Raw genomic sequence first — 57,671 nt, 5'->3', positions numbered from 1 at the left:
TTGACTAACAACGAACGTGTATTTGTCTTGAAGCCAGACAAAGTTCACCGAGGAAGTGTCGTGGTATTTGATGCTTATGGTGAAGATCCAGAAGTTGATGGTCACAAGGATTACGTTAAGCGTGTAATTGGTATGCCTGGTGACACAGTTAGCGCTGTGAATGGTGTTATCAAGGTTAACGGCAAGGTTGTTGATCAAGATTTCATTCCTGAATCTGAGCAAACGGCAACAAATACGGTTAACAACGTTGGTAACTGGTCAAGCTTGACTGAACTTGGTGACCACATGGGTTGGCAACGTCAAAAGACGGTTAAGGTGCCAAAGGGACAATACTTTGTCCTTGGTGATCACCGTACAGTCTCAAACGACTCACGTTATTGGGGATTTGTCAGCGAAGACAAGGTTTTGGGTGTTGTGAAGGTGCCATTCTGGGGTAACGCAGAAAAGAAGGCTAACATTAACACACAATGGAAGACATTCTTTGAGAAGTAATGAAAAATGCGACTAGCTAAGTGCTAGTCGCATTTTTTTATATCGGTAAGATTAACGTTTGGTCATCCACAGACACAATTTTGAGTGGCGTTTGGAACGCCACAGAAAGTTTGGCCTCATCTAGCAAAGTTTGCTTATCAGCTGTTAACAATTCGCCCGATTTGTTAAGCAACCAAATGGCATCACTGTAAGCAAAGGCTTGATTTAAGTCATGCAGAACCATAATCACTGTCAATTGGCGTTCTTTTTGGACACGCTGCAACGTTTTTAGAAAGATTTGCTGGTATTGTAAATCCAAATAAGTGGTTGGCTCATCAAGAATCAGTAAATCTGGTGCTTGATGCAGGACAAAGGCTAGCCAAGCGAGTTGCTGTTGGCCACCAGATAGCGACATCATATTTTGATCAAGTAACGCTTCGAGTTGTAAGTCGTTGATAATACGCTCATCCAAATCCGGTTGTTTAATCGTTAAAAGATCGCGTACTGTCAGCGGTTCAAACAGCTCGTTTTTTTGTGCGAGTAACGCGATCTTCTTTGGTCGTTCCGTGATAAATCCAGCCGATGGCTTTAGGTCATCGGTTATTAATTGCAACAAGGTTGTTTTTCCAGCTCCATTTGGACCAATCAATGTCGTAATGCGATTGGGTTCAAGTGATGCTGAAATATCATTCAGAATACGTTTATCATTGCGATTGAATGAAACTTGATTAAATTTAAGCATGGCGACCACCTCGAATGAGCATTAGAACGAATAATGGCCCACTAATTGCGAGCAAGACGGCGCTGGTCGACAATTCTTTCGGCGCTAAAATCGTTCGGGCGATGGTATCAGCGTTTAATAATAATAAGCTACCCCACAAAGCAGTCGAACCAATTAGCTGTTGTGATTTCGCTTTTGGTGACATTAACCGAGCGATTTGTGGCAGAATTGCCCCTAAGAAAAAGACGACGCCAATCAAGCTAGTTAAAGCGCCAATCCAAATACCAATGGCGATTATGACAAACCACATTGTGCGTGATTCGTTGATTCCCAGCAGACGAACTTGCTGCGATGACAACGCGAAATACTTTAAATGATGCCAAACCAAGAGTAATAAGATACTGCCAACTAACCCACTGATGGCTAGTTGGACAACTTGCAACCAAGTGACGGTGCTGAGTGTAGGTAATGGCAGGCCGAATCCTTCACTGGCAATGTTTGTGCCCGCTTGAAATGTCATCGCGGTTGCAATGCCAATCAAAATGAGCTGTAAATTACCACGATTAGTCGGCATCACGAGGCGCCAACCGATCATGATAATGATGCCGGTAAGTGCCCCGACAATAACATTATTGGCTAGTACGCTTGGGATTAAAACCAACGCACCTGTTGTGAAAAACTGACTACCGTTCATCATGCCTAAAATCGAGGCATCGACAAATCGATTACGTAAGACAAGTTGTAGTAACAAACCACTGGTGCCGATAATGGCGCCACCAATAATACTCACGATAATGCGTGGCAGTCGGTAAGCCAGGATGAGGTGCCATGCGTCATTATTTGAAAAGACTGGCAGGCCAGTGCTACCAACCATCAAAGCGATGACAACGCTGATGATTAGCAAACCAACTAGCACCCAATTATAAAGATGTTTCATAGGCAGCCCCTTTAATTTCCTAACCAAGTTTTGAGTTGATCGAATGCTTTTGGCGCATTGAGATTGGCTGTCATACCAAAAATAGGTTCTTTGGCTTGATAGACGTGCCCGTTTTTCACAGCATTAATAGCCTGCCAATTGTTTTGGGCAAATAGAGCATCAAAACTTTTGAAAACATTGTCGGGCATTGCATGCGCCATGGTAATGATGACATCAGGGTTCTCGGATGCGATTTGTTCAGCGTTCAAGTTCGTATACGCTGAGTCACCTGCCCCAATGACATCCCCACCCGCTTTAGTAATTAAATCACCGACATAGCTGTGTTGGGTGCCAACCAAGAATGAACCACCCGGCATTCCCATGAGTAGTGCAACTTTTGGTCGGGATGCTAATTTAACGGGTTTAATGGTCAATTGTTTAACTAGTTGCTTTGCTTCAGTTTGCTTATTGTATTGTTCGCCGACCGTGGTAATGCTGCTTTTTAATGCATCAAGTGTTGAAAAATCCAATGTCTGCGTCGCGATATGATCGCTGGCTAACTTTTGTTGGTAGTCATCAACTAATGCGCTATCTAGGTAGACCACATCAGGTTTTAGTGACGACATTTTTTCCAGATTAGGTGCAACGTGATTACCAACTTCAGGCAACTTGGCATACCGTTTTGGCAGTGTTTGTTGCTCACCAGGTGTGGGCACCCCAACTAAGGGGATGGTTAATTTATCAAACACTTGGGCTTGCGCATTTGTAGTGACGATTATCCGTTTTGTTGGGGATGACGCTGTATGTCCGTCCTTTTGCGTCACTAACCATACCCAACCGCCAGCTAGTATTACCAAAATAATGAATAGGATACTTAATCCAGTTAGTTGTTTTTTTGACATGGCTTACTTCTTCTTTAGTAGATTTAGCGCAACTGCCCCGGCAATGCCGATCACTAATCCACCACCGATAATCGCTGCAATTGGCAAAGGTGTTTCACTAGTCGCTGTGTCCGTTTGAGGTGTGACCTCTTTCTTAGTCGCAGGAACTTTTTTCTTATCACTAACATTTGCTGAAGTTGAGGCTTCGCTACTTGTTGAAGTTGTTGATGAAGCATTGTTTGATGTAATCGCCGAACTATCAGTCGAAACTGATTCACTCGTTACACTTGATTGGGTTGATGTGCTGGAAGCGCTTGAAGTAGTAGCACTGTGCTGTGCAACAGATGACGAAGCAACTGTCGCTTGCTGTGGCGCCGGAACAGTTGATCCATCAACAACTAACCCAACCGTGTAATTGTGGTGATAGTTGATATTATCAACATCGACGCGAATATTGGCATTGTGACGGGCGCTTAGGTCGTTTGTGCGGAAAGTATAAGTGATTGTTTGATTATTTCCCGCTTGACTCTTGGCGATTGAAACACCACCACCATCAACGCTCAGCATCTGGACCGGATAATTACCTAAACTTGTATCAGTTGTAATCGTTGATGTGATTGAATAACCGTCATCACTGGGTGTAACGGTTGCCGAACCAGCAAAATAGGCCGCCGCATACGACGTTTTATTTGTACCGTTCTCTAAAACTTGCATCGGTACAGTGTAACTATCTGCAGATCCAAAATATGTTGGCGTTAGAATTGTCGTTAAGCTAAGCGCGACGGTAATCAATATTTTTTTAATCATTATTATTGTGCTTTCTCCAAATATTTAAGGCGAGCGATGTGCCGATAAAGCCAATAGCTGTTGCAATTGAAGCGCCGATGGCAATCATAACGGCACTCATATTAGAATGTTCCGCCGTCACCTTAACGTTTGAATGATGGCTAGAACTATTGGTGGCTGGCAGTTGCTTTTGTGCGACGTGAATTTTGTGTTGCTTTTTCTCGGATGTGCTCTTTTGAGTTGCTGATTGAGCTTGGTTTGTGGTCACTACTGTGTGTTGTGGCGTCTTAACAGCTGATTGTGGCATTACAACCGCCGGCGCAGTGGTTACGGAATTTGTATCGACGGGCGCTTTACTTGTAGATGCGCTGGATGCCATTGTGTTGTTAGACATACCCGTGGTACTAATGGCAGTATCCGGTGCTACAACCGTTGGCGTATTATCAGCCACACTATTACTTGTTTGTGTTGTAGAAGTTGTGGCCGTATTATCACCAATAACCAAGCGAATGCTGTAGTAGTTGTCGTAAGGCATTGGTTGTGTAAACGCCACGTGAATATTAGTGATAATTGGCGCTGATAATTCTGATGGTGACAATGTTAGACGGACAACTGATTGGTAGAAACCGCTGTCCAATTCGGTACTGATAACCTTGGCATCGTGTGCTGCATCATTGAAAGTAATAGGCGATTGCCCCATCATTTCTGGCGTATGCGTTGTAATGAAAGCAAAGTAAGATCCATCTGCATTTTTGACTAACTTAATTGTTGGCAACATGTAGGTGGCGGCCATTGAAGGCTTGTCATTATCGGATTGCAGAATAGTTAAACTACGCATTTCCTCTGTGATATCTGTCTTTGGTGTGTCAGGCTTCGTAATAGGCGTTGTAGAAGAACTCTTAGTGTTCTCGGAGCTAGATGAACTATTAGTCTTAGAAGACTCGGAAGAACTCTTAGCATTTTCAGAGCTAGAAGAGTTGCTGGTATTAGAAGACTCAGACGAACTATTGGTCTTTTCAGAACTAGAAGAACTGCTAATCTTAGAAGATTGAGAAGAACCCTTAGCCTTTTCAGAACTAGAAGAGCTGTTGGTCTTAGAAGATTGAGAAGAGCTCTTAGGCTTTTCGGAACTAGAAGAACTGCTGCTCTTAGAAGACTCGGAAGAACTCTTTGAACTGTCGTTTGCAGATGAAGCAATAACTAGGCGTATACCGTACGTATCGTTGTAAGCTATTGGTTGCTTAAATTCGACGTGGATATGAGTCAAAATAGGCGCTGCCAGTTCTGATGCCGACAACTTGATGCGGATAACAGATTGGTAGTAGCCATTGATTAACTTTGTACTCATGAATTTAGCGGTACGTTGTGTGTCTGTGAACGTGATAGGCTGCTTCCCCATCATGGCTGGCGTGTGTGTTGTCACGTATGCATAGTAAGAACCATTAGTATTCTCATCCAACTTCACAGTATCTAGGATGTACTTAGCAGCCATTGAAGACTTGTCGGACTTATCTTGTAGAATGCGTAGGTTACGTGTTTCTGAAGTGACTGGTTTCGTTGGCCCATCGGGTTTCTTTACAGGCGTTGTAGACGAACTTTTGGCGCTACTTGAGCTGGTCTTAGAAGATTGAGAAGAGTTCTTGGCCTTTTCGGAGCTAGAAGAGTTGCTAATCTTAGAAGATTCGGAAGAGTTCTTGGCCTTTTCGGAGCTAGAAGAGTTGCTAATCTTAGAAGATTCGGAAGAGTTCTTGGCCTTTTCGGAGCTAGAAGAGCTGCTAATCTTAGAAGATTGAGAAGAGCTCTTAGGCTTTTCGGAACTAGAAGAACTACTAATCTTAGAAGATTGAGAAGAGTTCTTAGAACTCTCCGAACTAGAAATCTTAGGTTGATCTGAATCGGAAGGCTTCTTTGGCTTATCAGAGCTAGATGAATTCTTAGAATCATCAATGTTAGAAATTGCGGTATCACCAATAACTAGTCGAATAACATAAAGGTTGTTGTAATTAATTCCAGGAACGATAACATGTATGTTTGTTGAAATTGGTGATGAAATTTCAGAAGGTGACAACGTGAGACGTACAACTGATTGATAAAAACCATTAATCAATGTATTACTAATCACTTCTGAATGGTGAGCCATGTCAGTAAACGTAACGGGGGTTTCTCCCATGTTTGCTGGCGTGTTTGTCGTAAAGTATGCATAGTAAGAACCATTTGAATTCTTCGTTAACTTAACAGTGTTGATCATGTACTTCCCAGCCATTGAGGGTTTATCACTGTCGGCTTGTAGAACGGTTAGGCTCCGCGTTTCTTCGTTTACGGGTTTCGTTGGCGCATCAGGTTTCTTTACAGGCGTTGTAGAAGAACTTTTGGCGCTACTTGAGCTGGTCTTAGAAGATTCGGAAGAGCTTTTAGCCTTTTCGGAACTAGAAGAGCTACTAATCTTAGAAGATTCGGAAGAGCTCTTAGCCTTTTCGGAACTAGAAGAGCTACTGATCTTAGAAGATTCGGAAGAGCTCTTGGCCTTTTCAGAACTAGAAGAGCTACTAATCTTAGAAGATTCGGAAGAGCTTTTAGCCTTTTCGGAACTAGAAGAGCTACTGTTCTTAGAAGAAGCGGACGAACTTTTAGCCTTTTCAGAACTAGAAGAACTACTACTACTCATTGAAGAACTCTTAGAGCTATCAGCATCGGATGATTTACCAATGACAAGCTGAATAACGTAAGGGTGATCGTAGGTCATTACTCCCTGAATCGTAAATTTGACATGTATATTTGCTAAAATCGGCGCTGAAATTTCTGAAGCTGATAGCTTAAGACGAATAACTGATTGATAGTTATCATTGACTAATGTCGTACTAACTACCTTAGGTTCATGTTGCGTGTCCGTAAATGTAATTGGTGCGTTACCCATAGTTTTTGGGGTATTAGTCGTTATATAGGCATAATAAGAACCATCCGAATTTTTAACCAATTTAATAGTGTGCAACAGGTATTGTGCAGCTACTGATGGCTTACCTTTGTTCTCACTTTTTGGATCTTGTAGAATGCTTAACTCATGTGTCTCTTCACTAACAGGCGTTGTTGGTGCATCGGGCTTTTTATCTGGTGATGTTGAAGAATTATTCTTTTCATCGTTAGTATTTGGTGCATGTTCAGTAGCATCAAGGTACTTTTGAATATCAAGCGAGAGATCAAAAGTTGGACTCATAAACACAAATGAACCACCTAACATAATGTTAACGTGGGACGTTATGTGATGATTTAGCATTGCAACTGGTAACGTTACCGTCCAATGGTTTTTGTCGTGCTTTGCAGCGTACCCATTAAAACTAAAATCGCCGAGAGATGCTTGATTCAATCCTTTTGAGTCTTCAACAATATCCAGTGTGGCTTGACCGTTCTTCACTGTGACAGTTGCTGAAGGACTTAGATAAGGTTTCAAGGCAGATTCACGTGTTTCATCAATTGCATATGTTTTAAGTGGCACTTCATATGTACCGTCTTTCAATATGTGTGAATTATCAGTAACCGCCCCGTTATTTTTTGTGTCGTTAGCAGTTTTTGTTGCTGAAGACCAATCAAAGTATAGGTCAGATGATTCAGGCGTTACTTTTGAATGGCTCTCTTGAAAACCGTTTGCGTCAGCGGTTGAAAAAAGAATCAATGTTTTGATGACACCATTCAATTGGCTAGTGGGCAACGTAACAGTGTAAGTATTATTATTCTTATTGAAAGTAGCTTGAACTAAATTTGGTCCAACTTGATAACGGTATAAGGAACTTAGGCCGATTTTTTTTGAATCCAAATGGAATGTTATCGTTGCCATTCCATCGTTGTTAATTGTGACTTGCTGTTTTGAATCAAAATATTTAGCGAATTTGGATTCAGTACCGTTATTTCCTTGCGTAGGTACCGTACCAGGTTCGTAGGCGCCACCTGTCTTATAGTTATATGCAGTAACGTCATAAACACCCGGTTTTAAATTAGTAGCGGATGATGATGTTGAAGTTTTTTGCAAGACTTCTGATGCAAAGATAGTTTCTGAGTTGGTTTTGCCATCAAAGGATGTTGTCAACGCAATTCCGCCCAGAATAATTGTTGAAAATAACATTACCGTTCGTGATAAATGATGCATGATAAATACATATCTCCTAACCTGAAAATACACTTCCACGTGTGCTTGTTACGGGCATTCGAATAAGATGAATGTCGTAACATAGGTCATTCTATGCAGAAATTTCTACTAGAAACAAGGAAGGCTCCAAGGTTTAGGAGTGTTTTCTAATGGGTAGGTTATTTTTTTAAGATACAACGAAAAGCAAATAATTATTAGCAGTCGTAAGTTGCTGTTTCAACTTGTGTAGTCGCGATTTTAAGTGTTATTGACGTTTGAAAATGTTAAGTGCAAGAGAGGCACCAACAAATCCAACTGCAGCAGTAATCGCAACACCAGCGCCAATCATTGCTGCGCGTGCAATTTTAGATTGCTTAGGTGCTTTTGGTTCTGTGACCTTGGTAGCAGTTTTTTCATCTTTGTTGTTGGCAACCTGCTTCGTTTGAGCGGGTGCTAGCTTGATTTTCTTATCAGATGTTGCTGTTTGTGGCGTAACGACAGTTTGAGGTGACGCAACTAAACGAGTTGTCGCCAAAGGTGTGGCTGCCATTGGTACCGATGAAGCTACAGCAGTGAATGCAGCTGGCGCAGGATCAAAAGTCGTTGTCGTTGCCTCTGTTTCACGTGGAACAATCACTGTATCTGTAATTTCGTTTTGAGTTTGATCATTATTTTGGTTGTTAACTGATGTATCGCCAGATAATTGATCACCGATAACCAGACGAATCTCATAGTTTTCGTTATAAACGATTGGTGATGTGAATTGCACGTGAATGTTAGTCAAAATTGGTGACCCAATTTCTGATGCGCTTAGCGTTAGACGGAAAACCGATTGGTAGTAACCGTTCACCAGATTGGTGCACATTAACTTAGCAGCGTGCTTACTATCGTTAAAGCGAATTGGATTTTGTCCCATCATCGCTGGGGTGTGCGTTGTTAGATAAGCGTAGTATGTGCCATCAGCGTTTTTACTTAGCTTAATCGTTGGCAGAATATAGGTTGCGGCCATTGAGCTTTCGTTCTTATCACCTTGTAAAATACTCAAAGCGTGGGTTGCATCTTGCGCAACATCGTTTGATGTATCAGGAGTTGCAACTGGCGTATCACCTGCTGGCTTTTCAGGAGTTGATGGCGTCACTGGCTTTGTATCTGTTGGCACGTCGCCGAGGCGAACTGCTTTTTCAACATCAAATACCATGTCGGCTTGAGGCTGTTCAATGACCGTACCATTCATTGAAATCGTCATACTCGTTGCAACTGTCTTGTTCAAGTCGGTAACGGGTAGCGTCACCAACCAGTGGTTACCAGATGCAGTTGCTTTAATACCGTTAAAGCGATAGTTAGACATCATCCCCATGATAGAAGCGTTACTTGTTTCGATATCGATAGTTGCCTGACCATTCTTAACAGTGACTGTCGCTGGTGTCTTCAGGTAATTGTTCATGCTTGAAGCAGTCGTTGTGCCAGTCTTGTAGTTGGTTAATGGTACTGAGTAAACACCATTCTTTAGTGCTGTTTGACTCGGCTTTTCAGGATTAGATTCGCTAGGATTATCTGGTTGTTCTGGTGTCGTTGGCACTTCTGGTGCAACTGGATCAGTTGCGCCGGATTCACCCATTGCGCTGGTCATGTTAAATGACAATGTTGATGCATATCCCCTTGAAGGACTCATTGGAACGGATGTAAATGAAGCAATTTTTGCAATACCATTAGCATCAGGATTTAAATCCTTAGTTGGAATATCGAAAGTAATCATTCGTTGGCCGTTCACCGACTTGGTAATGTTGTCAAAAGTTAGTGACGGAATCATACCAAGCATTGCTTGCTTTGATTCTTGGTAGCTAACAGTTACTTGAGAGGTTAACCAACCAATCTTTGTTGAGAAGCTCTTGTCGAACCATGTATCCATTTTGTTATCGGCAGAAATCGGCAAATCATAAGAACCGGTCTTAAGTGATGAACTTGGCAGAAGCGATGACAAATCAAATGTGAGGTTTGACTTGTATCCCTTGTGGGGACTCATTGGCACACTAGTGAAAGATGCTAATGTCACACTTGAGCCTGATGTTGGTTTCAAATCATCAGTGGGAATGGTGAATGTAATGGCTTGTTGCCCGTTAACTGGTAGCGTGATGCCGTCGAACGTGAGCTCTGGAATCATAGCCAACATGCTAGTTACTGAATCTTTGAAAGAAATAGTGACGTCAGTTGTAGACCCTTTAACGGCTAACTTGGCAGTTGCGTTAAAGAATTTATCCATATTGTCACTGGCTTCCATGGGCACTTCGGCAGTGATAATAGCGTCGGTGGTTGTCTCGTTAGATGTGCTAGTAACTGCTGTCGTTTCAGCAGCGTATGCAATGGTTGCAACGCTGTTAATCGATGTCGTCAACAGCATGCCACCCAAGACGGCTGTCGAAAACAATGAAGCAGTACGTGATAAGTTACTCATACTTGATATCGTTCTCCTAAAAAAATAAAATAAATCCCCGAAATAATAGCGATTGCGAAAATTCACAGAAAGTTCACAATTAAACTTTAACCATTCTATGCAGATAGTAAGATTTAATGCAAGTTTAATTCCGAAGTTTAGGAATTGTGTGTGTAAGTGTTAAAATTAAAACATAAAAATATTTGGGGAATGGTTATTAGGTATGAAACAAACATTTGCGGTCATTGGGTTAGGAAGATTTGGTGGTTCATTACTTGAATCTCTAATTGCGGCCGATCAAGAAGTACTTGCGATTGATAACAATCCAGCTTTGGTTGAAAACTACATGGACGTCGCAACCCACGCCGTGATTGCCGATGCCCAAGACGAAGATGCGTTGCGTGATTTGGACCTACCTAGTTTTGATCACGTGATTGTTGCGATTGGGCACAATCAACAAGCCTCAATTTTGACAACGATTTTGTTGAAGGATATGGGTGTTCGTCACGTGGTTGCTAAGGCCGAAAACAACTTGCACGCTCGCGTGCTAGATAAGGTTGGTGCTGACCAGGTGGTACGACCTGAACACGAAATGGCGCAACGTTTGGCTGAACAAATCATGACACCAAACTTGATTAACTACATTGATTTGGGTGATAAGCACTCATTGGGTGAAATCAAGATTGCGAATTTGAAGTTTGCGAATAAGACAATTTCAGAATTGAATATTCGTAAGAACTACGGATTGAATGTGATTGCGATTAAGTCACAAGGACGCGTAGTCGTGGCACCGGAATCATCAGAAATGATCCAAATCGGTGATGTGCTTACAGTGGTTGGTGAGAGCGTTGATGTGAAGCACTTTGAATCACTCGTTGAAAAGGTGAAGTAAGCCGGAAAGCTTGACTAATAAATAAGAAGTTATTATAGTTAACATTATTAATTGACGTCTTGATGAAGAAAGAGGTTCTCAGCTAAAGTTAACGACTTAAGAGAGCTCGCGGTTGGTGAAAGCGAGTGTGTTAACGTTGGGGATGGCGCTTTTGGAGAGATTTTCAATTGACCGTAATTAAGTTGCTCAGTCATCATCGATTGAGAATTAGGGTGGAACCGCGTTAATGAACGTCCCTATGTCAAATTTAATTTGGCATGGGGACTTTTTTTATACCCCATGCAGTGAGGGTTTATTATGGAAAATCAAAATGAGCAACGTGAATTATCACGTGGTTTGAAGTCCCGGCACATTCAGATGATCGCCATTGGTGGTGCCATCGGAACGGGATTGTTCTTGGGATCAGGAACGGCAATCAAGGCCGCTGGTCCATCACTTATCTTGGCGTACATTATCACAGGTATCTTTGCTTACTTGATGATGCGAGCGGTTGGTGAATTGTTACTATCAAATACTAAGATGCGATCATTCATTGATTTCGTTCGTGAATATCTTGGTGATAAATGGGAATTTGCCATCGGTTGGGCCTACTGGTTGAGTTGGGCCAGCTTGGCGATGGCGGACTTAACGGCAACGGGAATATATCTGCGTTACTGGTTCCCCTTCCTACCGCAATGGTTAACGCCACTAATTGTGGTCGTGGTCTTGGTAGCATTGAACTTGGTGAACGTTCGCTGGTTCGGTGAATTGGAATCAGGATTTGCCTCGATTAAGGTTGTTGCAATTATCGCGTTGATTGTTGCAGGTCTTGGCTTGATTGCAACTGGTTTCCACACTGGTGGTCACACAGCAAGCTTTGCGAACTTGGTTGACCATGGTGGCTTCTTCGCCACAGGTTTCTCAGGATTCTTGATGGCATTCCCAATGGTTATCTTCGCCTTTACTGGAATTGAAATGGTTGGTTTGACTGCTGGTGAAACGGAAAACCCAGAGCGTGATTTGCCAAAGGCAATCAACGCCGTTCCAGTTCGTGTTGGTTTGTTCTACGTTGGTGCGGTTGCAATTATCATGGCAATCTATCCTTGGAATGACATCAACACATCACAATCACCTTTCGTGCAAGTGTTCGCTGGTATGGGAATTAAGTTTGCCGCTGATTTGGTTAACTTCGTTGTGCTAACGTCAGCATTGTCAGCTGCTAACTCAGCTATCTTCTCAACATCACGTACGTTGTATGTGTTGTCAAAGAACAAGCAAGCACCACACTCATTGGCAAAGATTTCTAAGAACATGGTGCCGGTAACTGGTATGTTGGCATCATCAATCATCTTCTTGGCGGTTGTGTTGTTGAACTACTTCTTCCCATCACAAATCTTCGTTTTGATTACTGGTGTGGCAACAATTAGCTTTATCTTCGTTTGGATTTTGATTATGTTGGCGCACATCAAGTACAAGAAGACGACAGCATCAGAAACTAATCCATACAAGATGCCATTGTTCCCGGCAACGAGCTATTTGACGATTGCCTTCTTCTTGGCAGTTTTGGTTATCTTGGTTTTGGATCCTGCAACGCAAGTCTCAGTTATTGCCACAATCATCTTCTTCATTTTGATGATTGCTGGTTACACATTTTGGTCAAAGCGTAAGCAACAAACATTGTAAAAAATAAAAATTGGCAGTTCGCGTTTGCGAGCTGCCAATTTTTTTGCTTATTTACGATCACCAACGGTAATCATTTGATTGTGCCACTTATCTTGTAGCAAGGCTTCCAAGTAGACAAGAGCAACTGTTTCACGTGAAACAGTTTGCGCAGGCGTCTTTTCGTGACTATCTGTGATAATTGCCTTTCCGGCTGCGCCACCATGGAACATAACAGGACTGATAACTGTAGTATCGAATGGTGAATTCATCAGCATTTCACCGGCTTGGCGTTGCTGGCTGAAGTAACCAGGCATTGCCTTCCAAAGTTCACCTTCACGACCAGTTGTTTCTTGGTTCATGCCACCGGCACCTAACCACAAAATACGTTGTACATCTGTACCAGATTGGTCAATCGCATCCAATAGTGCTTGCGCGTACGTTGGCATTGGTGATGATCCGACGAAGCTGACGATAATATCGGCATCACGGACAGCATCGACCAAGCTTTCTGATTCATACATGTCACCAGGAAAGACTTGGTAGCTGTTTTGTTGGTCACGCGTTAGGCCACGTGGACGACGCGCTAACAATGTCAATTGCATATCGTTTGGCGCGTCGTTTTCAAAATTATCGATAAAATACTGTGCGACGTTTCCCGTTGCACCAAGTACTAGTACATTTGTCATTGTTACCACCTCATTTTCTTGTGCAAATAATAGCACAGAAAATTAAAATAGTGGTTGCAAAAGGGCTAGTCCAGAATGAGTTGGTAAGCCATACGCTCACCGTGAGGAACTGGCATTTCAACCATGCCACGATAATCGAAGCCAAGGTTCGTCATCACTTTTTGCATAATCACATTCTTAGGGTATGTATCCATGCGAATATCATTAAAGCCGTGCTCCAAAGAAATAACCAGCAAATCTTGTAGGAATTGTTGGGCAAGGCCCTTACCACGAATGGTGCCGTCCATCCCCACACGGTGAATCGTCATATATTGCGTGGCATCCCCTGCCCATGAACCATCGATTTCTTCATAAGGTCCTTCTGGTCCAGGAATCAACTTGGCGATGCCGGATACCTTACCTTCATAAACTTGCACGTAAGCAATGCCTTCAGCAATAGCTGTTTCAAATTCTGAACGAGAAGGTCCATCCCCATGTTGCCATTGTGGTGAATCTTGCTCGGCCAAAAAGGCAATCGCATGGTCAATAATTGTGCTAATGGCGTCTAAATCTGACAAACGCGCACGACGGGTATAAGTCGTCATAAGTATTCTCCTCAGAATAAAAGGGTTGTTTCTTACATAATAGGCTATTCTGGCCGAAATATGATGTCGATTAGTTATCAAGATGACAACAGATTAGCCAGTCAGCTTGTTGTCGCTGTGGGGCTCAGTTAGAATTGATAGTATCAAATGAAATTCATGAGGTTTCGACATGCAAAAACAACCAGGAGATTGGATCTTCCGTGCTGTTAAAGGTGCACTGATTGGATCTGGGTTTATCCTACCCGGTATTAGTGGTGGCGCATTAGCTGCTGTATTTGGATTATATGAGCGAATTATCAACTTCTTGGCGCACCCATTTAAGCGTCTGAAGGAAAATATTTTCTTTTTCTTGCCAGTTGGTATCGGCGCAATTTTAGGTATTTTTGCGCTATCATTTGCGATTAGTTTCGTACTTGGTAAGCACGAAAGCGTGGCCCTTTGGTTCTTTGTGGGGGCAATCGTTGGGACTTTGCCGTCTTTGTGGCGTGACGCTGCCAAGGAAGGACGTACCAAAGTCGATGTGGTGATTATGATTGTGGCATTTGTTGCGATGTTGGCATTTTTGCTATTTGGTGCCCCACTCTTTTCAGAAATTGAACCAAGTTTTGGTGCTTGGATTTTGGCAGGTGCTTTAATCGGCCTTGGATTGATTGTGCCCGGTCTTAGCCCATCTAATTTCTTGATTTACTTGGGCTTATACAAAGGTATGAGTGATGGTATTAAGCATGGTGACTTAAGTGTTTTGGTGCCAATTATCATTGGATTGTTTGCCATCATTGCCCTACTATCAAAGTTCATGGCTTACATTTTCAAGGTTGCGTATGCTAAATTATTTCACGGTATTTTTGGAATTGTTTTAGCATCAACAATCATGATTGTGCCGAATGATTTTAACGACTTTACAATTATTCACGTTGTCATTTCAGTGTTATTGCTAGCACTTGGAACGTGGCTTGGTTGGTGGATGAGTCGTTTGGAAGATAAGATGAATACGAAATAAAGATAAAGCGGTCGCACGAGAATATGCGACCGCTTTTTTCAAAAAAGGTTAAGGAATTCGGACTTCAAGCTGGCACAACGGTAACTAGTTGCTAACGGTGCTACAATCACGTCACTTAATACTGATAGTGAATGAGGTAAACATTATGAATGTGACCATGTATTTAAATTTAGATAGTTTTGAATTTGAACTGGCAGATAGCCAGGTGATTGATGAATTAGTGAGTAAAAAGAAACTGAAAGTCACGATGTTAGATCATTATGGTCGCTTGTACGAAGGTGACTTGGCAGAAGCTTTTTCATCTGATGATTTGACGACACGTGATTTAGTACCGGGCAACTTATACTATGACATTGAAGATAAACGACTCGTGTTGCCATATGAATTGCTGAAAAAGATGGACAAACATTATGTGCATTTAGCAGCGGCAGTTGATGCCGAAGCGTTTGTCGCATTTTTGAAGCAAGCAGATCAAGAAATAACACTGAATTGCAAATTATAAAAGCAGGCGGACACTAAATCCGCCTGCTTTTTAAATGGCACGCAAAATAGCCATACTTATGATACCGACTAATACCGTCCACATAATGGATTTCGTTCGCCAAATTGTAAGCAATGTTGGAATCGTTGCGAAAACGGCTAGCCAATTAATGCCAGGGAGTTGTCCTGTTTTAATCACAACTAGATTTTCAAAAAATAAAGCTGTCATCAGGCTTAGCGGAATGAATGCTAAAAATGATTGGAGCCAATTTGGTAATTTACCAAACCGGACCAATACAAACGGTGAGATACGAGGCAACCAGGTAACTAATCCGGCAGTAATCAGCACAATGACGTAATAACTTGTCATACGAAACCTCCTGGGCGTTTAGCATTTAAATATGCACTTAGTCCGGCAGCAACCACAGTAGCAATCAGCACTGCGCTTGCACTACCAACGAATGGTGCCATGATTAGATAAATCAAAATCGTGCTGCCAACAGTTGTGATGATTAAACGGCGAGTTGTGACGACCTTGGCGGTATCGATTTGAAAATACCAAAGGGCCGCAAACATCGCGACTAATGCAAAATCCAAGCCGAATTGTTGTGGATTTGGAATGAACTGACCGAAAAAAGCGCCGACGAAGGTTGCGACAATCCACGCTAGATATGACGCGATGTTTACACCATGCTGCCAACCAACCGTGATACTTGGATTTATTTGTATGATTGCTAGCAAATACACCATAAGACTCGTCGGTTAGCAGGGATCCCATACCAATCGCTGATGGCAATGATTGATGACTAAATTTTTGCGCCACGGATAACGACATCAATAAGTGACGTGCGTTAACTAGAAAGACTAGAGAAGTAATCGCGGAAACTGGTGCCACGGAAGCAACCAAACTGGTCATTAAAAATTGGGCACTACCGGCATAAACAAAAATCGACATACCAACAATGAACCAAATCGGCAAATGCGCACTAACGCCTAGAATCCCAACCGTTAACCCAATGCTCAAATAACCTAGCATAGTTGGCGCAGCGTCTAGTACACCCCGTTTGAATGTGTAAGTTTCGTCCATAAGCCCACCCTACTTTCCCGATTCTAAAGATATGTGCAATTAAACCATATTGCCCCGAAAATCACTAACGAGAAATTTGGCACCACAGTTAAAAATCGAATTTAAAGAAGCACCGGTTTAAGCTTTAATAAGTTCCAATGTAGTTAACGAAAAAACATCAAAAAAATAGACGAATCGCAATTACGATTCGTCTATTTTTTGGTCTAAGCGCGAGAAAGTTCGTCTAAAGTTTTGCCCTGATTATCTTTTAATTGAAGCCAGGTATTTGTACCGGCAAAATACAAAAAATGGCCAACTTCATTAGCGCTCTTCAAAATCACATCCTTGGTAGTGTGACCATTAGAAATGGCATCTGCGTGTTCTTCACGTAATGTTAGGGCGAATCGTTGTGCAAATCCAACTGAGCCATCCTTATTTAGTGGCATATCAGTTTGCAACGTTGCACCAGCGGCGATGATCATTTCATCACGCTTGCGCCAAGTCACGGTTGCCTTTGCGCCATTGTAGTCAACGAAGAATGGCACATCTGCAAAAGCTTGCTTAAAACGATGTTGCACTTTTGCAGATTTTTTTGGACCACTAGTGTTTGTAACCAAGGCTGCCAGGTGCTTCGCGATTCCGTCAGCTAAGTCGGTTGTACCAAGTAAGTCAGGCAATGCATTGGCTGTTTCTTCGGATAAGGTAATCGTGATTTTTTCGGGCATGAATAATTCCTTAAATTACTTGTGATATGGGCTGTGAGCGTTAATCATAAACGCACGATAAATCTGCTCAGTCAAAACCAGGCGCATCAATTGGTGTGGCAACGTAAAACGCCCAAAACTAATTTGGGTATTGGCGCGTTGCAATACTTCAGGCGCTAAACCGAGTGAACCACCGATGACGAAAGTGATGTCTGAATCACCACGAAGCGCCAACTTATCGATTTCAGCAGCAAGTTCTTCACTACTACGTTCGTTTCCCTTGATGGCTAAGGCGAAAACGTATTCCTTATCTTTAATCTTTGATAGGATTCGTTCACCTTCTTTGCCCATAACTTGGTCCATTTGGGCCTGTGACAATTGTTCGGGCGCTTTTTCGTCAGGAACCTCGATTATTTCGAACTTTGCAAACTTTTGCAAACGTTTTGCGTATTCTGCAATACCATCTTTCAGGTATTTTTCTTTCAATTTTCCGACACCAATGATTTTAATATTCATCCGTCTTAAACCTTTCTTAAGAAATTTATTGATTTCATCATAGTTTTTAACAGTTGTGGATAACTGTTTAAACAAATTGCAATTACTACCTTTTCCACATGTTACTAACAGGTTGTGAATTGGCTACAAACGTTATTATATCAAAGATTCATAGGGTTTACGTGGATAGTTATCCACATTTATCCACAGATGGGTAAAAATCGTGTGGATAACTCTGGAAACGCTAGAAACTCGGCATTTGATCATAATTTTTCACAATTTAAGCCACAAAAAATTCTGGAGTAAAAACAGTTTTGCACACCCTATTTTTGCCTGAAATAATCGAATACAAAGTATGAAAAGGATGTAAGTTTGTAATATTCGGAAAACAGGATAATTTAGCATTATTTACATGAAAATTGTGATATTTACCGATAAAAGGCGTACATTTCGGCATGTGAATTCAGAAAGTCGCTAAAATCACCGAATTAAATTAAGGTTAAACTTAACAATTGTTTAGAAATGCCCAGATTTGGGGGTATTGCATGTAACAATTAGTTTCGCACAGGTTTTCCACACTGACTTTTCCCCCGTAGATAGTGGGTTTCATTGCACAAATGGCCATTTTATCCACAAGTTTTCCACAGGTTGTGGGGAAAAGAGTGCGGTTATCCCATATTTATCCACAAAATTCTGTGTAAAACCTTCATCACGCATCCTGTATAATAAATCAAGTTGGGGGATACTTAATATTATGAAAAAACGATTCAGTGGTTTAACACCGCCACAAGTCTTAACGTTAGGTTTTTTGGCAATTATCTTTGCTGGCGCCTTGATTTTGACATTACCAATTTCGCATCAACAAGGTGTTCATATTAGTTTTATGGATGCGTTATTCACAGCTGTGTCGGCAACTGCAATTACAGGTTTGACCGTTGTGAACACAGCAACCACTTGGTCATTGTTTGGTCAGATCATTTTATTGATTATGATTGAAATCGGCGCACTTGGATTTATGACGTTTGCGGTTTTGCTATTTGCAATTACCGGGCAGCGCATGGATTTGAAAGCCCGTTTGATGGCGCAACAAGCGTTGAATCTGCGCAATTTAGCGGATGTTAAGAGCGTGCTGCAGTACGTCTTCTCGCTATCTGCCATCATCCAAGTCATTGGCGCTGCTTTGATGATGCCGGACTTTATTCCCCGCTTCGGCTGGACGCACGGTATCTATTTGAGTATTGCATCATCAATTTCGGCGTTCGGTAATGCTGGATTTACATTTTTTGATGAACCAGTATTCTTCTTACGCAACGATCCATACATTTTATTGGTTTGGATGTTGTTAATTTCAGCTGGTTCACTTGGATTCCTGGTTTGGCGCGATTTGCTGTTGTTCCACAAGCAGCGTCGCTTGAGTTTGCACACCCGCGTCGCACTACACGTTTCAGCATGGCTAACGGGACTCGGCTTCTTGTTCTTCTTGTTTACTGAAAAAGTATTGGCGCCGTTGGCTAACTCGACTTCAATTGGTCATCGTGTGATGGATACACTGTTCTTGGCAGTTGTCCCCAGAACGGCAGGACTTGAAGTTGTGCCACTTAGTTCGATTTCAGCAGCCGGCTTAATGATCATCATGCTGTTAATGTTCGTCGGTGGAACGCCAGGATCAACCTCTGGTGGTATTAAAACAACGACGCTTGGTATTTTGTGGTTGCAGTCAATGGCAGCCCTCAGAGGCCAAGAAACGGTTAATTTCGGTGGTCGTCGCTTTAGTCAAAAGATTGTGATTAAAGCGATGATGTTGGCTGTTATTTCCAGCGTATTTGTGATTGGCGTGTCATTGTTGTTAACCATCACGGAAGCAATTCCTAAGGGCGAAGGGCTTGAATACATCGTCTTCGAAGTTATTTCAGCCTTTTCAACAACTGGTTTCTCGATGGGGCTCACCCCTCACCTAACCGATTTTGGTAAGATCGTCATCATGATTGTGATGTTCATCGGCCGTGTTGGTTTGTACACGGTTATGTTCTCAGTCATGAACATTCGTGAAAAGCCAACGAGTTTCCAATACCCAACTGAAGAAATCATCATTGGTTAAAAATTGAGCACCGACAATGTTTGTCGGTGCTTTTTGTGTGCATTCTGGATACAATAGTCTTAAACATAGGAATTACTAACGGGGGAAATCATGACGAAAGTTGATTTGGTAGCAACGGACTTAGATGGGACGTTTTTGAGTGATACAAAAAGGATTAACGAGGACTTTTTCGACCAAATATTAAAGCGTCTCGAAGCGACCGGTGGGCACTTTGTGATTGCGAGTGGTCGTGATGAAGAGCAAATTCATAAGCAATTTAAGCCATTTGTTGGGCGTTATGATGTTGTGGCCGACAATGGTGCAGTCGTTCGAACAGCCAACGGTGAATTGTTAAACGTATCTGGCCTATCTGTAGCAGAGGTTGAAACGATGATGCAAGTTGTCGCCGATTTGCCGTTCGATCCACGCCAAGGTGCCCTATTCACTGGGCATGAGGCAGTTTACATGTTGCGTGATCAAGGTCGTTTGAACCTGGCTCATCAATCATTGGTCTTGATGATGTTTTCAAATGTTAAGATGATTGATTCGTTAGATGAGATTCACGAACCAATTTTGAAGGTGACAATTACGTATGCCGAGCATCAAATGATGGATTTCATTGCTGCTGCGCGTGAAGCGTTGGGTGATCGCGCTCACGTGACGACATCAGGGTATGGCTCAGTTGATATTGTGGCGCCGGATGTTAATAAAGCGAATGGATTGGCTTATGTTGCGAAGCATTATGGCCTTGATTTGGAGCAAGATTTAGTTGCCTTTGGTGATGGTTTGAATGATGCCGAAATGTTGGCAAAAGCGAAGCGTCCATTTGCGATGCCAAATGGTGATAAAACGTTAATTGCGACCTACCCTGTTGCGGATGCTGATAATAACCATGACGGAGTTTTAACGACTTTGGAAAATTTATTAAATAAATAATAAGACGGCAATACGTTTCAATATGCAAAATTATGCATATTGAAACGTATTTTTGTATACAAAAATCTTCCTACAGCTTGACGTTCAAAAAACGACTTTGTGAAGTTCACAAACCAGCAACATTGTTGATTTAAAATTTAAAGATGAAGTTAAATGTTTGTTCGCATCGAAGCTCAAGGAGGAATAATCATGGCATATATGGTATTTAAAGTTGGCGCACAACGGGTATCATGCACTGTATATGATGGTGAACAACCAAAAGAACGATCTGGATTCGATGTTTTAGGGGCTGATGAACAGATTGTTGCCAAGATGAAGCGATTGATCAAGCTATATGGCGCCTTTTATACGTTGAAAAGTGTCGGTGTACTAACCGAAACCGGTGATTTTAAAGAAAAAACGCTGCAAAAGTTGCCAGTAACAGTAGGTAAATTGGCGGCTGAAGACACAGTCAAAAGCACCTGTCTAATGTATGATACAAACAACTAAAAGTTATTTGTGAAAGTTATCACAACAAAAGGTTTAGATTTTATAAAGGTGGTAGTGAATGTTTTCACAAAACAGTAATATCAAGGGCTCAGGGTGACCAGAAATAAAAAATCACCGTCAAAAATGACGATGATTTAGCAATTATTTGAGATTATCCATTGCTTCGTTAAGCAATTTGTCTACCAGAATGTTACCTGCACTGGTTGCGTGACCCTTCACCCAGATGAATGACAAACGATCCTTTACTTGTTGCACCAAATCATAGACTTGTTGCCAAGCAGTTAAATTAGCGATTTCGCCGGAAGCTTTGCGCCAACCCTTTGATTGCCAGTTGTACATCCAATCCGTAACGGTATCTAGGACGTACTTTGAATCGCTGACAATCGTGACTGGCTCAGAAACTTTGGCCATCTGCAAAAGCGCGTTGATTAGACCAAGGATTTCCATTTCGTTGTTCGTGCGACCGTAAAAAGCGCCACTGTCTGAGAAGACTGGTGTCTGCATATCTGAGCCACGATAAATAGCAATCGCCCAAGCGGCTTTGTCAGTTGGACGCACGTGGCCACCAGCTACATTGCCTGTATTGCGACTACCACCGTCCGTGAAGATGTAATAATATTCATTTTTTGCATCAAATTTACCATCGTAAGCTGTTTCGTATTTACGTGATAAATCACCTGAAGCGCCAGTTTGATCATCAAACCAGGCTTGTGCTTCAGCGCGCGTTGCAAAGCCCTTGTACTTTGGTGCTGGCTTTGTGTGGGTGTACTTTTGAACCTCAGACCATGGCTTGGTGTAGAGGCCCTCGAACTGGTTTCCGACAATTGCGTAGGTCTTCATTGTTTCTCCCTAATTTTCGATTAATCTTATGTAATATCATAGCTTAAATTGCTATGTAACGGAATTATTCAGCTATTTTTTATTCGAAGGGGAACCGGATGTTTAAGTATTATTTCACTTATGAACCATCGATTCCAACGGGCATTGGGTTTGGTCAATTTTCATTGACGCACGGCACAATGCTTTTGCTGATGGCGGGTTTGATTTATTATATTGTCCGCTATTATATTGCAGCAACTGACAGTCGTCGTCGCCACATACGTTGGGGGATTGCGATTGCCATTTGGACGATGGAATTATTTAAGGATTTCTATTTGGCTGTGACTGGTCAATGGGAACCAAGTTTGTTGCCGCTGCATTTGTGTGGCTTTGGGTTGATGATGATTGCGGTGGATGCCATCCATCCTAACAAAACCACCCGCGAAATCTTGTATAGTTTGACGATTTGGGGTGCCTTTGCGGCTGAAATATTCCCAGATTGGGCTTACTATCCAATTATGAATCAATGGGCATTACAAAGCTTCTTGATCCACGCATTGTTGATTGCCTATCCAATGATGTTGATGGTCAGTGGTGAAATGGTGCCAAACTGGCGTGAGTTGTGGCGTCCAGTATTATTCTTGGTGGTTGTCGTGCCGTTTGTCATTTGGGTAAATGGGCAATTGGGAACGAACTTCTTCTTCCTAAACGTTGCAGCGCCAGGATCACCGTTGGAGCCTTTGCAACAAGCGTTTGGTCACGGCGGTTTGTACATCACCGTCGTGCTGTCGCTGTTGGCGTTGTTGTGGGTGATTATGTACACACCATGGGAAATTGCCAAGCGTCGTAAGGCAGCAGTTGCTGTCACAGTATAATCTGATATGAAAAAACGGTAGAACCCAAGGTTCTACCGTTTTTGTGTTTACAATGGAATTTTTAAATCACGTTCAGGCTGAATGAGGCTAGTTTTCTTAACGAAAAACACGTTCATTAACCAGGCTGAGATAACAGGGGCGATGATATATGCACCAAGCAGTCTCAACCAAATATAGGCGCCGTCAGAGGCTTGCAAGGCGGTTAGGGGGCCAATTAGGCCAGATGCGCCAAAACCAGCTGAAAACGGTGTTCCTTTGATTGACAAGAGTGTTGCGACACCACCAGTGATTCCGGCAGCAATCATGACTGAAATGAATAATAATGGTTTGCGCAACATATTGGCCATTTGAATTTTTGGTGAGCCGATAACATGGGCAATTGTGCCGCCGATTGGATTGACCGAAGCGCTCATCCAGGCTAATGTTAGCGCACCAGCCACGATTCCAGCGTTTGCCGCACCAGATCCGACGCCAGCGATGCCAAGCGCAGTCGCAATCCCAACTGATGAAATAGGTGAAACAATCAAGGCTGCAAACGCCAGTCCTAGGAAGACGCCCATCGGCAATGGTGAAAGGTGGGTTGCCACCGCGACAACATTGCCGACTGCATTTTGGATGCGAATCATCCAAGGCAAAGTCGCTAATCCGATGCCACCACCAATCAACAACGTGATAGTGGGCAAGAAAATAATTTTTAGTTGTCCGAGTCGAGGTTCCAACACAATCACGAGCAAAGCTGAAATGAACGTGACGAGCATAATGTTCAAAATCGCGCCGGTACCGGCTAGGGTATAGGTGTTGTTCGGATTAATCGTCACTACACCGGCTGAGACGACGCTCGCTAGACCGATTGAGGCGGACGCTAACGTACTGAGTCGGAGGAAATAACCGACCGCAAACGCAGCAATAATTGGCAACATGCTTTGTGAGACATTCGTCATCATGGTGATGAGGCGAACCCAAGGATGTTGGCCGAAAAGTAATAAGACCTGGCTCGTTAAAGCAGGTGGCAACAAAGCGATGATAATGCCGAGGCTATTACCATTTAAGACGTTCAAAGTGAAATCTTGCCAATTACGGCGCGGTGATACAAGCGTTTCAGGGTGCATCGTGGGCGTCTCCTCTTTATGGGTGCGGAAATTAAAACGCCGATTTGACAGAACAAATCGGCGTTGATTTGTTGATACTAATCATACGGACAAACCGGTTAGTGTCAACTAGTTATTTAACTTTAATTTGTGATCCAAGTGGCTAAAAACAATTTTATCGGCATAACCGATAACGACTCCTTGGAAAAAGAATGAGACCAAGGTTCCGATGTTAACCGCTACCAGGTTTCCAGTAAAGGCCCAAACAGCCATTGAGATGACCATCGGAATGGCGAAATTAACAATTTGCGCGACACCGGCGTTTCCCTTGAAGAACATGAAACGCGTTAGATTTGTTAGGTCATCTAGGGGATGCAAAATGAATTGCAAACGCTGGGTGATTGAAACCCCACAACCGACTGAAACGATTGCAATTAAATCAATCAACAAGCGGGTGGACATTGGTAAATCACCGATGCCTTGTGCGACAAAGAATGATGAGACAAAGCCGATAATGATACTAAACGTCAAGACGAATAGTAAATTACCAATCACGCGTGGCCAGTCGATGCTCTTCAAAAGCATGCAACTAAGAATCGCAGCGATAAACCCGTATGCAAACAAAAACACACTGATTGATAGGCCGGTTGCGTTGGCTAGATTGGCTGCAGATGCCGTCCAGGGCGCTGAACCCATGTTGGTGGCAACAGTTAAGCCGTTACCGACAGCGTTAAAGAGCAAGCCAGCAATAAAATAAAGTCCTGTTTCACGACTGCTTAAATTGCGCAGCTGTCCGTTTTCGTTGTACATCGTCATTCACCTCTTTCTCTATTCTAACAGTATGTGTTAATGAACAAAACGACTGTCAGGACTTTTTAGAAGGTTAATTGACGAGGTTATGTTACAATAATGTTACAAGTGGAGAAATTATTATATAGGGGGACTTAATTATGGGTGCTTATGGCGCTTTTTGGCGTAACTATTTTAACTTTTCAGGACGTTCAACGCGATCAGAGTTTTGGTGGCCATACATTATCAACATTGTGATTGTGGCGGTTCTTGGAATGCTAGCAGGGACACAAAGTAGTCACTGGTGGACGGCGCCGTTTGGTATCGCCACAGTTGTATTTGGTGCATTGATTATTATTCCAATGTGGTCACTAATTGTGCGTCGCGTGCGTGACACTGGTGTTGAACACGTTGTGCTTTGGAGTATCGTTGCGATTATTTTCGATATTGTGAGCTTTGTATTCGGATTTATTCCAACGAAGCAATTCGGAAATCGTTAACGTTCGGAAAAATAGAGATAATGTTCGTGTTTAGAGGTCGTTTTCGGCCTCTTTTTATTTATTGTTTGCAAAACCTTTGTGTTAATCGTTTTAATGTGCGACAATAGTTAAGTTGTTTTTAGAAAAGTGAATACATTTTATAAGGAGTTTTGCTTCATGTTTGAACGCTACTTCAAGTTGTCTGAACTTGGGACGACGATGCGCACGGAATTTTTGGCCGGTGCGACAACGTTCGTTTCAATGGCCTACATTCTCTTCGTTAACCCATCTGTTTTGGGTGCTGCGGGGATGGATAAAGGGGCCGTGTTTACGGCAACTGGATTAATCGCAGCGATTGCAACCATCTTTATGGGTGCCGTTGCACGTTATCCTTTCGCCATTGCACCGGGACTTGGTGTGAACGCCTTCTTTGCTTACAGTGTGGTAATCGGAATGGGCGTTAAATGGCAAACGGCATTGGCAGGCGTATTCGTCGCCGGTGTTATTTTCTGGATTTTGACAGTTCTCCGCATTCGCGAAACGATTATCAACGCCATTCCAGCTGATTTGAAGGCTGCTATTGCGGGTGGTATCGGTTTGTTTATTGCCATGATCGGAATGGTCGACGGTGGGATTGTCGCGGCCAACAAGTCAACGATTATTGGTTGGGGTGACTGGAGTAATCCACAAGTGATGCTAATGATTTTCGGTGTCTTGGTCAGTTTTGCGTTGTTCGCACGTAAGATTCCAGGTGCCATCTTTATTGGTATCGTGATTACATCAATCGTTGGATTGGTAACAGGTTTGATTCCTGCACCATCTGGTATTGTTGCTGGTGTGCCAAGTTTGGCACCGACGTTTGGACAAGCCATCTTCGGTTTGCATGACGTGTTCACAATGCAGATGATTCCGGTTATTCTAACGTTCTTGCTCGTGGCATTCTTTGACACGGCTGGCTCATTGGTTGGAATCGCTCGCTCTGGTGGGTTCTTGGTCAACAACGAATTGCCACGTGCTGGTAAGGCTTTGATGGCTGACTCAATCGGAATGCTGGGTGGTGCCTTGTTGGGAACGTCACCTACAACGGCGTTCGTTGAATCATCAACTGGAATTGCTGTTGGTGGTCGTTCAGGAATGACATCAGTGTTTACAGGATTCTTCTTCTTGTTGGCATTGTTCTTCTCACCATTGTTGGTGGTTGTGACGTCTCACGTGACGGCCCCAGCTTTGATTGTAGTAGGTGTGTTGATGGCTGGAAATCTTGCTGCTGTTAACTGGGAAGATTTCCCAATTGCTGCTGCGTCATTCTTGACAGTTATTGGGATGCCATTGGCTTACTCAATTTCAGATGGAATTGCCATTGGATTTATCGTGTACCCATTCTTGATGATCGTTACTGGTCGTGGCAAGAAGGTTCACCCAATTATGTATGCACTAGCAGTTGTCTTCATCGGCTTCATTTACGTGCTACAAACTAATCATTAATAACACTGGTTCATGTGAAACAAAAATGGGCAGGGCTACCAATTTTGGTATCCCTGCCCATTTGTTTTAGTGAGATTCGACGAATGCCTTAAAGTTTGGCATGACCGTATCCAACCAGGCAATTGTACTTTCATCAGTGACGTCATCTGCGCCACTCAACTTTTGGTGACCGGCACCAACTAGCGTATCATTACCCATCAAAACGGGTGACTGTAGGGCAAACAAAATATCGCGCAAGTGCATTTGCGCATAAACTGTTCCCAAAAATCCAGGTGTGGTACCCATGATTAATGATGGCTTGTTGATCATGACCTTGTCGACACGTGACAACCAGTCGATGGCGTTCTTTAGGACCCCTGGAATTGAGTGGTTGTACTCAGGCGTCAACCAGATGACACCATCGGCCTCTTTAACAGCTTGCTTGAACGCGACAACTTCTGGTGAAGGCGTCAGTTCATCATCCACACTGTAAAATGGCAAGTTATTGATAGAAAGAACATCAATTGATAGGTCATCAGAACCATAACGCTTGGTCAAAAAGTTAGCTAAGACACGGTTTAATGAGTTCTTGCTGTTACTACCCACAATTGCAACGTATTTCATAAATCTTTTCTCCTACGTTAATTGAAAATTACTGTGTTCAAGTTTACAGCAGGAACGATGAAAACCAAAATGATAGCCATTATTTGGCAGATGTTTGTTGATGCGGAAACAAAACCCACCTATAATGAAAGTAGTATAGGAGGGTTTTGTTATGGACCAACAACGCGTTTTCATTCAGAGTTATATGTCATTAATGAGCAAGTTAGTCGGATTGAATCAATCGAAGATGAGTGAAAAACTTGCTGATTATCGTCACCCAGAAGTGGAGACACTAGAGTTCATTGCGAATCATCCAGACGATGCAAACGTCACAAAATTGGCGGAATATTCTGATATGACGCGTGGTGCAATTACAAAAATAACGAATAAGATGATTGAAAAAGGGCTAATTACTGATTATAAGAAGCCTGAAAACAAAAAAGAACGTTACTTTACGCTGACCGACAAGGGGCGCGAAGTGAATGAAGTTCATGAGTCGTTGAACAATAAATTTTTCGATCGGGACAAGCCGGTGTTCGATGCGGTGAGCTCAGCAGACATTGATAAGATGATTGCGTTTGCCCAAACCTACAGCCAATTTTTGGATGCAGAAATAGCGAAAACAAAAGAATAATGACGTGAGCTGCAACTGGTTTTAAACGAGTTGCAGTTTTTTTATCGCTCTTATTTTGTTGACAAGGAAACAAAAAGAAGAGTTGAATAAATCGACGATTCTTGCTCATAACAATTTAACGAGGTTTTATCTATATGTTCCATTCAAAGACGATGCAAGCTGAACCGCTACCGGCTAATTTGGTTAGCATTGCGTGGTTGCTAGTCCTTGGTGCGATGGCGCCTATGTTGGACTCAACGATGGTGAATATTGCTGTTAATCAACTGCGCATTGATTTTGGTACCAGCCTGGCACTGATTCAGTGGACAGTTACTGGCTTTATTCTAGCGATGGGTGCTGCCGTGCCATTTTCAAGTTGGCTAGTTGATCGTTTTTCCGGCAAGATGGTCTATTTCTGGTCAGAAATCGCATTTGGTGTTGCGTCACTGCTTGCTGGCCTATCAGGTAATGTTGAAATGTTGATTGCATTGCGCATTGTGCAAGGATTTGCGGCTGGTATGATTATGCCGGTTATGTTCACGCTGCTAGTTGATTTATTTGGCGGTGACAAAATGGGTCGCGTGATGTCGATTATCGGTGTACCTATGACATTAGGTCCAATGGCCGGACCAATTATCGGTGGATTGATTGTCCAATTGATTTCATGGCGCTGGATTTTCTTCATTAATGTGCCAATTGTTTTAATCTCAGCATTGATGCTATATAAGAAGGTGCCAGCGATTGCGCCTAAAAATCCATCTGCTACTTTTGATGGCTTTGGTGTTGGACTGTTAGTCGCACTTTCAGTAACGTTTGTTTATGGTACGGTGCAAGCCAGCACGACCGGATCGTTTAACAACCATCTAACGGTTGGCTTTGGTGCGGTGACAATCGTTATTTTAATCGGGTACTTGTTGTATGCTTGGCGTTATCCAAATACGGCAGTGTTGCCCCTTCGTCTTTTCAAGCACCGCAATTTTTCAGGTGCCATGCTAGGAAACCTACTAGCCGGCTTTATCACTAGCGGCCCAATGATTTTGTTGCCCCTCTTTTTCCAAGATGTTCGTGGCGAAAGCGTCATTATGGCTGCGGTATCACTCATTCCACAGAGTGTCGGTATGCTAGTTTCACGTGGAACAATTGGTAAGCTAATTGATACGCTTGGTGCTCGTTCGGTTGTCATTGTGGGTACAGTACTTACTATTATTAGTACGTTGCCATTTGTATTTTTTGATGCCAAGACGGCTTACTGGTTAATCGCCGTTGTGATGTTTGTTCGTGGTGTCGGTGGTGCGGCGGTTAAGTCAGCCATTCAAGCTGATGCATATGTTGGCATCGAACGTGCTGATTCCGGTAAGGCATCATTGGGGTCTAACTTGTTTCAACAAGTTGGATCAGCTTTTGGTTCAGCTGTCCTAGCCACGTTGGTTGCCGGCTTTGTTAGTGCACATCACATTGTTCAAACAGCTCAATTGTTGGGTGCATACCAATATGCATTTGCCTGGGGCACGGTCTTTGTTGTCTTGATGATTGTCCCGGCATTTATGCTAACTCACAAAGTTAAGTAAATTTACTCCACAAAACTGTTCATCTTCGCGTGAACAGTTTTTTATTTAGGAGGATTAAATGACATTCGATGTCAGAGGTTGTATATTTAGTTAATAACGAATTTTTTTAGGGTGAGAAAATATGGAGTGGATGATTGAGAAAAAGGACCGCCAAAAAGTAGAGTTATTACGCTACTTGGTTTCGCGGCCGGAGATTAAATTGCCGCTTAAGATGGTCCAAGAATACTTTGACTGGTCAAAGTATATGGTGCTGTCGACAATTCGTGGCTTAGTTGACGATATGCAGGAGTTTTACGGTGAGGAACCATCGTTTTTCAGGTTGTCAGCAGATGAAAAAATGATTGAGTTAACGCGGAATCGCAACGTGGATTCGAACGTCTTTGCATTGCATTACATGCGTCAATCAATTCCATGGCAATTGATGCGCGAGACGTTTAACGAAACGATGCATTCTTATGAAGATTTTGCTGTTCGCAATTTAACGACAGTTTCTTCAGCGCGTAATGGAAAGTTGCAACTCGACGAATTCTTTGAACAGCACGGTATTAAAATTACGCAGGATTATACCTTGGCTGGGAATGAAGCAGAAATACGCGCAGTGTACTTCCGCCTCTTCGTAAAGTACTTTGCGGATCGCATTTTTCCGTTTTCGGATGAAGAGTTGGCGTTATCAAATCAAGCGATTAAAGCGATTATTAAAATCATTTCACCTGAAGAGACCAAAATTCGTCAGAGTAAGCGTATTGCGTTGCGATTTTCAACTGCGATTTGGCTTGAACGCCTACAATTAGGGCATTTTGTGGAAGATGATGCAATTGATGATTTGTTGTTGCCAAATGACCAGCTAAACGACAAGTCACAACGCCTCATTGCATATTTTGAACAGCAAGTGAAGTTGCGCGTGCCGGACATTACAGATGAACAATTACATCGTGAGGCGCGTTACGCACTGATTGCGTTATTCTCAATTGACGTTGGTTACGAAGTTGGCCGATATGAAAATTTGACGCCATCAGCAGCGGGGATGATTGAAGGATTTATTCGCTTGGTTGACCGTCATTATGATGACTTCTTCGGTTATCAATTAACGGCACGTGAACGCGATCTTATTCGAGAAGTGTTCTTCGGTACGTTGATTGGGGCGGTGGTTAGTCCGACAAGTGATGATCGTCAAATGGTAGTGCGTTTCGATGCAGCGTATGAACAATTCCCACTAATGGCTGATTTTACGTTGAACCTGATTGATGATATTGCGGAGCGTCGTCATCTTGATGTGACGGCAGCGCGAAATGCGTATTTTGAAATTTTGTACGTTGGCTTTGCATCGGTGTTTGATATGCACCGTGTTTTTCCAAAGATTAAGGTTGCGATTGATATTAACTATCAATTTGGGCTTGAGGCCATTTTGACCGATATGTTGCTCGGATTACGAGCCATGAACGTCGAAGTATCTGAATTCATCGATGATGATACCGATATTTTGATTTCTGACATTAATCATGCGCAGATTCCAGAAGAAAATACGTTTATCTGGCCAACGATGCCAACGTCATTAGACTTTGAACAATTGCGTCGTCGCTTAAGCGAGTTGAAGGCAGAAAAGTTTGAAAAAGAGCGTGGTGTTAAGCTACGGTTCCCTGCAAACTAAAACGTTTTTTTTATTGTTAAAAAAAACAAAAAAATAACAAGCAAACCTCACGGGGAGCCGTTATTATAAATAGCGTAATAGAAATGATGTGCAAGAGAAAAGGGACGCTATATTATCTTTGCCAGTTGTTCAAGCGTGCTCTTCTGCGGGAGCCAAACTTGTAACCAAACAATTAAAGTCAGTGACTTTTTGGGGTTTGTTCAAATTCAAGTGAATGACAATGGTGCCTATCTGCGAAGGCGATAATTGTGTGATCACAAGTGAATCTGCACAGATGATTTTGTTACGGGAAATATTTTCAAATATTTCTACTCACTCAATACTCTCTCTAAAAAATAAAAACCAGGATGTCTGCGCATCCTGGTTTTTATTTTTATCGGCTGAGGTTGTTTAGCACATCCAACACGGGTTGGAATGCTTCGAGTGTGTGGTAACGATCACCAATTAGGACACCGTCATAACCGATGGCACTGGCAATTGGTGAACCAACTTCATCCATGTGACCACCCAGAATCAATTGGTAATCAATGGCTGGGTAATTGCTTTTCATGAAAGCACGAATGGTGTTGTGGACGTCGCGAATTTCATCGATTGAATAAAGGGCGCGACCCATTTCGGTAGAAGCCAATGATTCATACGCGATGATGATTGGCTTCGTAATCTTTTGATCCAAAAGCAAAATATCTAGTTCTTCAGTGACCATTTCCAAATTACTGTATTGGCCGACTGAAATGATTGGCTTAATATCATTTTCCAAAGCGTTTTCGAGACGCTTGCGAACGATTAGCAAGCCTTCGTTAAGTGACTTACGACGTTCCAAGTGGCCGATGAAACTCGTCGTGATACCAAGTGAACGCAAGACACTAGGTGAAATTTCACCCACAGTACGTTCTTTAATCGTCAAATTTTGACTAATGACTTCAAACTTATCGTGGTCATTATCAACAGGCAGCGTTGGCGCGATTTTTAAGTCAACTTGAACTTCGGCATTATCCAAATCGCTTAGAAATTGCTTTTGAAGTTCAAAATCCACTAAGTTTTTAAAATTTAGAACAGCTAACATTGATTTATCCTCCCCCAAAGGTAACGTTGTTATACTTTTCGATTGATTACTTGCAGTATACCCCATATTTCTGATGAAAGAATGGCTGATAATCGAATAATGGAAACTGAGTCATGAAAAAGCCACGAAAACATGGTTTAATTTAATTCTGGGGGGAAGGTCATGAAGGTATATCACGTAAAATGGATTTTAAAGGGCCTGTCAGTTATTGGTATCTTACTAACGATTTGGGCGATTTTTAAACTTTATCAGATGGGCGCTTTTAGTAATTCAAAAGTCTTAATTGAATTGCTAAAAGGATACGGAATTTTGGCGCCAATTGTTTTTATTTTGATTCAGATTATCCAAGTGGTCATTCCAGTGTTACCAGGTGGTGTATCGTTAGCTGCCGGTGTGTTGATGTTCGGGCCTTGGTGGGGATTCTTGTACAATTATATTGGTATTGTATTAGGATCTCTGGCACTGTTTGCCTTAGGAAGGCGCTTTGGTCACCGCATCATTGATATTTTTGTCAGTGAGGCGACCTTGGACAAATACATGCATCGATTGGATTCAAAAGGCTGGCACATTACGTTTGCGCTGCTTATTTTTGCACCAGTCGCACCGGACGATGCATTGGTTCTTTTGACTAGTTTGACGAAAATGACTTGGCGAGAATTTACATTGATCATTTTGCTCGGAAAGCCACTTTCAATACTTGCGTATAGTTTGGGGATGCTTTACGGTGCTGATTGGCTAATGAATTTTGTTGGCAAGTAGCGTATTTGAGACATAATAATTGTAAAGATTATTACGGCGTTATTCCTAACTTTTTATGCGTTAGTTACAAGTGAAGTTCGGCAATGACCGGATATTAATAAACAGACATTTGTCCTTGTACGACTTTAAACAATTAACCCCGCGAAACCTATGTTTCGCGGGGTTTTATGTTACATTTCAATGTTTGCTAAATCGTTAAGATTTCTTGATAATAGATAAGTTGAGTTTTTCTATTTGGAGGAGATGACATCATGTCACATCACACACAAGCTGACCGTCAATTAACGACGGGGAGCTTGGCAGTTGCTATGGTTCCTGCGATGGTAATTTCCGCAGGCCTAACAGCACTTATGGCAGCGAAAGCATATGAAATGATTCGGCTAGCAAATGCGAACGGAAAAGTATTAGAAGAGAAAGCGAAGCAAGCAAATGATTAAGCGTGTATTTACGTATCTAAAAGATGACGTCATGTTCACGGTTAGTATGTTACTTGCTGTTGGGACGTCTTTCTTTGTAACACCTGATTTCGGGGCTGTTAATTGGCATACTATTTTCAGTTTGATGTCGATGATGATTTGGGTTGGCTTTTTGGAACGAGCAGGCGTGTTGCACGCTGTCTCAGTTTGGTTGGTCAGCCGTAGTCACCATGCGCGAACGCTGATGACTTCTGTCACATTCCTATCGTTCTTCGGAGCGATGTTCCTATCAAACGATATTGCCATTTTGACGTTGATGCCAATCTATCTACGATTGGCCAAGGATCTGTCAGTTCGATTGAAGATTATCGGGTCAACGTTGGTTATTATGGCGGCCAATTCAGGGGCTATCTTATTCCCGTTTGGTAAGTCACAAAACTTGTACATGTACGGGTTCTATCACGTTAGCGTCGGACAATTCTTCAAGTGGTCAGTGTCATTGACGTTGGCTTCATTGGTTTTGATGTTCATCATTACGCGATTCGTACGTGCGACGCCGTTGGAAATCAAGTTGAAGCCAGCTGATAAGCTAAATCATGGCTCACTTGTATTTTTGGCGATTACCGGGCTTATCTTGGTTGCTACAATCTTCGGCTGGACGCCATTTAACGTTGTTGTGCCATTGATTCTGGTTGCGTTTTTCATTTACAACCGCTCAATGTTCAAGATGGTCGACTTTGGCTTGCTAGTCACGTTCTTTTTCTTCTTCATTGCGACGAATAATTTGGCGCACATTGAAGTTATCCGTGAATTGGTCAGCTCGTTGTTTGACACCAAGTCACACGTCCTATTCGGAACGTTCTTCTTGAGTCAATTCATCTCAAACGTGCCATCAACGATTTTGATTTCAACATTCACCGATCATGCGCGTGAATTATTTATTGGATCAAACATCGGTGGATTGGGAACGGTGGTTGCATCAATGGCCAACTTGATTGGATTCCGTGTGTTCCGTCAAATTGAACCAGACTCATCTAAGTCATTCATGAAGTTGTTCATGGTTGTGAACTTCGTCATGGCAGCAATTTTGCTGGTGATTTTTGGAATTTAATAATTAAAACGGCTGTTGCTCATATATTGAGCAACAGCCGTTTTTCGTTATTCGCTTCGAGCTGGCAATTCGACACTGGCTTCTGCCAAAACGTGACCGACTAAGTCTTTACGAAGTTCGTTAAAGAAATAGCCGGGCGTCAAATCTAGCGTTGTATCAACGGCGTAAACCGTTAATGTGTAATCGTGTGTTTGATCAGGTGGCATTGGACCAATGTATGATTGCGTAATTTCAGGCTTACTGTGCTTGAAAATACTGTACATTGAGTTCGTACCAGGGACAAATGGCGCGTCAGATGTCGCTAGGTTTTCTGGTACATCACCCACAGGGAGGTTTGCGACTGTCCAGTGAATCCAAGGGAATCCCCCAACTGGGATTGCGTCATAATCAATGAATGCAATCGCGAGTGTTTCAGTACCGGCTGGCACGTCGCTAACGGCGATTGGAAAATTAACAACGGGATTATCTTCTAAACGATATTCCGCTGGTGCAAACTTGGCATACTTATCAGGCAACAAGCCTTGATTATCAAGCGTTACGGATACTTTCATAATTGGTTCCTCCAGATGCTTTTGGTGTCAGTTTACCACAGCTGCCAAACAAAAGTGTTGACGGAAAAATGGCAATCATGTATTCTAAAGCCACATACGAATACGATAACCTATCAAGAGTTCGGCGAGTGATACCACACGATGACCCGACAGCAACCTACAGCAATGCAAGGTGCTCCACTGGTAACGGATAGGTGCTAATGATAACGGCACCTACTGGTTTTGTAGGTGTCGTTTTTGCTATGCAAAAATATTTTTAGGATGGTACTCGTAATGGGTGTGATTGATGTAGAGAAGATTCAGAAGACGTCAACGTTAGGATTGATGATGGCAGTCAGCAGTTCGCGGGGGCACCACCCTGCTGCTGGTGCTTATGGCGCAATGGCCAACAATCTCAAAATTGGTCAATTGTGGAATCGTGCGCAGCAGAATGATGCTTTAGCACGCAAATTTGTGGATGAACATCCAGAAATTTTCAGTTCCAAGGCATCAAAGGAACCAGCCAAAACGGCAGTTCAAGAAGCAGCTGAGTCATTGGTTGAGATTGAGGAACGCATCGTTGAACAACAAGAATCACTTGATTATCGTCGCCGTTTCTTGTTGGGATTGTTCAGTGAGGAAGAATTAGCGGAGGCAGAAAAAACGGCACGTCGCCGGGCACATTTAAATGATGTTTCACGTGGAACGGAATATCGAAAGTTGCCGGACTAAATCAAACTGGTGTAAGCTTAGTTCACTAATACGAAAGCATGAGATGAGGTTTTGAGATGGACTTGGCACTTGATTTGGCACGCACAGCTTTGGTTGTGATTGACGTACAAGATGGGATTGTGTTTAAGGGTGAAGCAACCCCAAATACACCGGAACAATTGGTGGCACGCAACAACGAGTTGGCGTCAGCTTTGAAGAATACGGCAGCTCAAATTGTGTTGGTACGTGTTAAGAATGATGGCGCAGAAGGATTTAATCCTGTGACCGATGCACCATACACACCAGCGCAACCATTGTCAGCTGAGGCAACCCACCTGTCATTGGATATTGCGGCTGACGAAACAGCTGAGAACGTGATTGTTGTGAACAAGCACAACTGGGGTGCATTTTATGGCACTGATTTGGATGTGCAATTGCGTCGCCGTGGCATTGACACGATTATTTTGACGGGTATTGCGACATCAATTGGCGTTGATACAACAGCCCGTGAAGCAGCCCAACGTGGCTACAACCTCGTGTTTGTGCCAGAAGCTATGACGGATCGTACGGAGCAAGGTCACAACGCTTCGGTAGAGGTGATTTTCCCACGCTTAGGGAAAATTCGTACGGTCGCAGAAGTAAAGACGGCAATTTCTGAAGCAAAATAGATGGAGAGCCTGAAATTAAGTTTCAGGCTTTCTGTTTTTCGGACTAGTGTCTGGCTAATCTGGGCAAATGGCGTTAATATGGCAACGATAACAAAAAGTAAGGAATGGTGAGAGACGTGATTGAATTTCGCAATATCTCGAAAATTTATCAAGGTAAGCCAGCGGTCTCGAACCTAACGTTGGATATTGCTGACGGTGAATTATTTGTCTTAGTTGGCCCAAGTGGTAGTGGGAAAACCACGTCAATGAAGATGATTAACCGATTGGTTGAGCCGACTGACGGTGATACGTACGTACGTGGTAAGCGTGCGATTGACTACGACTTGGTTGAACTGCGTCGTGGGATTGGCTATGTGCCCCAAAACTCGGCTTTGTTCCCGAATATGACGATTTTTCAAAATGCCGGTATTCAGTTGGAAGCAGCTGGCGTACCGCTAGAACAGCGTCAACAACGCGTATACGAATTGTTGAATCGAGTCGGGCTGCCAGCAGAACAATATGCGAACCGCATGCCAAACGAGCTTTCAGGCGGTGAACAGCAACGTGTTGGGATTGTCCGTGCGTTGGCGTCAAAGCCAGATATCATTTTGATGGATGAGCCGTTTAGTGCTTTGGATCCATTGTCACGTCGTTCTCTACAAGATTTGGTGTTGGAATTGCACGCAGATTTGCACACCACCATTCTTTTTGTGACGCACGATATGAGTGAAGCAACGCGCCTAGGAAACCGCATTGGTGTGATGTATGATGGCGTTTTGCAACAAGTTGGCACACCAACGGAAGTCACGACGCACCCAGCAAATGAGCTGGTCGAAGCAATGTTTAGCGAGCGTCCAGCAACCATGATTCAAGCCATTTTGGATGCTGGTTTTGGTGAACCAATCACCGAAATAGGTGACGAGCCACAGCTACAAGCAACCGATTACTTGGCTGAATTATCGAAGCAATTGGTTAATCATTCAGCTGTGGTCATTAATGGGACAACCAAGTTAACGGTGCAAGATTTGTTGCAGTATTTGGCTGCGTTTTAGAGAAAGTAGAGTGTGGGGATGTTAGCAGATATGTTACACATGCTGACAACACAATCTGGCGATATATTGACGGCGCTGCGTGAACACGTACTGCTTTCTTTGCTAGCGATTGTGATTGCAGCAATCATTGCCCTGCCACTGGCTATCGGTTTGATGAATCATCGCCGTGCTGGTGAGTGGGTGCTCCAAATTGCCGGGGTCATTCAAACGATTCCGAGTTTGGCAATTCTAGGGGCGTTAATTCCGTTTGTGGGTATCGGTATCGTGCCGTCAGTCATTGCGTTGGTGTTGTATGCGATTATGCCAATTTTTCAAAACGCTTATGCCGGTTTGACAGGGATTGATCCAACATTATTGGAAGCAGCTGATGCGTTTGGACTATCTAAGCGATTCAAGCTGTTCCGCGTTCAGTTACCACTAGCGATGCCAATGATTATGTCAGGGTTACGCATTGCGATGGTAATGATTATCGGAACCGCAACCTTGGCGGCGTTGATTGGTGGCGGTGGTTTAGGAACCTTCATCATGTTGGGCATTCAAACCAATAACAACGCTGAATTGTTGTTGGGTGCCATTTTGTCAGCCTTGTTAGCGTTGGTCTTTTCTTGGGGCATTAAGCTACTAAGTAAGCTGTCACTAAAGCGCATCGGCATTGTGATTGCGAGTTTGATTGTAATATTTGGTGGCGTTGCCGGTTATCGTGCGATTGTCCAACCAGCCGGTACGATTACGATTGCTGGAAAATTAGGTGGTGAGCCTGAAATTCTAATTAACATGTACAAGGATTTGATTCAGGAAGATAATCCACGTTTGAAGGTGCAACTAAAGCCTAATTTTGGTGGGACAACCTTCTTGTATAAGGCGTTGAAGAGTGGTCAGGTTGATATTTATCCTGAGTTTACCGGAACGGTTTTGCAATCATTGGTTAAGACAGATGGTCATATTCCACATGACCCCGTCACGGCTTATGAGCGTGGTAAGAAGCTGTTGAAGCAACAGAATAACTTGGATTATTTGCAACCGATGAAGTATCAAAACACGTACGCTTTGGCGGTCCGTAAGGCGGATGCTAAGAAGTACGATTTGAAAACGACGTCTGATTTGAAGAAGGTTGATGCCCAATTTGCAGCTGGGTTCGACCCGGATTTCGCCAAGTTGTCCGATGGTTATCCTGGTTTGCAAAAGGCGTACGACTTGAACTTCAGTAAGGTCGTCACGATGGAATCAAGTTTGCGTTATGAGGCGGTTGCCAATAAGCAAGTTGATGTAACGGATGCTTATACGACTGATCCGCAATTGAAGCAGGATGATTTGGTGTCGTTGAAAGACGATAAGCGATTCTTCCCACCTTACCAAGGTGCACCGTTGGTTAACGATGCGACATTGCAGAAGTATCCAAGCATTAAGAAGAGCTTGAATAAGTTGGCTGGTAAGATTTCAGAAGATGATATGATTCAAATGAATTATGAAGTAACGGTTCAGCATAAAAAGGCTGGGGATGTTGCCCGTGATTATTTGAAGCAGCATGGCTTGATAGATTAAACTTAGTAGGGTGCTCGGCAGTTGCTGAGCACCCTATTTTTGTTAGATTAGAAAATAATTATAAAAGTTGTTGACAAATTAAAAGTATGAGCATATCATAATCACATCAACGAAGACGAGATGTAGTAGCGATTGAAAAATCTGCAGAGAGCTAGCGTTTGGTGAAAGCTAGTGATTGGCAAATCGTGAAAATGGTCTCTGAGTTAGTGTGTGACTGCGAGCAGGTTCTGTAAGTGGTTACCGGGTGCGCCCGTTATAGCGCCAACGTATTTCCGGCGGCTGTCGACTAGTCCGGCTTGAAGGCGTACGTGTAAGCTTATTCGGGTGACTGAATAAGAAAACTGGGTGGTAACACGAGTCATTTCGTCCCGGGGATTGTGTCATAAGACACGGTCCCCGGTTTTTTGTTTATTCGGCCAAATAAACAGCCATCAAAGATAGGTTAATAAATTGGGTTTAAACGGAGAGTGGAAATTATGAGCAAGAAGATTATTACAAGTGCAGTTTTGACATTGGCAGTGGCCGGCGCAGTTATCCCAGCAACATCAGTTGTGGCATCAGCAAAGGAATTGAAGACGGTGAAGGTGGGAATCAATTCACCATCTAAGACGGATCAAGCCGTTTGGAACATTGTTAAGAAGAATGGTGAGAAGCGCGGTATCAAGATTAAGTTGATTACCTTTACGGACTTCAACCAACCAAACGCGGCTTTGAAGCAAGGCAATATTGATGCAAATGCCTTCCAACACTACGCTTTCTTGTCAGATTGGAATAAGGCGCACAAGGCAGACTTGCAACCAGTTGGTGAGACGGTTTTGGGACCTGGTCGCTTGTACTCAGATAAGTACAAGTCAGTGAAGGACATTCCAGACGGTGGGACGATTGCGGTTGCTAATGACCCAACCAATGAAGCGCGTGCCTTGTTCTTGTTGCAAGCAGCTGGCTTGATTAAGATTAAGGCAGGTGTCACAAGCCCAACTGTTCGTGACATCGTTTCAAGTTCTAAGAATTTGCACGTGAAGGAATTGGCAGCGGATCAAACGTTGGCTAGCTTGAATTCAGTTGATGCCGCCGTTATTTCAGCTACATTCGTTGAAGCAGCTGGTCGCAACCCGAACTCAGCCATCTACGTTTGGAATGCAAACAACAAGCAATCACACCAATGGGTGAACATTATTGCAGCGCGTCATGACGATGCTAAGAAGTGGTATATTAAGGCTTTGGTAAAGTCATACCAAACGAAGGAAGTTGGGCAATACATCAACGACCACAACAACGGTACGGAAATCGCAGCTTGGAAGGGTGCCCCTAAGGCTACGGTTGTGACGGCCGATACGGCTAGCGACGCGTCATCTGCATCATCAAACTAATCAAAAAATCGAGGGGGATTTGAATGGTAACAGCACTAGGAAACATCAGGGGAATCGCACGTCCAACGATTGTTGGTCAAACGCTATATGCGACGGAAAGTGTCGCGGACGAAATTGGGAATCGTTATCAAACGAATGTGGTGGTTGTGAATGAGACGGATACGACCACGTTGGTGAATGACGCAACCGATTTGCAAGGAACGACACAGGCTATTTTCTATCAGCATGATGGGCAACTATACCGCCGTTCTGTTGCTGGCGAAACGGTGCAATTAACGCATCAAAGTGATTCCATCACGAGTTTTGTGCCAACACCTGATGGGGCGGGTGTTGTGTTTGCTGTTCAAGTTGAAACACAAGCATCGTTTAATGCCGTCAGTGAGCGACCAACGGTGCGATATTATACGAAGCGCCATTATAAAGATGACGGCGTGGGCTTTATTGATGAGCAACGTCGCTTTGAGATTTATCAAGCCACGGCTTCAGGGGTGACGCGTTTATTGGGCACGTTCTCGTTGCCGGTTAAGGTTGCAGATGCGACTGATACGCAGGCGGTCATTATTGTGCAAACGAATGATGAGGACGCTCACGAATATCGTTCAGAATTACGCACGATTGATTTTGAAACTAAGACGCAAACCACAGTGCCCACGAATTTGGCACAGGTTTATGAAGCGACAATTGCACCAGATGCAACGCAAATTTTGGTTCTTGGCAACGATAATCAATATCCTAATCGACGTGCAGTAAGCCTGCATTATTATGATGGTCATCAAGTACGATTGGCTTTTGATGACGAAGAATTGTTGGCAGAACCCAATTCTGATGTCATCGTGCAGGGGCAAGGACGCCATGTGCGTTGGTTGGATTCAGAAACGTACATCTTTGAAACTGGCTACCACGGACACACGCGTCTATATCAAGGAACGGTAGCTGGCAAGATTACGCGACTGCTTGATGAGCCGCAACTGCTAACTGATTTTACGATTGTTGATCGTGAATTGGTGATTGCGCAACAAGATACGCGTCACCCAAGCAGTTTGATTACAGTCGATTTAGACACGCATGAACAAACGGTGCGTTATGATGCTAATCCGACGTTGTCGTTTACGGCAGCTGAAAAATTCACGTTTGCTAGTGAAGACGGTTCGGATGTGGATGGGTGGTTCTTACCAGCGCATTCAGAGGAGCCAGCACCAGTTGTGCTATATGTTCACGGTGGTCCTCATGGCGCTTATGGGGATGCGTTCTTCTGGGAATTCCAACGCTTTGCGGAAGCGGGCTACAACGTTGTCTTTACGAATCCGCATGGTTCAACAACATACGGCCAAGCGTTTATCAATGCAGTAGTAAACCATTATGGTGAACAAGATTATCGGGATGTATTAGCGGGCTTAGATAGGGCTATTAAACGTTATGCGGATAAGATTGATGCGACCCGACAAATCATTATTGGTGGGTCGTATGGTGGCTTTATGACGACTTGGGCCATTGGTCATACTGATCGATTCCAAGCGGCTGTTTCACAACGACCAGTAACAGAGTGGCTACATCTAACAGGTGCCAGTGACATTGGGTATAACTTTGTCGCTGACGAAATGGGGACAACGCCATATACGGAAGCTGGTCGAGCAGAATTGATTAAGCGCTCGCCAATTACGTACGCTGGAGCGGTTAAAACACCACTACTAATGATGCATGGTGAATATGATTTACGGACACCAATTGCGCAAACGGAAATGTATTTCACGGCGGTGAAGACGTTAACGGATACGCCGGTTGAAATGGTACGTTTCCCGCAATCATGGCACGGTGTATCGCGTAATGGGTTACCGAACTTACGCGATGCGCGACTGACTGTCATGTTTGAATGGTTAAATAAGACGCTTAAATAATGAAAAATCAGCCATCTCCCAACTTGTGTTGGGGGATGGCTGATTTGTTATATGTATGTCAATTTAGGTGCCAATGTTTCACGTGGAACGTTGGCGAATATGTATCGTTTTAAAAACGGCAGGTGATTTTACCATATGTTTGGGGAAAGTGGTCAAGTTTGACCGCTTCCGTGAATCTTTAAGCAAGTTGAGGTGTGATTGTATTGTTGATCCAATCAGTTAATTCATCAATACCAGTGCCCTTGTGAGAAACTGGATGGCTGAACCCCTCGTTAATGAAATGCCAGCTTGCAGTTTGACCATCATTCCCATAGGAAACAAAGTGGATCTTCAGCGAACCGTTTTCCCAGTTGCGAATGAGTGCTGGGCTAGCTTGCGCACCTTGGTAAAAGGTGAAGCCGTTAGCTGCAGCAAAATCAGCGACAAGTTGTGTGTAAATATTTTCGTTCATCAGTATGCTCCTTGATTTGTCACAGCAGCTGTTGGTCTAAAACACCTGACTTCAGTCAGGCGTTTTAGACCAAAGACGCACCTGATAAGGGCGACTTGGTCACGTCGGAGGTCAAAAAACCTCCGACATTCTCAGTCTGCTTTATATAATCTGTTCACGACAACATTGGTAATATTCAGTTGTAAATGTCTCTCCTTCCGTTGGTATATCTATCATTATAATGACGAAAAAAATAAATGGTAGTCTAGTAATTATTGGTTTTCATGCTAAAATCACCTGCCAAAATGAATCAATCAGTAGAGCCAAGCGATTTGAAAGTCGTTTGGCTCTTTTTGATTAAACGACAAATAATTTCGCACGCAATTCCTATACTTGTGTCATCAAGTAAGACGAGGTGATTGAAATGATGTATCGAAAAGGCGATTTTGGTGGCGCAAAATTTTCATGGTGAAGCGCTGGTGCTACGAAGCTGTGAAAAAGTGTTTTTATTGGTAAGGGAAACTCCTTCGGTGGTACGATTTGTGTGTAATTCTGTGGGGAAATTTTCAGTTTGGATTGGTATATTAATTTGTGCTTTTAAACCACAATATTGTTCCCAATTTTGTGGATTGATATTAAATGTTTTTAGTTCCTAGATATCGATTGCTTTTGTGTAGATATTTGCTGAGTTTGCGATGTTGTGTGGATACAAGAACTATGACTAACGTGGGTATAGGAGATCAGTTATGGGGTATTTATTTTTTGTCATTTTGATTTTATATATAGCAAACAAAGTTAGCGACAAGATGGCAGGTGTTTTGGTATTAATAGATATTGTGATTTATATTCGGGGTTTCATTGTTTATCCAAAGTTATTTGCGATTGCTACGACTGTGTTCATTATACTTGCAATTATTGGGATGAATGATGGCGAATCTAAACGGAAGCGGCAATTCAAAAAGTGGTTGGCACGTGATGCTCAGTCAACATATACATTAGACTCTTTGGATGATTCTTTTGAGAAAATTGCTGATAGCTTCCAATGTCAAGGAGATGATATTCCGTATGGACGGGCGGAATATTTTTTGAGTTCATTTGATGATCAGGGTGGCGAAGTTCTAGCTTATAGTCCAATTATGAGCTTGATTGAGTCGCAACTACGAGAGTTTGGTGCAGTAGTGACGTCTCGAGGAATGGGGTTTTCTCAACAGACTGGAATAAATGAAAAAACTGGTCAAGACACTGTAGAATCAGTATGGATTCCATATTCTGGTATGTGGAATGTAGAAATTGAAAATGATGAGACATTTTCTGTTAACTACGGAAGTAAGATTTTCACTACGCCTATTGGTTATTTTGTAAATGTTGATTTTGAATCATTAGTGATTAATTTAAACGACTTGATTGAATCTGGATTTACTCGTGATTTGTATACAGGGTTATTTGATAAGATTGCTGAGAATACAGAGATTGAAGAATCGTCTAATGATTTAATCAGTCAGGAAGCTAAGTTGGATTTTGTAAATAATGAAGCTCGAAAAGCAGATTTAAATATTCAAATCGATGAAGAAGGAAAGCGGATTTCAAGTGGGCTAAACACTCTTTCTGGTACGGTATCAAATTATAACCTGCATAATATTCAAACAAACCAAATGGTGAATGGGCCTCGTGGGTATGGTGTTGGTGCGGAGTATGCTAATAGTGTCCACGATGGAGGCTACTTAACAGATTCAGTTTTGAAAGGACAAGATAATGCCAAACACGGTGTAGATAGATTGAGCTTTGGTAATCAAGTTCAGGTAAAAACGTCAATTAAAGGTGGAACGAATAGCATAAAACTTGCATTCGACCATGGCGAATATAGTTATGGAGATATGCCTACTGAAGTACCTAAAGATCAATATGCAAAGTCCTTGGAATATATGCGTAATAAAATCGAAAATGGTAAAGTACCAGGGCATACCAATCCTGCAGATGCAAAAATGTTGGTGAAAAAGGGGCCATATAGCACTAATTTTTATGCGAACGTTGTTAAGGCGGGAACGATTGAATCATTGTATGTAGATACAATGAATGCGGTACAACTTTCGTTACCAGCAGCGGGAATTTCGTTTGTTATGCAGTATGCAGTTGCAAGATGGAACGGTCAAGAACAAAATGTAGCCGTTAAGCAAGCTGGGTATGCGGCCCTTAGAACCGGGGCAATATCAACGGGAATTATTGTGTTTGCTTCTCAGACAGCCAAGAGTGAGGTTGTAAATAGGTACGCTTCAAAATTAGCTATGACTACTCTGGGGAGACAGGTTGGATTTAATCCAGAAGCGGTTGGAAAATATGCCGGTGGTGTTGCAGTGGTTGCAATTACATTTGGTCCATCAATCGTTGATTCTCTCCGTGGTCGAATTTCGGTAGGACAGCTTGTTAAAAATTCAGTAGTTGGAGCTGCCTCAATTGCCGGAGGTGTTGCAGCGGGTGCTGCGGTCGGAAGTGTCATACCTGTTGTTGGGACGTTTATTGGAGCTGCAGCTGGTGGTCTGGCGGCTAGCACCGTAGCGAAAAAAGTGATGGATAATTTTATCGAAGATGATGCAAAAGAAATGTTCGAAATTTTTAAGGAAGAATTCATTGATGTTGTTATGCCTACTGGATTTTCGCAAGAGGAGTTTAGTCAGGTGATTGAAATGACCTTCCAAAATAAAAAGATGAGCAGTTGGTTGAAAGATATGTTTGCATCTGGGGATGCGCGACTTTATGCTCGCGAGGAATTGATTTCTGAAGCAGTAATATCTGTTTTACGGCAACGAGAATCTATATCAGAATCAGAAATTATAGACGCCTATGAAATGGCAGAAAATGAATTTGGCGTAGCTTAGTTGTTGTATAACGAGATGGTGTAGTGATTTATTAAACGATAACTGATGAAGGCGGATATCGTTTGACATGTTCCATGTGAAACAACAAAACCACGTTGGATTTTCCAACGTGGTTTTCATTACTTATCATTCTTGTCGATTTCAGTCTTGCGATCCAACTGGCTCAGCATGATTCGGGTACCGAGGTTTTGAATACCATCAAGCTTCAAGTTATCACGGATACCATCGTTCATCTTGTCTAGCATCGCTGCGAGTTGCGTCCATTCTTCAGGGCTTAGATAGTCGAGATACTCAGGGATGTAAAATAAGCTCTTTTCGGCTTCATGGCGACCTTTATCAGTGAGCTGAATTAATTGAATACGACCATCAGTTGGGGACTTTGTCTTAGTGACAAAGTCCTTTTTAACTAGCTTAGCGACGAATTCAGCTGTTGATTGCACACTCATGTCCAAGCGCTCAGCGAGGTCCTTTTGAGAAATATTATCGCCTTCACTTAATGCAACCAGTACTTTATTTTGCCCACGGAAAACGGGTGAGTGACGTTCAACTTGTTCATCAGCCAAGTGCTGAAGTGATGTAAATTCAAATAGTTTTGCTGCTAATTGGTGTTTTTCGATCAAATCAGCCATGTATCTTGCCGTCCTTAAATTTTTCTACTAATGCCAGTATAACAGGGTTCGTGACGAATATGAACTAAAATACACAGGGTACCTGAACAAAATTGTTGACATATTAATCAGGGTACCTTATTATTATTTTCGTCAGGTACCCTGATAATTAATTTTGGAAACAAGAAGGCAATATCATGAGTGAAGAGTATGCAGTTGAAATTGAAGGATTGACTAAGATGTTTGGCACGCAAACGGCGGTTGATAACGTGTCATTTAATATCAAGCGTGGTGAGGTGTTCGGTTTGCTTGGACCAAACGGAGCGGGTAAGACGACCACGCTGCGCATGATGACGACGTTGCTAAAGCCAACGTCAGGAACGATTCAAATTTTCGGACACGACGTTAAGAAGGAACCTAAGGTCGTTCGTTCATTGTTTGGATTGACTGGTCAATACGCATCGGTTGATGAGGATATTTCTGCTCGCGAAAACTTGATGATTTTCTCACGCTTGAATGGCTTGTCACGACGCGAAGCCAAGGAACGTACGGAAGAATTATTGAACAAGTTTTCATTGGTTGCATCGGCTGATAAGGCGATTTCGAATTTCTCAGGTGGTATGCGTCGCCGTTTGGATTTGGCAGTTAGCTTGATTTCACGGCCAGCGCTCATTTTCTTGGACGAACCGACAACGGGTCTTGATCCACGAACTCGTACGCAAATGTGGGATACCATTCGCGAGTTGGTCGCAGAAGGCTCAACAATCGTCCTAACGACTCAGTACTTGGAAGAGGCTGATGAATTAGCTGATCGCATCGCGTTGATTGACCACGGAAAGTTGGTCAGTCTCGGCACGCCAGCCGAGTTAAAGGCCCAAGTTGGGGGCGCAAAGCTGCGTTTGGAAATGACAGATGCACAACAAGCCGACCGGGCAAAGCAAATCGTAACTGATGCGTTGCACGAAGAAGTAAAGGTGGCCAATAACACTGTCACAGCGCCACTACGCGATACAAATCAGGTTGCAGGTATCTTGAGCCAACTAACGGCAGCGGGGCTCACAATGACGAATATGGCCGTTGAACAACCATCTATGGATGATGTGTTCTTTGCTTTGACGGTTGGAAAGAATTAAGGGAAATTAAGAAGGTTAGAATCATGATGGATGTACAAGCACACAAGACAAATATTATTGCAAACACGGCCACGATGGCATACCGTAATTTGCTAAAGACGTTACACAACCCAGACAAGTTTTTGGATGTGATTGTGCAACCCGTGATGTTCATGTTGATGTTTGGTTACCTATTTGGTGGGGCGATTGCCGGCAACGTACACGCTTATTTGCCAACGATTGTGCCGGGAATTCTCATGCAAGCGTTGATTTCAGCTGCATCAGGTTCTGGTACCCAAATTAGCGACGACATGAATTCGGGTATTTATGATCGTTTGAAGTCATTGCCAATCGCCCACATCGCACCATTGGCCGGACAACTATTCGCAGATATTTTGCGTTTGTTTATCGCTGCAATCGCGTCATTGACGACTGGCTTCCTAATGGGATGGCGTCCAACTGCTGGATTTGGTTGGGTAGTTGTCGTTGTGTTGCTAGATGTGTTCTTGGGATGGGCATTGAGCTGGGGATTTGCTTTGTACGGTATGGTTGCCAAGAGTTCAACGATGGTCGAAAGTGTCTCATTAATCACGATGCTTTTGCTAACGTTCCTATCAAGCGCATTCGTACCAGTTAGGACGTTGCCACATGTCATGCAAATTTTGGTAAACCTAAACCCAGTAACATATGTCATTAAGGCATCACGTGTCATGCTAAACCAAGGCGTTTGGTCGAACCAAGCCTGGATTGTACTAGGCGCTGGTGTATTGGTAGTTGCAATCTTTGCACCGCTAACTGTGTTGGTTTATAACCGTAAGAATTAATAATTAAAAGCCCTGCATCAAGGTTGTTTTCGAACTTTGATGCAGGGTTTTGTGTGATTTAGTAGTAATTGATAAACTCGCTCTGAGCGCAAATTCAGAGAGTGAGATCAACTTGACTTAGTACCATGTACCGAAGCTTACAACAAAGGTTATTGGTCCAGAGTGTTGACCATCTTTAGTATAAGCAACACTTGTATCGCGCTTGGGTTGCAAATCAACTGTAATTGGAGAACTAGCTGTTGGTTGAGGATTATCAGAGTAGTAAGTGAAGATATTATCACGGTTGGTCAATGTCGCAGTTCCTTTGAATACATTGAATTGACCATCTTGTGAACCATCTGCAGCATAAAGTGGAAATACGGCACTATCAAATGCGCCAGAATCTGAACCGTCATTAACGCGCATTGATAACGTCTTATTGTCGGGTAAAATTGCTTTTGTAAGCGATACGCTGAAATGCTCATTCATCTGTACTTCTGATGGAATAGTCAGCGAGAACTCGCCTGTGTCAGAATTATTATCTATGACTGTTGTTTCGTAACTACCGGCGCTATTGATGTCAGTTGCAAAGATCACACCACTCATAAAGGAGCTCGAAAGAAGCGTGGTGGCAAGCATCGTAAAAATTTTTCTTTTTTTCATTGTGACCCTCCATCTTTATCTGCTTTAATGTACATTTCTTTTTAACTCAAGCTCAGACTACCATTCAATTATGAACAAAATTCATTTGGACTTTTGTTAGTTCACTATTATCGAAAGGTTAGTATTTAAACCATTCATTGATTCATGAGGTTTCTCTAACTCTCGTGTTTGAATCTCCAAAACCCCTTCGTAGATTCCTTTTTTCAAGTCGGCTGTCATAACTTCACTTTGAATCGTCTTCCCTGGCTTCACGTAATCGGATTCGTAAACAACCTGCCCGGTTTCCTTAATCTTCATCACAAACTTGAAGTAGCACGGATTTCCTTTTGGATTCGTCAACTTCGTATAACTCGTTTTTGTAGTTTCATCAAAAGAAATTGATGTAACACCTGTAATTTTGATAGCCGGTGCTTTTGTCTTTTTTTGCTGCGTATGACCAAAGTCAGTTTGTAACTTCAAACCTGGTGACTTGTCATTAGTATTCTTAATTAGTATGAACACAGTAAATATCAGCGCTAAGACCATTGCTGCAATAGCCAATATGATGATTGCTTTTGTCTTCTTTTTCATGCAGATTTCTCCAATTTAGTCTTGTGTTAATCATTAATATACAAGTTCTTTTTGAATTAATTATTGGCAGCATAGGAACAGAGCAGACAAGTAGAAAATAGTAAAAAGAAAAACGCTTGGATGCAATTTCCAAGCGTTTTTCTGTATATTCGCCCCACATAAAATAGTAGGGGATTTAGCAGGGAACCAACTTCTATAAAGTGGTTTTAAATTCGTTTGTGTGGTTGAAAATCATTGATATATCGGTAGTCTCGATTTATCTTTTGATTTGAAATTATTCCCACTCAACAGTTGCCGGTGGCTTAGCCGTGATGTCGTAGACGACGCGGTTGATGTGGTCGACTTCGTTTACGATGCGGCGAGAAATCTCTTCCAAGATGTCCCATGGCAACTTTGCGAAGTCAGCCGTCATACCGTCGACTGACGTAATGGCACGGATGGCAATGGTGTAGTCGTACGTACGACCGTCTCCCATGACGCCGACTGAACGAACGCCAGTCAATACCGTGAAGTATTGCCAAACTTCACCGTCTAGGCCGTGCTTGGCGATTTCTTCACGCAAAATAGCGTCAGATTCGCGCACAATTTCAAGCTTGTCTTCAGTGACATCACCCAAAATACGGATTCCAAGACCAGGGCCGGGGAATGGTTGGCGCCAAACAAGTTCGTGTGGCATACCCAACTTTTCACCCAAAGCACGTACTTCATCCTTGAAGAGCGTGTTCAAAGGCTCAATCAATTGGAATTGCATGTCTTCAGGCAGTCCGCCAACGTTGTGGTGTGACTTAATTGTTTGCGCAGTATCAGTACCTGACTCGATAACGTCCGTGTACAACGTTCCTTGGGCCAAGAAGTCGATACCATCAAGCTTTGCAGCTTCTTCGTCAAATACGCGGATGAATTCGTTTCCGATAATCTTACGCTTTTGCTCAGGGTCAGTAACCCCGGCAAGCTTTGATAGGAAACGTTCTTGGGCGTCGACCTTGATGATGTTCAAACCGAACTTACCACCAAGTGATGCCATTACTTCATCAGCTTCATTCTTACGCAGCAAACCGTGATCAACGAAGATTGATGTCAATTGGTCACCGATGGCGCGTTGCAACAACACACCAACGACTGATGAATCAACACCACCAGAAAGTCCCAACAAGACCTTCTTGTCGCCGACCGTTTCGCGGATTTGCTTGATTTGCTCGTCGATGAAATCATCCATTGACCAGTTACGCTCAGCGCGAACAGCCTTGTCGACGAAGTTTTCCAAGATTTGCATCCCGTATTCAGTGTGTTGCACTTCAGCGTGGAATTGCACACCGTAGAAGTTGTGGTATGTGTCTTCCATTGCAGCGATTGGCGTGCTTTCTGACGTTGCAACCGCCTTGAAGCCGTCGGGAACTTGTTCAACATAGTCTCCGTGTGACATCAAAACAGTTTGCTTCTCAGGGGTGTTGCCGAACAATAGCGCGCTATCATCCGTCACATCCATTTCAGTTTCGCCGTATTCAGCTGAATCGTTAGCCGGTGCAACTTTTCCCCCTGGCAAAACGTGCGCCATCAGTTGCATACCGTAGCAGACACCCAAAATAGGAATGTTCAAGTTGAACACCTCTGGGTCAATTGTGAAGGCGCCGTCTTCGTAAACCGAGTTTGGTCCGCCAGAGAAAATAAGTCCCTTAGGATTTAGTTCCTTAATCTCGGCTGCCGTCAAAGTGTGGGGCTTTAGTTCTGAGTACACACCCAATTCGCGAATACGTCGTGAAATGAGCTGGTTGTACTGTGATCCAAAGTCCAAAACAAGAATACTGTCGTGTGCTTGTGTGTTTCCCATAATGTCCCCCATTAATAAGTTGTTTCTAATTATACGTACTTGTCGATATTTATCAATGATAACTTTTTGGAATGTTCGTAATTTGTTCACATATTACAATGTTCTCATAATTATAGTTACTAAAAATAAGTTATTGACGAAAAATACTTATTTTAAAGGGTTCATACGTTGATAATCAGGTTAATCGTTTTTAATAATTCAAAACCGATGATTTTTGTAATGACTTAGCCCTTGCATTATCTTAAATACACCTTTATAGTGGTAAAAATTAAATTTTTATATGGACTCTGAGTTGGCCAGTTTTGGCCGGCAAAACGAGTGGTCGGGTCGAGGGATTTTATACTTGGAGGTATTAGGAAAATGGTTTCACGTCGTAACTTAATTATTGGTGGAGTGGCACTTGTCGCAGTTGCAGGAATTGCATACGCAGCAACGTCAGGAAGCAACGGTGGTTCAAGCAATAAGTTCACTGCAGCGGTTGTTTCAGACACGAACGGTGTTAACGACAAGGGCTTCAACCAAAGCGCTTGGGAAGGTTTGGAGAAGTGGGGTAAGGAAAACGGCTTGGAAAAGGGCCAAAACGGATACAACTACTTCCAACCTAAGACAGTTGCGGATTACAACACGCAATTGACGCAAGCCGCAACGGCTAAGTACAACGTTGTCGCAGCAATTGGAAACACGTTTAAGGACTCAGTTCAAACTGTTTCAAAGAAGTACCCAGACACGAAGTTTGTGTTGGTTGACGAAATTGCTGGATCAAAGTACAAGAACGTTGCGTCAGTAATGTTCCGTTCAGAGCAATCATCATACTTGGTTGGTGTGGCTGCAGCTACGAAGGCTAAGACGATGGGCGATGACACGGTTGGCTTTGTTGGTGGTATGAAGAATCCAGTTATCGAAGCATTCTTGGCTGGTTACCAAGCCGGCGTGAAGTCAGTTGACCCTAATATCAAGGTAGATGCAACGTATGCTGGTACGTTCTCAGACCCTGCCAAGGGACAAACGATTGCGAAGGCTAAGATTGCACAAGGTGAGCACATCATCTTCCAAGCCGCTGGTGGTGTTGGAAATGGTGTCTTCCAAGCTGCGAAGGATCAAGACGCAACGTTGGCTGCCGACTCTAAGGATAAGGTATGGGTTATCGGTGTCGACATGGATCAAACTGACATGGGTGCCTACAAGACAAAGGATGGCAAGGCTGATAACTTGACGTTGACATCATCATTGACTGGAATCGGTCGTGGTGTGCAATTGGTTACTGAAGCTGCCCAAAAGGACAAGTTCCCTGGTGGTAAGACGGTCTACTACGGTTTGAAGGAAAAGGGTGTTGGTGTTACAACTAACAACTTGAACGCAGACGAGAAGAAGGCTGTTGAAGATGCAAAGGCAAAGATTATTGCTGGCGACATCAAGGTTCCAGACACACCTGAAAACTAATTAATGTAAACAAAAACCGCGATGAATTTAGGTTCATCGCGGTTTTTTAGCGTGGAATTAAACCGGCTGTTACGCTGGTTGCCTTCGCATCTTCGTATTCATGGTGATTAATTTTGTCATTATCTAGCATCGCGGCCAGCACGATGTTGCGACGCTTTTCGACCAATTCAGGATTGCTGTACAAGTCGAAGTTTGATGGACTTTGACCCAAACCGGCGATGATGGCCGTTTGTGACAACGTCAATTGAGACAAAGGCTTACCAAAATAGTAGTAGGCAATTGTTTGCGCACCGTATTGGTAGTGGCCTTCGTAAATTTTATTGACATAGTATTCCAAAATTTGTGCTTTAGAATGCGTTTTGTTCAACTGAAGCGCTAGATAAATCTCTTGAATTTTGCGGGTTGGTGTTTGATCCGCCTTGCTAGTTGAGAAAACGGTCAACTTAACAAGTTGTTGGGTGATTGACGAACCACCACAGGCAACGCCATCGCCAAAGCGGGCCTTGATGTTTGAAACAACCAAGTTGAATACCCCACCTAGGCTGACACCGTTGTTCGTTTCGAACGTGCGATCTTCGGTTGAAATCAACGCATTACGATAATCGTTCGGAATGTTGTCATAGGTGACATGAACTTGATTGTCCCCGGGACTGGGATTCGCTTTGAGGGCTGAATCCGTAATGGTTGGCGCTTGATGAATGGCGTAACCAACGTAAGCCCCACCCGCTAACAGCATGATGACAATGATGGTTGCCAGCCATTTCATCAGGTTTTTAACTGGATTGTGTCGTTGTCGACGTGTTTTGCGACTCGCCATCGGCAAATCCTCCGTAAGCATTATTCTGATAGCATACGGGGAATTTCCTTTAAAAGCAACGCTGAACTGTTAGTGACTTGGCGTAAGTGTGACGGTTAGGTGGTTGTCAGAATCGACGAAAGCGTCATAAGCAGCCGTGCCGTTATCACCAAGGAAGTGTTGGTTGTGGTTATCCTTGGCTTCCAAAAAGGCGCCGATAAATGAAGGGTGCATCCAGTGCATACCGAACTCGAATCCTTGGAATGTGCCAGGGTAGCGACGATCATTCGCGTCAGCATCAAAACGAATTTCAGTAACACCGTCTGCGGTATTCGTGATGTTCATTTGAAGTCCATCTTCATTGATAACTTCGGTAGTTCCAACTGGTAATGATGCAGGAATGGGGTACGTGATGGTACTCGTGTTGTTATATGCAGATGCAAGTGTTTCATATTGTCCTAAAGTCATCATGATGGTGGCCTCCTTTGTTTTGTTGCCATCATTATCGTTCGTCCTTAACAACTTGTAAATGAAAAAGGCACGAAATTTAGGTAGACTGGGCCTTAGGGGGGATTGAACAATGAAAAAATTCAAAAAAGGTATTGGATTCCCGAGTGTTGTACTGCTAGGTATTAACGGTGTCATCGGTGGTGGGCTGTTTTTGCTACCGAGTACGATGTACAAGCAGGGTGGCCAATACGTCTTATTGGCAATCGCATTAGCCGGTATTTCAGCGACGCTAATCGCGATGCATTATGCCGTCATGTCATCGCGAATTGATGAAGACGGCGGTGCGTGGGTGTACACCAAGCGTGCCTTTGGGCATTACCCAGGATTTTTGGTGGGCTGGTTTGGCTGGCTGTTTGGGGTAATTACCATCAGTGCTGAAACGGCGGCCTTTTTAAAAACGTTAACTGGACTGGTACCAGCGGTTGGGACGCCGTTAGTCTATAATAGTTTGGCTATCGGTATTATGTTGCTGCTGGGAATCATGAATTACTTCGGTACAGGTATTGCGAGTCGCATAGATGATGCGTCCAGTTTGATAAAAATCGGGGTCATTTTAGCCGTGTTCATTGCAACGGTTGTGTGGTTGCTGCTGGGTAGCACATCGCAATTCTCAATCGCACAAGCGAAACCGGCGCATGATTTCTCAGGCGCCTTTGGAAATGCCTTCTATATGTTTACTGGATTCTCACTGATTCCAATCGCAGCCAAAGAGATGAAGAACCCTGGCAAAATGTTGCCACGTGCGATTTCGACGGTGATGTTAGCTACGACAGCGATTTTCGTTTTGATGCAAGTAGTCGCAATGACAGTTTTGGGTGATCATTTGGCTGGTTCAGCTTTGCCGGTCGCGGACATTTTTAATGTTATTTTGGGCCGTGTTGGCCGGACAATTATCATCACGGGGATGATGTTGTCGATTATCGGTGTTGCGATTGCGACATCATTTAATTCACCAATTGAATTGGCCTCGATGGCCCGTGAACGCGGGTTCCTGCCACGTGAATTCTCACGTTTGAATCGCTACGGTGCACCAGTTGGCGCCATCTTGCTAACAATCGCCATCTCAGGTGGCTTGATTTTGAGCGGTAGTTATCTATTTTTAATCAAGCTGATTGTGCTGAGTGACTTCGTGCAATACTTAGGAACAATTTTCTCATCGATTAAGCTACGCGGTGATGCGACATTGCCAACTGGCTATAAGCTACCAGGCGGGAAATGGATGACTTACCTAACTATTGTGGTGGTCGCATATTTGTTTACAACCTTTGCGTTTACGACGGTTTTGGTTGGTATTGGCTTTGCGATATTAGGAACGATTATTTACAGCGTGGAACAACGACGCCATTAAACGGCATGTCACTTATGACCAAAAATTTTGGTTGTGAGTGATTTTTTTAATGCCTGCAAAATAACTTTCTAAAGTTTCCTAGTCAATTCTTATGGTAGTTAAAAATGGTTTAAGGGCGAGGTTTTGTAACGTGTTGTGAATAATGCACCGGTATCATAGAGAGTGGATATTTTGTAGGATTGTAGGCCTCTACGAATATAGGAGACATTAAATGATTAATAAACAAATTTTGACAGCAATGACAACTGCAGGAGTCGCAACGGTTGCCGTTGGTGTGAACGCATCAGCTGATACATACACGGTTAAGGCTGGTGATACGTTGACGAGCATTGCCAATGCAATGGGAACGACGGTTGAAAAGATTGCTAGTGATAACAACATTGAAGACGCAAACTTCATTTTGACGGGTGTGTCATTGACGGTTAATGGTGACGGAACGGTTACGCCGGTGCGAGCTGATGCAGATGCGACGGCAACGACGACCGCTGCCCCAGTTGGCGTAAATGGTTCATACACGGTGAAGAATGGTGATACGCTTTTCGCCATTGCCCAAGCAAACAACATGACGTTGGCTGATTTATTGGCAATTAACGGTTTGACGGCGAATGACACAATTTTTATCGGTCAAACGATTAATTTGGTTGCCCAAGCAGCGCCGGTTGCACCAGTTGTTGAAAGTGCTGCCCCAGTTGTGACGTCAGAGGCGCCAGTGGTATCTGAAGCACCTGTTGTGTCAGAAGCGCCAGCAGCCTCAGAGGCACCGGTAGCATCAGACGTATCAGAAGTTGCTCCGGTTGCCGAAGAAGCATCAGAGGCGCCTGTCGTGGCAGCTCCAGCGTCAAACTACGTCGGTGCACCAACGCAAGCTGATTCATTCACGCAAACGACGGACTCAGGTGTCACAACGGCTTACCAAACGGCCGAAGTGGCAGCTGAAACGCCAGCGCCAGCAGCAACTGGTTCAGTTTATGATCAATTTATTGCGGCCGGCGGAACGGATGCTTTGTGGTCAAACATCGTGATGCCTGAATCAGGTGGAAACCCAGATATCGTTTCACCAAACGGTTACCGTGGTTTGGGTCAAACCAAGCAATCATGGGGAACTGGTTCAGTTTCAGAACAAACAGCCGGTATGGTTAACTACGCTGTGACGCGTTACGGATCAATCGATAACGCCGTGTCATTCCGTGTTGCTAACGGTTGGTGGTAATATAAAATCTCATTTAGGGACTCGCATTTTGCGGGTCCTTTTCAGTTATCGCAAGGTCTTAACCGTCATGCGCGAGATTTATTTTAAAAAATATAAAAAATTCATAGTGGTGAAAAAATGGACAAACCCCTATATTGAAAGACATACCAAGAAAGATATGCAGGTAACAAGATGTTGCGCAAAATATTAATGAACAAGGATTATGTCGGGATATGAAGAGGGTGTTTGGATTTGCTTTTGCAGTATTTGTCGTGGGAAGTGTAGTTGTGCTGTTCTTGTTTCATCGCACTGATAAGCAGGGTGCATTAATGCGGGCGGATGTTGAACATTGGACAGCTATCACCACGCCTAATGTTAAGACGAATTATTTAATTGCTTCTGGTATTGGACGGTTCATGGGGAGGGTTGACTACCGCGCCAGTAAGGAAATTTCGGACCGAGTTATTCAGTGGAAGAATCAGACCTATTTGTATAACGCCATGGGGCGAAATCAGTTAAGGCAAAATAGCCAATTTTTCGCTGATGGTAGTTGGCGAGATAGTGAGAATGGACAGCGATTATTGCAGTTTAACGGGAAATCACAGGAGCGCTTTGTTAAAGCTGACTTTTCGAAATATCGTGATGACGATGTTGCTGAGCTTGCGGTGACGTTCAAATCGAAGTTGACCTATGACGAAATTAAACGGGGGATGCCTGGAAGCGTGGCTGTTACTTGGCTGTGGTCAGGGATTGCCACTGGAAACGCAGAGTATGTAGGTGTTCCAATCGGAAAAGAAGATCCAACGGGTGACTACCGATATTATTTGAAGTCTTATAATCGTTTCAAATCGGAAATGTCATGGCCAAAGCAGGTACCAAATTTGGCTTCAGCGAAATTCCCTGGTGTTGTTATTACGGGAAACATTGCAGATTTAAAGGAACTAGAGACATCTGATAAGGTCGATAAGGTTTCATTAGGGGTAGTGATGTCCTCATCGGAGGGGTAAATTATCTAACTATTTCACAAGCTGGAAACCAGCAATTTACTTTCTAGAAGCGTATTATATCTATGACTTTTAGAGAGGT

General features: G+C 43.1%; 55 protein-coding genes, 1 pseudogene and 1 other annotated feature (1 of these 57 only partly in view). Of the genes and pseudogenes, 30 read left to right on the top strand and 26 right to left on the bottom strand.

Features of this window, described 5'->3' with window-relative positions; all coding sequences use genetic code 11:
• Positions 1–492, top strand: partial view of a signal peptidase I gene (gene lepB, locus ACAW68_11240; protein XGA16008.1) — the 3' portion only. 126 nt of this gene lie to the left of the window's left edge; the window shows 492 of its 618 coding nt (coding positions 127–618); its start codon lies beyond the left edge, outside the window; the stop codon is at positions 490–492.
• Positions 493–529: 37 nt separating this feature from the next.
• On the opposite strand, the gene ACAW68_11235 is transcribed toward lepB, so the two are convergent.
• The 6 genes from ACAW68_11235 to ACAW68_11210 form a co-directional block, all read right to left on the bottom strand.
• Positions 530–1,213: an ABC transporter ATP-binding protein gene (locus ACAW68_11235; protein XGA16007.1), complete on the bottom strand. Its 684-nt coding sequence runs from the start codon at positions 1,211–1,213 to the stop codon at positions 530–532.
• Positions 1,206–2,129, bottom strand: coding sequence for an iron chelate uptake ABC transporter family permease subunit (locus tag ACAW68_11230; GenBank protein XGA16006.1), 924 nt, complete (start codon positions 2,127–2,129; stop codon positions 1,206–1,208). Before ACAW68_11230 ends, ACAW68_11235 begins: the two co-directional genes overlap by 8 nt.
• 11 nt (positions 2,130–2,140) lie before the next feature.
• A complete protein-coding gene (locus ACAW68_11225) occupies positions 2,141–3,010 on the bottom strand; it encodes an ABC transporter substrate-binding protein (GenBank protein XGA16005.1) in 870 nt (289 codons plus the stop codon).
• Between the two features lie 3 nt (positions 3,011–3,013).
• On the bottom strand, positions 3,014–3,796 hold the full coding sequence (locus ACAW68_11220) for an NEAT domain-containing protein (GenBank protein XGA16004.1): 783 nt from the start codon (positions 3,794–3,796) through the stop codon (positions 3,014–3,016).
• Positions 3,789–7,913, bottom strand: a complete 4,125-nt coding sequence (locus tag ACAW68_11215; GenBank protein XGA16003.1) for a hypothetical protein — start codon at positions 7,911–7,913, stop codon at positions 3,789–3,791. Before ACAW68_11215 ends, ACAW68_11220 begins: the two co-directional genes overlap by 8 nt.
• Positions 7,914–8,157: 244 nt before the next feature.
• Positions 8,158–10,344 (bottom strand): NEAT domain-containing protein, encoded by a 2,187-nt coding sequence (locus tag ACAW68_11210; GenBank protein XGA16002.1) that lies wholly within the window; start codon positions 10,342–10,344, stop codon positions 8,158–8,160.
• Between the two features lie 202 nt (positions 10,345–10,546).
• Between ACAW68_11210 and ACAW68_11205 the strand changes: the two genes are divergently transcribed.
• Both ACAW68_11205 and ACAW68_11200 read left to right on the top strand, forming a co-directional pair.
• Entirely contained in the window at positions 10,547–11,215 is a 669-nt protein-coding gene (locus ACAW68_11205) for a TrkA family potassium uptake protein (protein ID XGA16001.1), read from the top strand.
• A gap of 297 nt (positions 11,216–11,512) precedes the next feature.
• The gene (locus ACAW68_11200; protein ID XGA16000.1) at positions 11,513–12,877 is read left to right on the top strand and encodes an amino acid permease; all 1,365 of its coding nucleotides are present in this window, start codon (positions 11,513–11,515) and stop codon (positions 12,875–12,877) included.
• A 47-nt stretch (positions 12,878–12,924) separates the two neighbouring features.
• On the opposite strand, the gene ACAW68_11195 is transcribed toward ACAW68_11200, so the two are convergent.
• Positions 12,925–13,542: an NAD(P)-dependent oxidoreductase gene (locus tag ACAW68_11195; GenBank protein ID XGA15999.1), complete on the bottom strand. Its 618-nt coding sequence runs from the start codon at positions 13,540–13,542 to the stop codon at positions 12,925–12,927.
• Positions 13,543–13,607: 65 nt separating this feature from the next.
• Entirely contained in the window at positions 13,608–14,126 is a 519-nt protein-coding gene (locus tag ACAW68_11190; GenBank protein XGA15998.1) for an N-acetyltransferase family protein, read from the bottom strand.
• Between the two features lie 169 nt (positions 14,127–14,295).
• Here ACAW68_11190 and ACAW68_11185 point away from each other — a divergent pair, with 169 nt between their 5' ends.
• Both ACAW68_11185 and ACAW68_11180 read left to right on the top strand, forming a co-directional pair.
• On the top strand, positions 14,296–15,126 hold the full coding sequence (locus ACAW68_11185; GenBank protein ID XGA15997.1) for a DUF368 domain-containing protein: 831 nt from the start codon (positions 14,296–14,298) through the stop codon (positions 15,124–15,126).
• A gap of 145 nt (positions 15,127–15,271) precedes the next feature.
• Positions 15,272–15,628 (top strand): cyclophilin-like fold protein, encoded by a 357-nt coding sequence (locus tag ACAW68_11180; protein XGA15996.1) that lies wholly within the window; start codon positions 15,272–15,274, stop codon positions 15,626–15,628.
• Between the two features lie 30 nt (positions 15,629–15,658).
• Here ACAW68_11180 and ACAW68_11175 read toward each other — a convergent pair whose 3' ends face one another.
• The 5 genes and pseudogenes from ACAW68_11175 to rlmH form a co-directional block, all read right to left on the bottom strand.
• Positions 15,659–15,976, bottom strand: a complete 318-nt coding sequence (locus ACAW68_11175; GenBank protein ID XGA15995.1) for an AzlD domain-containing protein — start codon at positions 15,974–15,976, stop codon at positions 15,659–15,661.
• On the bottom strand, positions 15,973–16,347 hold the full coding sequence (locus tag ACAW68_11170) for a hypothetical protein (protein XGA17035.1): 375 nt from the start codon (positions 16,345–16,347) through the stop codon (positions 15,973–15,975). The genes ACAW68_11175 and ACAW68_11170 overlap by 4 nt, the downstream gene beginning before the upstream one ends.
• 22 nt (positions 16,348–16,369) lie before the next feature.
• Positions 16,370–16,642: pseudogene (locus ACAW68_11165) on the bottom strand (AzlC family ABC transporter permease).
• Between the two features lie 254 nt (positions 16,643–16,896).
• Positions 16,897–17,397, bottom strand: a complete 501-nt coding sequence (locus ACAW68_11160; GenBank protein XGA15994.1) for a hypothetical protein — start codon at positions 17,395–17,397, stop codon at positions 16,897–16,899.
• Between the two features lie 15 nt (positions 17,398–17,412).
• Positions 17,413–17,892, bottom strand: a complete 480-nt coding sequence (rlmH, locus tag ACAW68_11155; GenBank protein ID XGA15993.1) for a 23S rRNA (pseudouridine(1915)-N(3))-methyltransferase RlmH — start codon at positions 17,890–17,892, stop codon at positions 17,413–17,415.
• 733 nt (positions 17,893–18,625) lie between these two features.
• Here rlmH and ACAW68_11150 point away from each other — a divergent pair.
• The 3 genes from ACAW68_11150 to ACAW68_11140 all read left to right on the top strand — a co-directional run bounded on the left by ACAW68_11150 (position 18,626) and on the right by ACAW68_11140 (position 21,373).
• Positions 18,626–19,969 carry a TrkH family potassium uptake protein gene (locus ACAW68_11150; GenBank protein ID XGA15992.1) on the top strand — a complete coding sequence of 448 codons (1,344 nt, stop codon included), beginning with the start codon at positions 18,626–18,628 and terminating at the stop codon, positions 19,967–19,969.
• A gap of 90 nt (positions 19,970–20,059) precedes the next feature.
• Positions 20,060–20,884: a Cof-type HAD-IIB family hydrolase gene (locus tag ACAW68_11145; GenBank protein ID XGA15991.1), complete on the top strand. Its 825-nt coding sequence runs from the start codon at positions 20,060–20,062 to the stop codon at positions 20,882–20,884.
• A 189-nt stretch (positions 20,885–21,073) separates the two neighbouring features.
• Positions 21,074–21,373 carry a hypothetical protein gene (locus ACAW68_11140; GenBank protein ID XGA15990.1) on the top strand — a complete coding sequence of 100 codons (300 nt, stop codon included), beginning with the start codon at positions 21,074–21,076 and terminating at the stop codon, positions 21,371–21,373.
• Between the two features lie 141 nt (positions 21,374–21,514).
• Here the strand turns inward: ACAW68_11140 and ACAW68_11135 are convergent, their stop codons facing one another.
• Positions 21,515–22,213: a ribonuclease H family protein gene (locus tag ACAW68_11135; GenBank protein ID XGA15989.1), complete on the bottom strand. Its 699-nt coding sequence runs from the start codon at positions 22,211–22,213 to the stop codon at positions 21,515–21,517.
• 98 nt (positions 22,214–22,311) lie between these two features.
• Here ACAW68_11135 and ACAW68_11130 point away from each other — a divergent pair, with 98 nt between their 5' ends.
• Complete coding sequence (locus tag ACAW68_11130; GenBank protein XGA15988.1) at positions 22,312–23,067, top strand: YwaF family protein; 756 nt, start codon at positions 22,312–22,314, stop codon at positions 23,065–23,067.
• 47 nt (positions 23,068–23,114) lie between these two features.
• Here ACAW68_11130 and ACAW68_11125 read toward each other — a convergent pair whose 3' ends face one another.
• Positions 23,115–24,176, bottom strand: a complete 1,062-nt coding sequence (locus ACAW68_11125) for a PTS sugar transporter subunit IIC (protein XGA15987.1) — start codon at positions 24,174–24,176, stop codon at positions 23,115–23,117.
• A 108-nt stretch (positions 24,177–24,284) separates the two neighbouring features.
• Positions 24,285–24,965, bottom strand: a complete 681-nt coding sequence (locus ACAW68_11120; protein XGA15986.1) for a hypothetical protein — start codon at positions 24,963–24,965, stop codon at positions 24,285–24,287.
• 140 nt (positions 24,966–25,105) lie between these two features.
• On the opposite strand from ACAW68_11120, the gene ACAW68_11115 reads away from it, so the two are divergent.
• Complete coding sequence (locus tag ACAW68_11115; protein XGA15985.1) at positions 25,106–25,444, top strand: DUF805 domain-containing protein; 339 nt, start codon at positions 25,106–25,108, stop codon at positions 25,442–25,444.
• A gap of 156 nt (positions 25,445–25,600) precedes the next feature.
• Positions 25,601–26,908 (top strand): NCS2 family permease, encoded by a 1,308-nt coding sequence (locus ACAW68_11110; GenBank protein XGA15984.1) that lies wholly within the window; start codon positions 25,601–25,603, stop codon positions 26,906–26,908.
• A 66-nt stretch (positions 26,909–26,974) separates the two neighbouring features.
• Here ACAW68_11110 and ACAW68_11105 read toward each other — a convergent pair whose 3' ends face one another.
• Positions 26,975–27,511, bottom strand: coding sequence for an NADPH-dependent FMN reductase (locus tag ACAW68_11105; protein ID XGA15983.1), 537 nt, complete (start codon positions 27,509–27,511; stop codon positions 26,975–26,977).
• Positions 27,512–27,662: 151 nt separating this feature from the next.
• Between ACAW68_11105 and ACAW68_11100 the strand changes: the two genes are divergently transcribed.
• The 3 genes from ACAW68_11100 (at position 27,663) to ACAW68_11090 (ending at position 31,319) form a co-directional block, all read left to right on the top strand.
• Positions 27,663–28,124, top strand: a complete 462-nt coding sequence (locus ACAW68_11100; GenBank protein XGA15982.1) for a MarR family transcriptional regulator — start codon at positions 27,663–27,665, stop codon at positions 28,122–28,124.
• Positions 28,125–28,258: 134 nt separating this feature from the next.
• Complete coding sequence (locus tag ACAW68_11095; protein XGA15981.1) at positions 28,259–29,671, top strand: MDR family MFS transporter; 1,413 nt, start codon at positions 28,259–28,261, stop codon at positions 29,669–29,671.
• Positions 29,672–29,792: 121 nt separating this feature from the next.
• A complete protein-coding gene (locus ACAW68_11090; GenBank protein XGA15980.1) occupies positions 29,793–31,319 on the top strand; it encodes a helix-turn-helix domain-containing protein in 1,527 nt (508 codons plus the stop codon).
• Positions 31,320–31,692: 373 nt separating this feature from the next.
• Here the strand turns inward: ACAW68_11090 and ACAW68_11085 are convergent, their stop codons facing one another.
• Positions 31,693–32,382, bottom strand: a complete 690-nt coding sequence (locus tag ACAW68_11085) for a triose-phosphate isomerase (GenBank protein ID XGA15979.1) — start codon at positions 32,380–32,382, stop codon at positions 31,693–31,695.
• Between the two features lie 162 nt (positions 32,383–32,544).
• On the opposite strand from ACAW68_11085, the gene ACAW68_11080 reads away from it, so the two are divergent.
• The 3 genes from ACAW68_11080 (at position 32,545) to ACAW68_11070 (ending at position 34,668) form a co-directional block, all read left to right on the top strand.
• On the top strand, positions 32,545–33,141 hold the full coding sequence (locus ACAW68_11080; GenBank protein XGA15978.1) for a TVP38/TMEM64 family protein: 597 nt from the start codon (positions 32,545–32,547) through the stop codon (positions 33,139–33,141).
• Between the two features lie 251 nt (positions 33,142–33,392).
• A complete protein-coding gene (locus ACAW68_11075; GenBank protein ID XGA15977.1) occupies positions 33,393–33,578 on the top strand; it encodes a hypothetical protein in 186 nt (61 codons plus the stop codon).
• Positions 33,571–34,668, top strand: a complete 1,098-nt coding sequence (locus ACAW68_11070; protein ID XGA15976.1) for an SLC13 family permease — start codon at positions 33,571–33,573, stop codon at positions 34,666–34,668. Before ACAW68_11075 ends, ACAW68_11070 begins: the two co-directional genes overlap by 8 nt.
• 47 nt (positions 34,669–34,715) lie before the next feature.
• On the opposite strand, the gene ACAW68_11065 is transcribed toward ACAW68_11070, so the two are convergent.
• On the bottom strand, positions 34,716–35,219 hold the full coding sequence (locus ACAW68_11065) for a YbhB/YbcL family Raf kinase inhibitor-like protein (protein XGA15975.1): 504 nt from the start codon (positions 35,217–35,219) through the stop codon (positions 34,716–34,718).
• Positions 35,220–35,492: 273 nt separating this feature from the next.
• Here ACAW68_11065 and ACAW68_11060 point away from each other — a divergent pair, with 273 nt between their 5' ends.
• From ACAW68_11060 to ACAW68_11035, 6 genes are all read left to right on the top strand, one after another.
• Positions 35,493–35,930 (top strand): hypothetical protein, encoded by a 438-nt coding sequence (locus tag ACAW68_11060; GenBank protein ID XGA15974.1) that lies wholly within the window; start codon positions 35,493–35,495, stop codon positions 35,928–35,930.
• A gap of 56 nt (positions 35,931–35,986) precedes the next feature.
• Positions 35,987–36,577 (top strand): isochorismatase family protein, encoded by a 591-nt coding sequence (locus ACAW68_11055; GenBank protein ID XGA15973.1) that lies wholly within the window; start codon positions 35,987–35,989, stop codon positions 36,575–36,577.
• Positions 36,578–36,693: 116 nt separating this feature from the next.
• The gene (locus tag ACAW68_11050) at positions 36,694–37,608 is read left to right on the top strand and encodes an ABC transporter ATP-binding protein (protein ID XGA15972.1); all 915 of its coding nucleotides are present in this window, start codon (positions 36,694–36,696) and stop codon (positions 37,606–37,608) included.
• Positions 37,609–37,626: 18 nt separating this feature from the next.
• Positions 37,627–39,150 carry an ABC transporter permease/substrate-binding protein gene (locus tag ACAW68_11045; protein XGA15971.1) on the top strand — a complete coding sequence of 508 codons (1,524 nt, stop codon included), beginning with the start codon at positions 37,627–37,629 and terminating at the stop codon, positions 39,148–39,150.
• Between the two features lie 103 nt (positions 39,151–39,253).
• Positions 39,254–39,524, top strand: a binding site (T-box leader).
• 102 nt (positions 39,525–39,626) lie between these two features.
• Positions 39,627–40,520, top strand: coding sequence for a MetQ/NlpA family ABC transporter substrate-binding protein (locus ACAW68_11040; GenBank protein ID XGA15970.1), 894 nt, complete (start codon positions 39,627–39,629; stop codon positions 40,518–40,520).
• Positions 40,521–40,543: 23 nt separating this feature from the next.
• Positions 40,544–42,415 carry an alpha/beta hydrolase family protein gene (locus tag ACAW68_11035; GenBank protein ID XGA15969.1) on the top strand — a complete coding sequence of 624 codons (1,872 nt, stop codon included), beginning with the start codon at positions 40,544–40,546 and terminating at the stop codon, positions 42,413–42,415.
• Between the two features lie 178 nt (positions 42,416–42,593).
• On the opposite strand, the gene ACAW68_11030 is transcribed toward ACAW68_11035, so the two are convergent.
• Positions 42,594–42,866 carry a hypothetical protein gene (locus tag ACAW68_11030; protein ID XGA15968.1) on the bottom strand — a complete coding sequence of 91 codons (273 nt, stop codon included), beginning with the start codon at positions 42,864–42,866 and terminating at the stop codon, positions 42,594–42,596.
• 725 nt (positions 42,867–43,591) lie between these two features.
• Between ACAW68_11030 and ACAW68_11025 the strand changes: the two genes are divergently transcribed.
• On the top strand, positions 43,592–45,718 hold the full coding sequence (locus ACAW68_11025; GenBank protein XGA15967.1) for a hypothetical protein: 2,127 nt from the start codon (positions 43,592–43,594) through the stop codon (positions 45,716–45,718).
• Between the two features lie 119 nt (positions 45,719–45,837).
• Here ACAW68_11025 and ACAW68_11020 read toward each other — a convergent pair whose 3' ends face one another.
• Complete coding sequence (locus ACAW68_11020) at positions 45,838–46,347, bottom strand: MarR family winged helix-turn-helix transcriptional regulator (GenBank protein ID XGA15966.1); 510 nt, start codon at positions 46,345–46,347, stop codon at positions 45,838–45,840.
• A gap of 176 nt (positions 46,348–46,523) precedes the next feature.
• Here ACAW68_11020 and ACAW68_11015 point away from each other — a divergent pair, with 176 nt between their 5' ends.
• Positions 46,524–47,459, top strand: a complete 936-nt coding sequence (locus tag ACAW68_11015) for an ATP-binding cassette domain-containing protein (protein ID XGA15965.1) — start codon at positions 46,524–46,526, stop codon at positions 47,457–47,459.
• A 23-nt stretch (positions 47,460–47,482) separates the two neighbouring features.
• Positions 47,483–48,262 (top strand): ABC transporter permease, encoded by a 780-nt coding sequence (locus ACAW68_11010; GenBank protein XGA15964.1) that lies wholly within the window; start codon positions 47,483–47,485, stop codon positions 48,260–48,262.
• 117 nt (positions 48,263–48,379) lie between these two features.
• Here ACAW68_11010 and ACAW68_11005 read toward each other — a convergent pair whose 3' ends face one another.
• The 3 genes from ACAW68_11005 to guaA form a co-directional block, all read right to left on the bottom strand.
• Positions 48,380–48,904, bottom strand: a complete 525-nt coding sequence (locus ACAW68_11005; GenBank protein XGA15963.1) for a hypothetical protein — start codon at positions 48,902–48,904, stop codon at positions 48,380–48,382.
• Positions 48,905–49,000: 96 nt separating this feature from the next.
• Positions 49,001–49,474, bottom strand: coding sequence for a hypothetical protein (locus ACAW68_11000; protein ID XGA15962.1), 474 nt, complete (start codon positions 49,472–49,474; stop codon positions 49,001–49,003).
• 274 nt (positions 49,475–49,748) lie between these two features.
• Positions 49,749–51,302, bottom strand: coding sequence for a glutamine-hydrolyzing GMP synthase (guaA, locus tag ACAW68_10995; protein ID XGA15961.1), 1,554 nt, complete (start codon positions 51,300–51,302; stop codon positions 49,749–49,751).
• Between the two features lie 360 nt (positions 51,303–51,662).
• On the opposite strand from guaA, the gene ACAW68_10990 reads away from it, so the two are divergent.
• Positions 51,663–52,742 (top strand): BMP family protein, encoded by a 1,080-nt coding sequence (locus ACAW68_10990; GenBank protein XGA15960.1) that lies wholly within the window; start codon positions 51,663–51,665, stop codon positions 52,740–52,742.
• A 46-nt stretch (positions 52,743–52,788) separates the two neighbouring features.
• Here ACAW68_10990 and ACAW68_10985 read toward each other — a convergent pair whose 3' ends face one another.
• Positions 52,789–53,559, bottom strand: coding sequence for a transglycosylase domain-containing protein (locus ACAW68_10985; protein XGA15959.1), 771 nt, complete (start codon positions 53,557–53,559; stop codon positions 52,789–52,791).
• A gap of 69 nt (positions 53,560–53,628) precedes the next feature.
• Positions 53,629–54,009: a hypothetical protein gene (locus ACAW68_10980; GenBank protein XGA15958.1), complete on the bottom strand. Its 381-nt coding sequence runs from the start codon at positions 54,007–54,009 to the stop codon at positions 53,629–53,631.
• Between the two features lie 109 nt (positions 54,010–54,118).
• Between ACAW68_10980 and ACAW68_10975 the strand changes: the two genes are divergently transcribed.
• The 3 genes from ACAW68_10975 to ACAW68_10965 all read left to right on the top strand — a co-directional run bounded on the left by ACAW68_10975 (position 54,119) and on the right by ACAW68_10965 (position 57,592).
• A complete protein-coding gene (locus tag ACAW68_10975) occupies positions 54,119–55,396 on the top strand; it encodes an APC family permease (protein ID XGA15957.1) in 1,278 nt (425 codons plus the stop codon).
• A gap of 211 nt (positions 55,397–55,607) precedes the next feature.
• Positions 55,608–56,606, top strand: a complete 999-nt coding sequence (locus ACAW68_10970) for a LysM peptidoglycan-binding domain-containing protein (GenBank protein ID XGA15956.1) — start codon at positions 55,608–55,610, stop codon at positions 56,604–56,606.
• 212 nt (positions 56,607–56,818) lie between these two features.
• Positions 56,819–57,592, top strand: a complete 774-nt coding sequence (locus tag ACAW68_10965) for a hypothetical protein (GenBank protein ID XGA15955.1) — start codon at positions 56,819–56,821, stop codon at positions 57,590–57,592.
• Positions 57,593–57,671: the final 79 nt, after the last annotated feature.

Origin of the sequence: Weissella confusa, from assembly GCA_041871065.1 — a bacterium.
GTDB classification, from domain to species: domain Bacteria; phylum Bacillota; class Bacilli; order Lactobacillales; family Lactobacillaceae; genus Weissella; species Weissella confusa_A.
Note: the sequence above shows the minus strand (reverse complement) of the source record. Positions and strands in the feature narration are given on the sequence as shown.

Coding starts and splice junctions, on each gene's coding strand:
- ACAW68_11225 (XGA16005.1), bottom strand. CDS start 3,010: ATGTCAAAAAAACAACTAACTGGATTAAGTATCCTATTCATTATTTTG.
- ACAW68_11045 (XGA15971.1), top strand. CDS start 37,627: ATGTTAGCAGATATGTTACACATGCTGACAACACAATCTGGCGATATA.
- ACAW68_10970 (XGA15956.1), top strand. CDS start 55,608: ATGATTAATAAACAAATTTTGACAGCAATGACAACTGCAGGAGTCGCA.
- ACAW68_11075 (XGA15977.1), top strand. CDS start 33,393: ATGTCACATCACACACAAGCTGACCGTCAATTAACGACGGGGAGCTTG.
- ACAW68_11020 (XGA15966.1), bottom strand. CDS start 46,347: ATGGCTGATTTGATCGAAAAACACCAATTAGCAGCAAAACTATTTGAA.
- ACAW68_11090 (XGA15980.1), top strand. CDS start 29,793: ATGGAGTGGATGATTGAGAAAAAGGACCGCCAAAAAGTAGAGTTATTA.
- ACAW68_11220 (XGA16004.1), bottom strand. CDS start 3,796: ATGATTAAAAAAATATTGATTACCGTCGCGCTTAGCTTAACGACAATT.
- ACAW68_11095 (XGA15981.1), top strand. CDS start 28,259: ATGTTCCATTCAAAGACGATGCAAGCTGAACCGCTACCGGCTAATTTG.
- ACAW68_10985 (XGA15959.1), bottom strand. CDS start 53,559: ATGGCGAGTCGCAAAACACGTCGACAACGACACAATCCAGTTAAAAAC.
- ACAW68_11065 (XGA15975.1), bottom strand. CDS start 35,219: ATGAAAGTATCCGTAACGCTTGATAATCAAGGCTTGTTGCCTGATAAG.
- ACAW68_11140 (XGA15990.1), top strand. CDS start 21,074: ATGGCATATATGGTATTTAAAGTTGGCGCACAACGGGTATCATGCACT.
- ACAW68_11100 (XGA15982.1), top strand. CDS start 27,663: ATGGACCAACAACGCGTTTTCATTCAGAGTTATATGTCATTAATGAGC.
- ACAW68_11040 (XGA15970.1), top strand. CDS start 39,627: ATGAGCAAGAAGATTATTACAAGTGCAGTTTTGACATTGGCAGTGGCC.
- ACAW68_11195 (XGA15999.1), bottom strand. CDS start 13,542: ATGACAAATGTACTAGTACTTGGTGCAACGGGAAACGTCGCACAGTAT.
- ACAW68_11055 (XGA15973.1), top strand. CDS start 35,987: ATGGACTTGGCACTTGATTTGGCACGCACAGCTTTGGTTGTGATTGAC.
- ACAW68_10975 (XGA15957.1), top strand. CDS start 54,119: ATGAAAAAATTCAAAAAAGGTATTGGATTCCCGAGTGTTGTACTGCTA.
- ACAW68_11210 (XGA16002.1), bottom strand. CDS start 10,344: ATGAGTAACTTATCACGTACTGCTTCATTGTTTTCGACAGCCGTCTTG.
- ACAW68_11215 (XGA16003.1), bottom strand. CDS start 7,913: ATGCATCATTTATCACGAACGGTAATGTTATTTTCAACAATTATTCTG.
- ACAW68_11230 (XGA16006.1), bottom strand. CDS start 2,129: ATGAAACATCTTTATAATTGGGTGCTAGTTGGTTTGCTAATCATCAGC.
- ACAW68_11175 (XGA15995.1), bottom strand. CDS start 15,976: ATGACAAGTTATTACGTCATTGTGCTGATTACTGCCGGATTAGTTACC.
- ACAW68_11180 (XGA15996.1), top strand. CDS start 15,272: ATGAATGTGACCATGTATTTAAATTTAGATAGTTTTGAATTTGAACTG.
- ACAW68_10965 (XGA15955.1), top strand. CDS start 56,819: ATGAAGAGGGTGTTTGGATTTGCTTTTGCAGTATTTGTCGTGGGAAGT.
- ACAW68_11025 (XGA15967.1), top strand. CDS start 43,592: ATGGGGTATTTATTTTTTGTCATTTTGATTTTATATATAGCAAACAAA.
- rlmH (XGA15993.1), bottom strand. CDS start 17,892: ATGAATATTAAAATCATTGGTGTCGGAAAATTGAAAGAAAAATACCTG.
- ACAW68_11005 (XGA15963.1), bottom strand. CDS start 48,904: ATGAAAAAAAGAAAAATTTTTACGATGCTTGCCACCACGCTTCTTTCG.
- ACAW68_11010 (XGA15964.1), top strand. CDS start 47,483: ATGATGGATGTACAAGCACACAAGACAAATATTATTGCAAACACGGCC.
- ACAW68_11015 (XGA15965.1), top strand. CDS start 46,524: ATGAGTGAAGAGTATGCAGTTGAAATTGAAGGATTGACTAAGATGTTT.
- ACAW68_11185 (XGA15997.1), top strand. CDS start 14,296: ATGCAAAAACAACCAGGAGATTGGATCTTCCGTGCTGTTAAAGGTGCA.
- ACAW68_11150 (XGA15992.1), top strand. CDS start 18,626: ATGAAAAAACGATTCAGTGGTTTAACACCGCCACAAGTCTTAACGTTA.
- ACAW68_11115 (XGA15985.1), top strand. CDS start 25,106: ATGGGTGCTTATGGCGCTTTTTGGCGTAACTATTTTAACTTTTCAGGA.
- ACAW68_11035 (XGA15969.1), top strand. CDS start 40,544: ATGGTAACAGCACTAGGAAACATCAGGGGAATCGCACGTCCAACGATT.
- ACAW68_11060 (XGA15974.1), top strand. CDS start 35,493: ATGGGTGTGATTGATGTAGAGAAGATTCAGAAGACGTCAACGTTAGGA.
- ACAW68_11145 (XGA15991.1), top strand. CDS start 20,060: ATGACGAAAGTTGATTTGGTAGCAACGGACTTAGATGGGACGTTTTTG.
- ACAW68_11000 (XGA15962.1), bottom strand. CDS start 49,474: ATGAAAAAGAAGACAAAAGCAATCATCATATTGGCTATTGCAGCAATG.
- ACAW68_11190 (XGA15998.1), bottom strand. CDS start 14,126: ATGACGACTTATACCCGTCGTGCGCGTTTGTCAGATTTAGACGCCATT.
- ACAW68_11085 (XGA15979.1), bottom strand. CDS start 32,382: ATGTTAGCTGTTCTAAATTTTAAAAACTTAGTGGATTTTGAACTTCAA.
- ACAW68_11125 (XGA15987.1), bottom strand. CDS start 24,176: ATGCACCCTGAAACGCTTGTATCACCGCGCCGTAATTGGCAAGATTTC.
- ACAW68_11135 (XGA15989.1), bottom strand. CDS start 22,213: ATGAAGACCTACGCAATTGTCGGAAACCAGTTCGAGGGCCTCTACACC.
- ACAW68_11120 (XGA15986.1), bottom strand. CDS start 24,965: ATGTACAACGAAAACGGACAGCTGCGCAATTTAAGCAGTCGTGAAACA.
- ACAW68_11030 (XGA15968.1), bottom strand. CDS start 42,866: ATGAACGAAAATATTTACACACAACTTGTCGCTGATTTTGCTGCAGCT.
- ACAW68_10980 (XGA15958.1), bottom strand. CDS start 54,009: ATGATGACTTTAGGACAATATGAAACACTTGCATCTGCATATAACAAC.
- ACAW68_11070 (XGA15976.1), top strand. CDS start 33,571: ATGATTAAGCGTGTATTTACGTATCTAAAAGATGACGTCATGTTCACG.
- ACAW68_11130 (XGA15988.1), top strand. CDS start 22,312: ATGTTTAAGTATTATTTCACTTATGAACCATCGATTCCAACGGGCATT.
- ACAW68_11080 (XGA15978.1), top strand. CDS start 32,545: ATGAAGGTATATCACGTAAAATGGATTTTAAAGGGCCTGTCAGTTATT.
- guaA (XGA15961.1), bottom strand. CDS start 51,302: ATGGGAAACACACAAGCACACGACAGTATTCTTGTTTTGGACTTTGGA.
- ACAW68_10990 (XGA15960.1), top strand. CDS start 51,663: ATGGTTTCACGTCGTAACTTAATTATTGGTGGAGTGGCACTTGTCGCA.
- ACAW68_11235 (XGA16007.1), bottom strand. CDS start 1,213: ATGCTTAAATTTAATCAAGTTTCATTCAATCGCAATGATAAACGTATT.
- ACAW68_11200 (XGA16000.1), top strand. CDS start 11,513: ATGGAAAATCAAAATGAGCAACGTGAATTATCACGTGGTTTGAAGTCC.
- ACAW68_11205 (XGA16001.1), top strand. CDS start 10,547: ATGAAACAAACATTTGCGGTCATTGGGTTAGGAAGATTTGGTGGTTCA.
- ACAW68_11160 (XGA15994.1), bottom strand. CDS start 17,397: ATGCCCGAAAAAATCACGATTACCTTATCCGAAGAAACAGCCAATGCA.
- ACAW68_11105 (XGA15983.1), bottom strand. CDS start 27,511: ATGAAATACGTTGCAATTGTGGGTAGTAACAGCAAGAACTCATTAAAC.
- ACAW68_11110 (XGA15984.1), top strand. CDS start 25,601: ATGTTTGAACGCTACTTCAAGTTGTCTGAACTTGGGACGACGATGCGC.